The sequence below is a fragment of the Bradyrhizobium sp. LVM 105 genome (assembly GCF_003957705.1).
Lineage (GTDB): Bacteria > Pseudomonadota > Alphaproteobacteria > Rhizobiales > Xanthobacteraceae > Bradyrhizobium > Bradyrhizobium frederickii.
This window is the reverse complement of record NZ_QZMV01000002.1, coordinates 227,983-284,835: the sequence shown is the minus strand read 5'-3', so window position 1 is coordinate 284,835 and position 56,853 is coordinate 227,983. Positions and strand designations below refer to the sequence as shown.

Annotated in this window: 51 protein-coding genes and 1 pseudogene (1 of these 52 only partly in view); 31 read left to right on the top strand and 21 right to left on the bottom strand. The window is 63.5% G+C overall.

Annotated elements, in window-relative coordinates:
- A protein-coding gene (locus D6B98_RS39735) for a hypothetical protein (RefSeq protein WP_164718443.1) crosses the window boundary here: on the top strand, positions 1–516 show its 3' portion. Its footprint begins 186 nt before the window's first position; 516 of the gene's 702 nt are visible here — the last part of the coding sequence; its start codon lies beyond the left edge, outside the window; its stop codon occupies positions 514–516.
- On the opposite strand, the gene D6B98_RS06655 is transcribed toward D6B98_RS39735, so the two are convergent.
- Entirely contained in the window at positions 463–1,761 is a 1,299-nt protein-coding gene (locus D6B98_RS06655; protein ID WP_245481274.1) for a tetratricopeptide repeat protein, read from the bottom strand. The genes D6B98_RS39735 and D6B98_RS06655 overlap by 54 nt on opposite strands.
- Positions 1,762–2,001: 240 nt before the next feature.
- Between D6B98_RS06655 and D6B98_RS06650 the strand changes: the two genes are divergently transcribed.
- Both D6B98_RS06650 and D6B98_RS06645 read left to right on the top strand, forming a co-directional pair.
- A complete protein-coding gene (locus D6B98_RS06650) occupies positions 2,002–2,283 on the top strand; it encodes a hypothetical protein (protein ID WP_126256138.1) in 282 nt (93 codons plus the stop codon).
- A gap of 113 nt (positions 2,284–2,396) precedes the next feature.
- The gene (locus D6B98_RS06645) at positions 2,397–5,249 is read left to right on the top strand and encodes an ATP-binding protein (protein ID WP_245481272.1); all 2,853 of its coding nucleotides are present in this window, start codon (positions 2,397–2,399) and stop codon (positions 5,247–5,249) included.
- A 211-nt stretch (positions 5,250–5,460) separates the two neighbouring features.
- Here D6B98_RS06645 and D6B98_RS06640 read toward each other — a convergent pair whose 3' ends face one another.
- Positions 5,461–8,358 (bottom strand): ATP-binding protein, encoded by a 2,898-nt coding sequence (locus tag D6B98_RS06640; protein ID WP_126256136.1) that lies wholly within the window; start codon positions 8,356–8,358, stop codon positions 5,461–5,463.
- Between the two features lie 166 nt (positions 8,359–8,524).
- A complete protein-coding gene (locus D6B98_RS06635; RefSeq protein WP_126256135.1) occupies positions 8,525–9,418 on the bottom strand; it encodes an SDR family NAD(P)-dependent oxidoreductase in 894 nt (297 codons plus the stop codon).
- A 360-nt stretch (positions 9,419–9,778) separates the two neighbouring features.
- Here D6B98_RS06635 and D6B98_RS06630 point away from each other — a divergent pair, with 360 nt between their 5' ends.
- The 6 genes from D6B98_RS06630 (at position 9,779) to D6B98_RS06605 (ending at position 14,335) form a co-directional block, all read left to right on the top strand.
- Positions 9,779–10,834, top strand: coding sequence for a catalase family peroxidase (locus tag D6B98_RS06630; RefSeq protein WP_126256742.1), 1,056 nt, complete (start codon positions 9,779–9,781; stop codon positions 10,832–10,834).
- On the top strand, positions 10,831–11,394 hold the full coding sequence (locus D6B98_RS06625; protein ID WP_126256134.1) for a cytochrome b: 564 nt from the start codon (positions 10,831–10,833) through the stop codon (positions 11,392–11,394). The genes D6B98_RS06630 and D6B98_RS06625 overlap by 4 nt, the downstream gene beginning before the upstream one ends.
- 61 nt (positions 11,395–11,455) lie before the next feature.
- Positions 11,456–11,956 (top strand): Dps family protein, encoded by a 501-nt coding sequence (locus D6B98_RS06620; RefSeq protein ID WP_164718442.1) that lies wholly within the window; start codon positions 11,456–11,458, stop codon positions 11,954–11,956.
- Between the two features lie 252 nt (positions 11,957–12,208).
- Entirely contained in the window at positions 12,209–12,808 is a 600-nt protein-coding gene (locus D6B98_RS06615) for an HdeD family acid-resistance protein (RefSeq protein ID WP_126256132.1), read from the top strand.
- 3 nt (positions 12,809–12,811) lie between these two features.
- A complete protein-coding gene (fdhD, locus tag D6B98_RS06610; RefSeq protein ID WP_126256131.1) occupies positions 12,812–13,648 on the top strand; it encodes a formate dehydrogenase accessory sulfurtransferase FdhD in 837 nt (278 codons plus the stop codon).
- A gap of 18 nt (positions 13,649–13,666) precedes the next feature.
- Positions 13,667–14,335, top strand: coding sequence for a YoaK family protein (locus D6B98_RS06605; RefSeq protein WP_126256130.1), 669 nt, complete (start codon positions 13,667–13,669; stop codon positions 14,333–14,335).
- A gap of 143 nt (positions 14,336–14,478) precedes the next feature.
- Here D6B98_RS06605 and D6B98_RS06600 read toward each other — a convergent pair whose 3' ends face one another.
- Positions 14,479–15,726 (bottom strand): oxalate decarboxylase family bicupin, encoded by a 1,248-nt coding sequence (locus tag D6B98_RS06600; protein ID WP_126256129.1) that lies wholly within the window; start codon positions 15,724–15,726, stop codon positions 14,479–14,481.
- A 248-nt stretch (positions 15,727–15,974) separates the two neighbouring features.
- Between D6B98_RS06600 and D6B98_RS06595 the strand changes: the two genes are divergently transcribed.
- Positions 15,975–18,266, top strand: coding sequence for an FdhF/YdeP family oxidoreductase (locus D6B98_RS06595; RefSeq protein WP_126256128.1), 2,292 nt, complete (start codon positions 15,975–15,977; stop codon positions 18,264–18,266).
- Positions 18,267–18,289: 23 nt separating this feature from the next.
- Here D6B98_RS06595 and D6B98_RS06590 read toward each other — a convergent pair whose 3' ends face one another.
- The 3 genes from D6B98_RS06590 to D6B98_RS06580 form a co-directional block, all read right to left on the bottom strand.
- Positions 18,290–19,774, bottom strand: coding sequence for a sensor histidine kinase (locus D6B98_RS06590; protein ID WP_126256127.1), 1,485 nt, complete (start codon positions 19,772–19,774; stop codon positions 18,290–18,292).
- 121 nt (positions 19,775–19,895) lie between these two features.
- Positions 19,896–23,033 carry an efflux RND transporter permease subunit gene (locus D6B98_RS06585; RefSeq protein ID WP_126256126.1) on the bottom strand — a complete coding sequence of 1,046 codons (3,138 nt, stop codon included), beginning with the start codon at positions 23,031–23,033 and terminating at the stop codon, positions 19,896–19,898.
- Positions 23,030–24,202 carry an efflux RND transporter periplasmic adaptor subunit gene (locus D6B98_RS06580; protein ID WP_126256125.1) on the bottom strand — a complete coding sequence of 391 codons (1,173 nt, stop codon included), beginning with the start codon at positions 24,200–24,202 and terminating at the stop codon, positions 23,030–23,032. The genes D6B98_RS06585 and D6B98_RS06580 overlap by 4 nt, the downstream gene beginning before the upstream one ends.
- A 27-nt stretch (positions 24,203–24,229) precedes the next feature.
- Between D6B98_RS06580 and D6B98_RS40775 the strand changes: the two genes are divergently transcribed.
- A complete protein-coding gene (locus tag D6B98_RS40775; RefSeq protein WP_245481271.1) occupies positions 24,230–24,877 on the top strand; it encodes a hypothetical protein in 648 nt (215 codons plus the stop codon).
- A 9-nt stretch (positions 24,878–24,886) separates the two neighbouring features.
- Here D6B98_RS40775 and D6B98_RS06570 read toward each other — a convergent pair whose 3' ends face one another.
- On the bottom strand, positions 24,887–25,228 hold the full coding sequence (locus D6B98_RS06570) for a hypothetical protein (RefSeq protein ID WP_126256124.1): 342 nt from the start codon (positions 25,226–25,228) through the stop codon (positions 24,887–24,889).
- A gap of 313 nt (positions 25,229–25,541) precedes the next feature.
- Between D6B98_RS06570 and D6B98_RS06560 the strand changes: the two genes are divergently transcribed.
- The 10 genes from D6B98_RS06560 (at position 25,542) to D6B98_RS06515 (ending at position 34,337) form a co-directional block, all read left to right on the top strand.
- Positions 25,542–26,327 carry an alpha/beta hydrolase gene (locus tag D6B98_RS06560; protein ID WP_126256123.1) on the top strand — a complete coding sequence of 262 codons (786 nt, stop codon included), beginning with the start codon at positions 25,542–25,544 and terminating at the stop codon, positions 26,325–26,327.
- A 98-nt stretch (positions 26,328–26,425) separates the two neighbouring features.
- On the top strand, positions 26,426–27,295 hold the full coding sequence (locus D6B98_RS06555; protein ID WP_126256122.1) for an MBL fold metallo-hydrolase: 870 nt from the start codon (positions 26,426–26,428) through the stop codon (positions 27,293–27,295).
- Positions 27,292–28,938, top strand: a complete 1,647-nt coding sequence (gene mdcA, locus D6B98_RS06550; protein WP_126256121.1) for a malonate decarboxylase subunit alpha — start codon at positions 27,292–27,294, stop codon at positions 28,936–28,938. The genes D6B98_RS06555 and mdcA overlap by 4 nt, the downstream gene beginning before the upstream one ends.
- 9 nt (positions 28,939–28,947) lie before the next feature.
- Positions 28,948–29,265, top strand: a complete 318-nt coding sequence (mdcC, locus tag D6B98_RS06545) for a malonate decarboxylase acyl carrier protein (RefSeq protein ID WP_126256120.1) — start codon at positions 28,948–28,950, stop codon at positions 29,263–29,265.
- Entirely contained in the window at positions 29,262–30,200 is a 939-nt protein-coding gene (locus D6B98_RS06540) for a biotin-independent malonate decarboxylase subunit beta (protein ID WP_126256119.1), read from the top strand. Before mdcC ends, D6B98_RS06540 begins: the two co-directional genes overlap by 4 nt.
- Positions 30,187–30,909, top strand: coding sequence for a biotin-independent malonate decarboxylase subunit gamma (gene mdcE, locus D6B98_RS06535; RefSeq protein WP_126256118.1), 723 nt, complete (start codon positions 30,187–30,189; stop codon positions 30,907–30,909). Before D6B98_RS06540 ends, mdcE begins: the two co-directional genes overlap by 14 nt.
- On the top strand, positions 30,884–31,564 hold the full coding sequence (mdcG, locus tag D6B98_RS06530) for a malonate decarboxylase holo-[acyl-carrier-protein] synthase (RefSeq protein ID WP_126256117.1): 681 nt from the start codon (positions 30,884–30,886) through the stop codon (positions 31,562–31,564). Before mdcE ends, mdcG begins: the two co-directional genes overlap by 26 nt.
- A complete protein-coding gene (mdcB, locus tag D6B98_RS06525; RefSeq protein WP_126256116.1) occupies positions 31,561–32,442 on the top strand; it encodes a triphosphoribosyl-dephospho-CoA synthase MdcB in 882 nt (293 codons plus the stop codon). Before mdcG ends, mdcB begins: the two co-directional genes overlap by 4 nt.
- Positions 32,439–33,389: an AEC family transporter gene (locus D6B98_RS06520; protein ID WP_126256115.1), complete on the top strand. Its 951-nt coding sequence runs from the start codon at positions 32,439–32,441 to the stop codon at positions 33,387–33,389. Before mdcB ends, D6B98_RS06520 begins: the two co-directional genes overlap by 4 nt.
- A gap of 9 nt (positions 33,390–33,398) precedes the next feature.
- A complete protein-coding gene (locus D6B98_RS06515) occupies positions 33,399–34,337 on the top strand; it encodes an acyltransferase domain-containing protein (RefSeq protein ID WP_126256114.1) in 939 nt (312 codons plus the stop codon).
- Between the two features lie 219 nt (positions 34,338–34,556).
- On the opposite strand, the gene D6B98_RS06510 is transcribed toward D6B98_RS06515, so the two are convergent.
- The 4 genes from D6B98_RS06510 to D6B98_RS06490 form a co-directional block, all read right to left on the bottom strand.
- Positions 34,557–35,438 (bottom strand): helix-turn-helix domain-containing protein, encoded by an 882-nt coding sequence (locus D6B98_RS06510; protein WP_245481269.1) that lies wholly within the window; start codon positions 35,436–35,438, stop codon positions 34,557–34,559.
- A 659-nt stretch (positions 35,439–36,097) separates the two neighbouring features.
- The gene (locus D6B98_RS06500) at positions 36,098–36,475 is read right to left on the bottom strand and encodes a response regulator transcription factor (RefSeq protein WP_126256112.1); all 378 of its coding nucleotides are present in this window, start codon (positions 36,473–36,475) and stop codon (positions 36,098–36,100) included.
- A 102-nt stretch (positions 36,476–36,577) separates the two neighbouring features.
- The gene (locus D6B98_RS06495; protein ID WP_126256111.1) at positions 36,578–37,249 is read right to left on the bottom strand and encodes a response regulator transcription factor; all 672 of its coding nucleotides are present in this window, start codon (positions 37,247–37,249) and stop codon (positions 36,578–36,580) included.
- Positions 37,246–39,156: a PAS domain-containing sensor histidine kinase gene (locus D6B98_RS06490; RefSeq protein WP_126256110.1), complete on the bottom strand. Its 1,911-nt coding sequence runs from the start codon at positions 39,154–39,156 to the stop codon at positions 37,246–37,248. Before D6B98_RS06490 ends, D6B98_RS06495 begins: the two co-directional genes overlap by 4 nt.
- Before the next feature lie 454 nt (positions 39,157–39,610).
- On the opposite strand from D6B98_RS06490, the gene D6B98_RS06485 reads away from it, so the two are divergent.
- The 3 genes from D6B98_RS06485 (at position 39,611) to D6B98_RS06475 (ending at position 42,462) form a co-directional block, all read left to right on the top strand.
- Positions 39,611–40,465, top strand: a complete 855-nt coding sequence (locus D6B98_RS06485; protein WP_126256109.1) for a helix-turn-helix domain-containing protein — start codon at positions 39,611–39,613, stop codon at positions 40,463–40,465.
- The gene (locus D6B98_RS06480; RefSeq protein ID WP_126256108.1) at positions 40,462–40,671 is read left to right on the top strand and encodes a hypothetical protein; all 210 of its coding nucleotides are present in this window, start codon (positions 40,462–40,464) and stop codon (positions 40,669–40,671) included. Before D6B98_RS06485 ends, D6B98_RS06480 begins: the two co-directional genes overlap by 4 nt.
- Positions 40,672–41,139: 468 nt before the next feature.
- The gene (locus tag D6B98_RS06475) at positions 41,140–42,462 is read left to right on the top strand and encodes an MFS transporter (RefSeq protein ID WP_126256107.1); all 1,323 of its coding nucleotides are present in this window, start codon (positions 41,140–41,142) and stop codon (positions 42,460–42,462) included.
- Positions 42,463–42,612: 150 nt separating this feature from the next.
- Here D6B98_RS06475 and D6B98_RS06470 read toward each other — a convergent pair whose 3' ends face one another.
- Positions 42,613–43,512 carry a LysR family transcriptional regulator gene (locus tag D6B98_RS06470; RefSeq protein WP_126256106.1) on the bottom strand — a complete coding sequence of 300 codons (900 nt, stop codon included), beginning with the start codon at positions 43,510–43,512 and terminating at the stop codon, positions 42,613–42,615.
- A gap of 165 nt (positions 43,513–43,677) precedes the next feature.
- Here D6B98_RS06470 and D6B98_RS06465 point away from each other — a divergent pair, with 165 nt between their 5' ends.
- From D6B98_RS06465 to D6B98_RS06455, 3 genes are all read left to right on the top strand, one after another.
- Positions 43,678–44,898 carry a pyridoxal phosphate-dependent aminotransferase gene (locus tag D6B98_RS06465; protein ID WP_126256105.1) on the top strand — a complete coding sequence of 407 codons (1,221 nt, stop codon included), beginning with the start codon at positions 43,678–43,680 and terminating at the stop codon, positions 44,896–44,898.
- Positions 44,899–44,920: 22 nt separating this feature from the next.
- Positions 44,921–45,553, top strand: a complete 633-nt coding sequence (locus D6B98_RS06460) for an RraA family protein (RefSeq protein ID WP_126256104.1) — start codon at positions 44,921–44,923, stop codon at positions 45,551–45,553.
- Between the two features lie 196 nt (positions 45,554–45,749).
- On the top strand, positions 45,750–46,724 hold the full coding sequence (locus D6B98_RS06455; RefSeq protein WP_126256103.1) for a Bug family tripartite tricarboxylate transporter substrate binding protein: 975 nt from the start codon (positions 45,750–45,752) through the stop codon (positions 46,722–46,724).
- Between the two features lie 333 nt (positions 46,725–47,057).
- On the opposite strand, the gene D6B98_RS06450 is transcribed toward D6B98_RS06455, so the two are convergent.
- From D6B98_RS06450 to D6B98_RS06425, 6 genes are all read right to left on the bottom strand, one after another.
- Positions 47,058–47,420: a RidA family protein gene (locus D6B98_RS06450; RefSeq protein WP_126256102.1), complete on the bottom strand. Its 363-nt coding sequence runs from the start codon at positions 47,418–47,420 to the stop codon at positions 47,058–47,060.
- Positions 47,421–47,494: 74 nt separating this feature from the next.
- Positions 47,495–48,226 (bottom strand): amino acid ABC transporter ATP-binding protein, encoded by a 732-nt coding sequence (locus D6B98_RS06445; RefSeq protein WP_126256101.1) that lies wholly within the window; start codon positions 48,224–48,226, stop codon positions 47,495–47,497.
- A gap of 76 nt (positions 48,227–48,302) precedes the next feature.
- Positions 48,303–48,995, bottom strand: a complete 693-nt coding sequence (locus D6B98_RS06440; protein WP_126256100.1) for an amino acid ABC transporter permease — start codon at positions 48,993–48,995, stop codon at positions 48,303–48,305.
- Positions 48,996–48,998: 3 nt separating this feature from the next.
- Positions 48,999–49,730, bottom strand: coding sequence for an amino acid ABC transporter permease (locus tag D6B98_RS06435; protein WP_126256099.1), 732 nt, complete (start codon positions 49,728–49,730; stop codon positions 48,999–49,001).
- A 43-nt stretch (positions 49,731–49,773) separates the two neighbouring features.
- A complete protein-coding gene (locus tag D6B98_RS06430) occupies positions 49,774–50,694 on the bottom strand; it encodes an amino acid ABC transporter substrate-binding protein (protein ID WP_126256741.1) in 921 nt (306 codons plus the stop codon).
- A 124-nt stretch (positions 50,695–50,818) separates the two neighbouring features.
- Positions 50,819–51,718 carry a LysR family transcriptional regulator gene (locus D6B98_RS06425; protein WP_126256098.1) on the bottom strand — a complete coding sequence of 300 codons (900 nt, stop codon included), beginning with the start codon at positions 51,716–51,718 and terminating at the stop codon, positions 50,819–50,821.
- A gap of 135 nt (positions 51,719–51,853) precedes the next feature.
- On the opposite strand from D6B98_RS06425, the gene D6B98_RS06420 reads away from it, so the two are divergent.
- The 3 genes from D6B98_RS06420 to D6B98_RS41890 all read left to right on the top strand — a co-directional run bounded on the left by D6B98_RS06420 (position 51,854) and on the right by D6B98_RS41890 (position 54,132).
- Complete coding sequence (locus D6B98_RS06420; protein WP_126256097.1) at positions 51,854–53,095, top strand: NAD(P)/FAD-dependent oxidoreductase; 1,242 nt, start codon at positions 51,854–51,856, stop codon at positions 53,093–53,095.
- On the top strand, positions 53,079–53,348 hold the full coding sequence (locus tag D6B98_RS40500; protein ID WP_205680460.1) for a hypothetical protein: 270 nt from the start codon (positions 53,079–53,081) through the stop codon (positions 53,346–53,348). The genes D6B98_RS06420 and D6B98_RS40500 overlap by 17 nt, the downstream gene beginning before the upstream one ends.
- Before the next feature lie 481 nt (positions 53,349–53,829).
- A complete protein-coding gene (locus D6B98_RS41890) occupies positions 53,830–54,132 on the top strand; it encodes a LuxR C-terminal-related transcriptional regulator (RefSeq protein ID WP_430644541.1) in 303 nt (100 codons plus the stop codon).
- Here the strand turns inward: D6B98_RS41890 and D6B98_RS06405 are convergent.
- The gene (locus tag D6B98_RS06405; RefSeq protein WP_126256096.1) at positions 54,084–56,345 is read right to left on the bottom strand and encodes a T6SS phospholipase effector Tle1-like catalytic domain-containing protein; all 2,262 of its coding nucleotides are present in this window, start codon (positions 56,343–56,345) and stop codon (positions 54,084–54,086) included. The genes D6B98_RS41890 and D6B98_RS06405 overlap by 49 nt on opposite strands.
- A gap of 118 nt (positions 56,346–56,463) precedes the next feature.
- Here D6B98_RS06405 and D6B98_RS06400 point away from each other — a divergent pair.
- Positions 56,464–56,655: pseudogene (locus D6B98_RS06400) on the top strand (non-homologous end joining protein Ku); the annotation flags it as partial.
- Here D6B98_RS06400 and D6B98_RS41885 read toward each other — a convergent pair.
- Complete coding sequence (locus D6B98_RS41885; RefSeq protein WP_502699880.1) at positions 56,598–56,810, bottom strand: hypothetical protein; 213 nt, start codon at positions 56,808–56,810, stop codon at positions 56,598–56,600. The pseudogene D6B98_RS06400 and the gene D6B98_RS41885 sit on opposite strands and share 58 nt — an antisense overlap.
- Positions 56,811–56,853: the final 43 nt, after the last annotated feature.

The following is a 56,853-nucleotide window of genomic DNA, read 5'->3' as shown; positions in this document are numbered from 1 at the left end:
ACGCTGGCGCCCGTTCCGCTCGCGTCGGATCCGACGACGCCGGGGACGGTGGTCGTCTGCGCCCCACCGTCGTCATCACTAACGCCGGTGCCGCCGACTCCGGTCGTATCGCCCACGGGCCTTCCAACCTCGGGCATCGCGGCTCCGATCCTGCCGGTCACGGGACAGAACAGCAGCTCCATCGGGACGATTTCCGCGGCTGCGCCGGCGGGAACAGGTGCGACGGCGGCATGCAGCTCGACGCCGGGAGGGCAGGTGACGAGCGCTGCGTCTCTGCCGCTATCGATTCCGCAAGTGGCTGCAAGCCCGGCACCCGGCACGATCCTGGCGGACACCGGCGGCGCCGGGGGCACAGGCATAGACCCGAGTGCCGCTGTCGTGCCGAGCCCGAACAGTTCGGCTTGCGCGGAAGGCGTCTCGATGAATCTGGCCTCGCCTGCGACGGTGTTGCCGGCCAACGCCTCAGGCGCAGCGCCAACGCCGGGCGTGTCGCCGATCCTGCCGCCGGGATGCTGAAGCACCGATGCCGCCCAGAACCTGTCGTCGAGAGATGCCTATCACGCAAAATCGAAAAGAATGAGGGATCGGTCGTCTCGGCAGTACGGGACGTGCTGCCCCGACCGAACGGCATCGCCACCTAGTGGCAGGTGCAGGACGCTGGCCGATCGCTGTCGCACGTCGAAGGCGAAATGCCCGGTATCTCAGCCAGAGCGCGGGCAAAGGCGAGCGCTGGAAGATCGATCTCCTGGTCGAACAGAGAGCGCTGACCGGACCGACGAGATCAAGGGCCGTCTGCTGACGGTTCGATTTCGCCATGATCCCTGCCCACGCAGCCGCAACCTTCAACTCGTAGAAGCGGCATTGCTGGCCTCTGGCGACGGACAGTCCCTCGGCGAACAGCACTTCGGCTCGCGAGAGATCGGACGGTCCGTCGGCCAGGAGAATCTCGGCCTTGATCCGCAATAGGTCCGCAAGGCACCACAATTGACCACCTTGCCGCGACATGGTCAGGGCCTCTTCCACCACGGCCAGCGCCTGCGCGGCCTCGCCGCTTGCGAGCAGGCCTTCGGCGAGCGATCCGAGAAACTCGGGGTTGCGCATAAGCCATCCGTTCTCAGTCCGCGCCTTCAGACCGCCGCGCAGCAGCGCTATCCCGTCGTCATGCTTGCCTTGCAGAACCAGCAATTGTCCCTTCAGGCAGGAGGTCCAGCTGGTCCAGAAAGCTATTCCCTCGCGTGTGACGAGCTCGAGAAGCGAGGATATCGCCTGATCGGCGGTGGCCAGATCATGCGTCATCAGCGCGATCGGGCAGACCGCGTTCCGAAGTGCGTAAGCGATCGCAAGCTTGTCTTTCTCGCGCTGGGCCTCCTGGAGGCACTCGGCGGCGAGGGACCTGCTCTGGCCGAACTTTCCCTGCAGCAGCAGCACGCGCGCCAGCATGGCCTTGGCAAGGACGCTCCGTTCAGCAGGAACCACATCTGGTTCGCGCCGCCGTCCAGTCCGTGAGCCGCGTGGTCCAGCGACAGAGTCAGTTCGCGCCGTGCATCCTCCTGCGCGCCGAAGAAATGGGGTGGCAGCGCCGATCAGGCGACGGCCTACCGTTTCGTTGGCGGGATTTCCGGTGCGCAGGGCGACATCGAGGTAGCGTTCGCCGACCTCTGATCGGCGAAGGACCAGGCTGCGGATGCGGATGATATCGTTGCTGTTGAGAGTAGCGCAGCGGCGATTAGAATTTTGAATACGCTCATAGCGATTCTCCATTGTTTGCTCTGTGCGGAGAGTCGCTTGGCGATGATCGCTGCTCGGCTGGTGGCGCTTCCGAAGATTGATTTTGATGAAGACTATGTAGGTCGTCGGAGCGGAAAGTCCCGATGGATCTGCATCACTCCTGCGGGAAGATTCTGTCACCGTTGTCAGGATTCTCGCGCGCTTGTGCGTGGTCAAACGCGTCCGGTGTTCGTTTCTGGGAGGCAGATAGTTTGAACATCTGGAGTGTGAGCAATGAGATCATTTGCTGTTGTTTGTATCCTCGCCAGCATTGCGCTCTCGGGCGCTGCGTCTGCCCGCGGTGGCATGGGATCGCATATGTCGATGGAGAGCGGCGGTACGCTCGGTACGAGCGCCGCCGCGCCGGGAACGAACTCGCTGGGCACCGCGCTTCCGTCGTCGGACGGTGGCGGCCACGCGATGAAGGGGCCGTTGCTCGGCACAGACCCGACCATCGCCAAGGACGACGCCCGGCTCGAGAAGATGCTTGAAGGATCGATCTGCCGCGGCTGCTGAACAGCGCGTATTGCAAGACGGGGCTGGACGGCGGCGCCGCCCGGCAACCTGTGTCTTTCGAAAGGTTGATGGTAAGCTGGACTGAAAATGATGAAACCGCTTGGGCTGTCCCGATGATGGCTGAGCCAGGCCAGCGTCCCGTCTACATTTGCGCGGAATGGGAGATCGATCTGGGCAGACGCGAATTGCGCTTGACCGGAGAGCTGGTTCCTTTGGGAGGACGTGCCTTTGAAATTCTTGCGGAATTGGTTCAGGCGCAGGGCCAGCTCGTCACCAAGAACGATCTGACGGAGCGAGTCTGGCGGGGCGTCTTTGTCGAGGAGAGTGCACTTCGCGTCCATATCGCGGCGATCCGAAAGGCGCTTGGTCCTGACCGCGATATGCTGTCAACCACCGTTGGCCGCGGTTATCGTTTGCTGGGTGCATGGCGGATCCAGCATATGGAGACCCCGCTACAATCTGTCGCAACCGGCTTGCCGCCGTCGATCAACATTCCCGCCGCATCATTCGATCTCATCGGCCGGACCGCTGCGATCGCACATTTGTGGCGGCTTCTGTCGACCTATCGCATCGTGAGCCTGGTTGGGCCTGGCGGCATCGGAAAGACGTCGCTGGCGCTGGAGGCCGCCAGAACGCCGCCGCCGGGTTTCGAGGCTGACCGACTGCTGGTCGAGCTGGCCTCGCTGTCCGATCCCAGGCTCGTCTGCTCGGTCATCGCCGGCGTGCTCGGCACCAAGCTCGAGGGCGAGGAGATTTCGCCTGATGCCATCGCGCGTGCGATCGGCGCTCGGCCATTGCTGCTCGTTCTCGACAATTGCGAGCATGTCATCGATGCCGTGGCCCGGGTGGCCGAGTTGATTGTCAGCCGTTGTTCAGGGACGACCATTGTTGCGACAAGCCGGGAGGCGCTACGCATCGAGGAGGAGTATGTCTACCGCGTGCCTCCTCTGGGCGTGCCGCCTGAAGCCTGCCTCGAACCCGCCGGCGCTTTTGCGTACAGCGCAGTGGAATTGTTCACGAGCAGAGCGAAGGCGCTGGGGTCAAGCTTTGTGCCCGACGAGGAGAACATTGGGGCTATCGCGTCCATCTGCCGGCGGCTCGACGGCATTCCGCTTGCGATCGAGTTTGCGGCGGCGCGCGCAGTCATGCTCAGCCCACCGAGGATCGCGGCACTCCTCGATGACAGGTTCAAATTTCTGACGACCGGCCGGCGCACGGCGTTGCCAAGGCAGCAAACGCTGCGTGCGACGCTTGACTGGAGCTATGATCTCTTGCCGGACGACGAGGCGTGGCTGCTCCGGCAACTCGGCATATTCGCCGGTGAATTCCAGCTCGATGCGGTGATCGCGGTCGCCGGCGAGGACATCGGCGACGTGACCGGCCAGCTTGCCAGGCTGGTGGAAAAGTCGCTGGTTCTCGCTGATATTCGCGGCGACAGCCCTCACTATCGCCTGCTGGATACCACGCGCGCCTATGCACTGGAGAAGCTGCGTGCCGGCGGAGAATATCCCGGCGCAGCCCGCCGCCAGGCGACGTACTATTCCGGATTCTTTGCCAGCGCCGAAGCCGACAGCGAAGTGAGGCCGCAGGCGGTGCGGCTCACCCTCTATGGCCGGCACATCGACAACGTGCGAGCGAGTCTTGATTGGGCCTTCTCCCCCGGCGGAGACTCGCAAGTCGGGGCGGCCCTGACGGCGGCCGCGGTTCCGCTCTGGGTGCAATTGTCGCTCCTCGCCGAATGCCGCGAGCGGACCGAACTCGCTTTGGCGCGCCTCGATCCAACGGCTGCGAACGCGCCGCGGCTTCGGATGCAGCTGTCGGCCGCGCGCGGCTGGTCGCTGATGTACGGTGTTGGACGGGCCCGGGAGGCCGGTCCCGCCTGGGCGGAGACCCTTCAGCTTGCCGAGCAGCTCGAGGACCGGGACTACCTGTTGCGTGCGCTGTGGGGACTTTGCATCGATCAGTTCAACAACGGCGAATTCCGCAGGGCGCTCGAATTTGCGCATCGCTTCGCCGAGGTCGTGGCCGATTCCGGCAATCCCGCCGACCGGATGATGGCCGACCGGCTTCTCGCAACCACGCTGCATTATCGCGGCGACCAGCGGCTGGCCTATCATCATATCGGGCGAGCCCTGTCTCGCCTCCCGGATCTGGCGGCAAAGCCGCAGGCAATCCATTTCCGGTTCGACCTGCGGGTCTCGGCGCGCTACTTCCAGGCGCGAATCCTGTGGCTGCTTGGCCTCGCGGATCAGGCCTTGAGCGTCGTCGACCATAACGTCGAGGAAGGCCGGACCAGTGGTCACGCCCTCACGTTTTGCAGTGTCCTCGGCCAGGGTGCCTGTCCGATTGCGTTCCTGGCCGGCGATCTCGACGCGGCCGAGCGCTATTGTACGATGCTGCTCGAGCACACCGAGCGACACCCGATCCGCTTGTGGAATCTGTGGGCGCGCGCCTTCAGGGGCCTCTTGATCTCGCGCCAGGGCGACCTCGCGACGGGATTGCCCCTGCTGCGCAAGACGCTCGAGCTCGCGGGCGAGGCGCGCCACCTGCCGCGCTTTCTTCTTCTCATCGGCGAACTTGCCGCATGTCTCGGAGAGGCCGGTGAAGTCTCGCACGGGCTGGCGATCGCCGACGAGGCGCTGGCGCGATGCGAGGCGAGGGACGAGGGGTGGTATGTCGCCGAGCTCTGGCGCATCAAGGGCGAATTGCTTCTGCTTCCCGGCACGCATCGCTCGACGACCGCAGCTGGGCAAGCCTTCGACAGGGCGTTCGAAGTGGCGCGGAACCAGGGTGCATTGTTCTGGGAGCTGAGGACGGCGCTCAGTGTTGCAAGATTGAGGATGAGCGAGGGACATCGGGGCGATGCGCGCGATGTTCTCGTATCCGTACACGGCAAGTTCAGCGAAGGTTTCGAGACTGCGGACCTTCGCGACGCGCGCGCAATGCTGGCGAAGCTGGGATCGTAGGCGATGCCCCGGGGAGCGACATCCGATTCAATCCATCGGACGCCGGTGCGGCCTCGGTGAGCGCCGCAATGCCCCGTGCTCTGGAACGTTCCGCAATTCGCATGTGACGCCGCCTGTGCCGCGCGCCGACGTCTCATCGCATGCCCAGCATGGACCTCCAGCCAGCACGGGTCGTTCGTGACTGCACGCCTCTATCGCGATTGCACGGCGGTCATTTGGCCGCAAACGAGCACGAGCGTGGCGGGCTCAGCTCGGCAAGCAGGCCCCTTGCCGTCACGAGGCTGCGTGTCTGGAATCCCTCGGTAAACCGCTGATAGACGGACGCAAGCATATCGTGCGCCTCCTGGCGGTGTCCGCCCCGCTGCCATAGTCTCGCAAGCCCGATCGCCGCGCGAAGCTCATAGCCCAGTGCTCCCTGATTGCGGGCGACGTCGAGCGCCTGCACGAGGCTCAGCTTCGCTTGCGCAAGATCCGGATTGCTCTTGTGCATCAGCGCTTCCGCCCTCGCCCGCAACATGTCGGGCATGTCCATCATGAAGTTGCATTGTCGGGCCTCGGCAATTGCCCGATCAATGGTGTCCAGGGCTTCGTCGCCGTGACCTGTCGCCGCCAGGGCTTCGGCGAGAGGCATGCGAAGCCCTGCCACCGCACCGAAACTCAGGCTCTGCAGCTTCTCGATCGAGCCCCTCAGCATGGCGAGACCGATGCCGGTCTCGCTTCGCGCCAGCAGCGTAATCCCCTTCATGGCCTCGCCGACCATCTGGAGGATGGCGAGGTTGTGCCTTCGAGCCTCCACGATGAATCTGTCGATATGGTCTTCGCAATCCTCCGTGTCGCCATTCCAGAAGAAGATGCCGAATGCCCATGGCAGCGCTCGGCAAAACATCACCGGATGGTTCGCTGCGATAACGTCCGAGATGGCCCGGCGCACCATTTGTGCCGCTTGATCGGGATAGCCCTGCACCCAGAGCACGCGGGCGAGGCTGATCTGGGCGCGCCTGGGATATTCGAGGGTGAGGCGGCCATGGGCCTCGACCTCCAGTCCCGGCTGCAGCAGCGCCGCTTCGATGTATGAGCGGGAGGCGGCAAACTTGCCGAGATACTGGCAGGAGATGCCGAGCAACAGGCGCATGCGTGCCACCGCAAGGGAATCGTTGCTGGCGAGGGCAACGGCTTCGCCGTGTTGGGCGGTGCTCAATGCAATATCGTACTTGCCGGCGAACAATTGCAGCAGATGCAACTGGTCGATCAGACGGATCTGCCCAGCTATGTCTCCGATCTTTTCCGTCAGTTCGAGCGCCCGGTTAAGATGATTTGACGCCAGCTCATCCAGCTGGCCCGTGAGCATGCGGGCGGCCCCCAGCGCAGTGTGAAGGACGATACCGTGCCTGATGCTTCCGGTCGTTTCATCGAATGCTTCGATGGCGCGGGTGACCCAGAGTTCGCACTCTGCCAGCAACGACAACTTGAAGAACAGCGGTATCGATGCTGCCGCCAGCGCCACGGCGACTTTGCGGTCGCCCTGATCCGAGAAGGACCACATGAGTGCGGCGCGTATATTGCCGAATTCCTCGGTCGCCGCCGAAAGGTCCCGGTCCGATTTGTCACTGACTTTCTCGAGGAGGCCGAGAAAGTAGCGAGCGTGACGTCGCGAGATCGCACCCGCGTCTCCGCTGGCGGCAAGTTTCTCTTGCGCGTATGCCCGGGTCGAGTCGGCAAGGCGGTAGCGGGTCGGTTGCGGACCGGTGTTCAGTGCAAGCATCGACTTGGCAACGAGGCCGTCGATGATCGTCAGGATCGTGTCGTCGTCCTCCATGGTCACGGCAATCGAGCGCGCGGCGTCCAGGGTCATGCTGCCGACGAACACCGACAGCCGCCCGAGGATCACGCGTTCCGGTTCTGATAGGAGATTATAGCTCCATTCGATGGTTGCGCGCAGCGTCCGGTGTCGGGGCAGTGCGGTGCGTCGTCCCTCCCATAGCAGATTGAGGTGCTGGTCGAGGAGTTGAACCATCGCTCTCGCGCCGTATACGCCCACATGGCCGGCGGTGAGCTCGATGGCAAGCGGGATGCCATCGAGCCGGCGGCAGAGATTGCCGACATCAGAGGCGTTCGCATCCGACAGCGCAAACTCGCCGCCTCCCGCAGCAGCACGCTCCACGAAGAGTTTCACGGAAGCGTAGGCGAGAGCGTTCTCGGCCGTCAGAACGGCCTTCTCCGGCGGGCTCGGCAGCGGGGGGAGGCGATATGTGAACTCGCCTTCGACGCGCAGCAACTCCCGGCTCGTGGCCAGGATGTGAAGCTCCGGCGCTGCCTGGTAGAGCCGTTCGGCCAGCGCCGCAGCCGCTTCGATGACATGCTCGCAGCAGTCCAGAATGAGCAGCATGCGCCTGTCGTGCAGCAATGTCGCGAGGCTGCTGGTGGGGTCATTCGATCGAACCGGCAGTCCGAGTGAAGATGCGACGATGGCCGGCACCGGAGCGGCGTTGCCCGTCTCGCCGAGACCCACGAAGTGAACATGCCCGCCGAATTCCGCGAGCAGCGCGTGACCCGTGGAAACGGCGACCGTGGTCTTGCCGATGCCACCCGGGCCGACGACCGTGACGAAGCGTTGGGTTCTCAGTCGCTCCGAGATGTCCTGGATGGCTTGCTCACGCCCCACCATCTGCCGGGGATGCGCCGGCAGGTTGTGGACGTAAGCCGGATTGGTTGGTGCAGGCTGCCTCTGGTCCGGGCGCGAGACCGCAGCGACGAAGCAGTAGCCCTGCCCGGAGACCGTGCTCAGATATCTGACGCCGTCGTTGCCGTCTCCGAGTGCCTTGCGGAGCGCGGCGATATGGACACGTAGGCTGTTCTCCTCGACAGCGGCGCCCGGCCATATCGTGGCCATCAGTTCTGCCTTGCTGACGACGTTGCCGGCCTGCCGGGCCAGCGCGAGCAGGATGTCGAATGCGCGACCCGACAGGTGCAGCGGGTTCCCGTCCCTTTCAATCCGCCGCTGCGAGGGGACGAGGCGAAACGGCCCGAAGACGAGGATCTCCTGGGCGGCTTCGTCTTGGGTGGGGCCAGCAGCAGCCGTCATGTTGTTGCTTTGCCAGCGTGGGGCCATTTTGGGAACATCAACCCGGCGCACGAATCGTCACGTTCTATGACTTGGAAGCACACCAAGACGTGCGAACGTAGTGGCCCGTTAAGGGTACCATCCGGCCGTAACAGGGTAAAGGATTGGGGCCTATCACTTTGGCTTGGGGCGCCGGGGCGGCTCCCGGCCTCCTCTATCTGATGATAGCGGGCTTGAGAATGTCTTCCAGTCCGATCCCGCGGAGCAGTTCCGCACGGACGCTGTCCGCGACGGCGTCGACGGCTGCGGCTCCGTCGTGGTCCGGACCGAAATGAACTCTTAACGGACGCTGTCCGAACGGCATGTCGACGACATCGGCGATGGCGTTTGCGACGTCTTGCGGAGTTCGATCCTTCGCCGGGAGCTGCGCAAGCGCCGATAACGCGACCTCGCTCAAATCGGCCGTCGGACCATCCGCGTATTCCTCGGCCCGAACGGTGTCCAACGGCCGGCCGGAGCGAACGTAGTGGCCGGGTCCGAGCGCGCTGGGGACGACGATGGTGGTCTCGACGCCCCAACGCGCGAGCTCGCCGGCATAACCGAGCGCCAGCGCGTCAAGGGCGGCCTTTGAGGAAGCATAAGCGCCCAGGAAAGGAACCGAGCCGCCACGCGCGCTGCTCGACGAAACCCATATCAGCAGGCCCTGGCCCTGCTTGCGCAACTGTGGCAATGCGGCCCGATTGAGCCGTTGCGCACTCAGCACGTTGGTGTCGTAGAGCTCGGCAAGCTGGTCCGGTGTAAAGGCTTCCGCCGGCCCGTAGAGGACCTGCCGGGCATTGTGCACGATCACGTCGAGGCGGTTGTTCTCGGCGACGATGGTATCGATGGCCGAGTTCACGGAGGCTTCCGAGGAGAGGTCGAACGCGATGGTTCGCAGCTCCGCGCCGAGCTTGCCGGGCTCGGCTCCGGCCTCCTCGACGCCGTGCTCATCGTAGGCCTCCATTTCCCGCATTGAAACGTAGACCGTGTGGCCGGCCCGCGCCAATTCCTTGCAGGTGCTTCGTCCGATGCTGTTTGCAGCTCCTGTGACGATGATCACTTTGCTCATTCGATTCCCAATCGCATTCCAGCTTCCGCAAAGACGCCAGCGCCGTCGCGACAACGTTCACCGATCGTCGATCGATCGCCGGCCCTGCCGCGAAGAGCCTCCGAAATACGGCGGGGCGCAAGACGGGTCTTTCAAGCCCGGCGGATGATTTTCAGAATGCACGAAATATTTCGAGAAAGCCCGAAGGCGGGCAGGACGAGCCGCCCGCTGGCCGGACAAGCCCGAACGTGCCTTCGCGAAATTGGCGTTGGGTTTCAGAAGATCGCGGCCGTGGCCGCCGGTTACAAGGAACTTGAGCCGCTCGCCAGAACGGACCGTGTGGGCGGTCTGCGAGCAGCTCACCCATTGCAAGGAGAAGCGATGAATCCGTCAGGCAACCTGTCGCGTTCGGGACTCGGATCGCTCGTGTTGATCGCGGCCGTCCTCGGGGGCGGCGCTGCCGCGTTCGCCTACACCGCAGGCTGGCTCTCGCCTGGGCGCCTGACGCCGGAGCGGATGATCGCGGCGCTGACGCCTCCGAGCGGCGCGCCGCTCGGGCACCGGCGAAATCATGCGAAGGGGATCTGCTTCACCGGCATCTTCGAGGCGAACGGAAACGGCGTCGAGCTCTCGCGGGCCAAGGTCTTTGAACGGGGCAGCTATCCGGCTCTGGGACGCTTCAATCTCGGCACCACCGATCCGAACGCCGTGGATGCAACTGTCCGTGTGCGCGGTTTGGGATTGCAGATCGCAGCGGCGGACGGCGAAGAGTGGCGGATGGCGATGATCAACCCGCCGTTCTTTGCAGTGTCCACGCCGCAGGCGTTTCACGATCTGCTGATTGCATCCGGCAAGAAGGATGCGGAGGCGATGAAGGCTTTCATCCAGGCAAATCCGGAATTTGCCGCCTTCGCGGCCTGGGCCAAGACGGCGCCCTGGACCGCCAGCTATGCGGAGGAGCCTTACCACGGGCTGAACAGCTTCATCTTCACGGACGCGAAGGGCGGCGAGCATGCAGTTCGATGGTCGCTGCTCCCGACGGCGCAGATGGTTCCGGTTTCGCAAGCCGAGCTGGAAAAGCGCGGTCCGGATTTTCTCGAACAGGAGTTAACGGAGCGGGTCCGGACCGCCGGCCCGCAACGCTGGACCATGGTTACGACGGTCGCCGATCCCGGCGATCCGACCGCGGACCCCAGCAAGGCGTGGCCGGAGGGCCGGCGCACGGTGCAGGTCGGAACGCTCATCGTGCAGCGGATCGAGCCGGAGCAGGATGGGCCTTGCCGCGACATCAACTTCGACCCGACCGTGCTGCCGCGGGGAATCCGGGTGTCTGACGATCCTTTCCCGGCCGCGCGCTCGTCGGTCTACCGCAAATCCTACGATTTGCGTGCGGCCGAAGCCAGCGACTACCCGCGAACCGGGACCACCAAGCCATGAGCAATGCTCCTCATCGTTTCGCCTTGATCCAGCGGCTCCTGCACTGGCTGATGGCAGCCTGTATCATTGCCATGTTCTTCATCGGCGTCGGCATGGTGTCCACCGTGGCACCGACATATCTGCCATTGATCCTGATTCACAAGACGCTCGGCTTCACGCTTCTGGTTCTCGTCGTGATCAGGCTGGCGCTGCGGCGCCATTACGGCGCGCCTCCGTTGCCGGCTGATCTTCCGCCGGCGATGAAGCTGGGAGCGCGATTGTCGCATCTGCTGCTCTATGGCGCCATGATCGTCATGCCGCTACTGGGTCTCGGCATGCTTTGGGCCGCGGCGTACCCGGTTGTCCTATATGGCGGGATTCAAATTCCGGCGTTGTTGCCGCAGAGCGACCGCGTGCACACGCTGCTGTGGAATGCCCATGTCTATCTGGGCTTCGCGTTCTTCGCCCTTGTGCTGCTGCATCTGGCGGCAGCGCTGTTCCACGCATTGATCCGCCGCGACGGCGTCTTCTGGACGATCGCACTCTTTCCACTACGGAACAGGACGACGCCGGCAGAATGAGCGCTTCGCGCGCCGGCGAAACGCGGCTGAAATTTCTTAACTTCGAACAAGGATGACGACAATGACCAAGGCTAACCTCCAAGGCCCGACGGATCTCGGGGCCAATGCGAACCGTGACGTTCCAGCCGCGCTGAGAGCGCTGCTGGCTGACGTCTTCGCGCTGTACCTGAAGACCAAGAATTTCCACTGGCACGTATCGGGCCGGCACTTCCGCGACTACCATCTCCTGCTCGATGAGCAGGCCGAGCAGATCTTTGCGATGACCGACGACATCGCCGAGCGGGCGCGCAAGATCGGCGGAACGACGCTGCGATCGATCGGCCAGATCGCGCGTGAGCAGCGCATTCTCGACAACGACGCCGACTATGTCGATCCGCAGGACATGCTCGCCGAGCTGCGCAGCGACAATCAGCAGCTGACGCGGGAAATGCGCCGCGTCCACGAACTCTGTGACGAATACGGCGACGTCGCGACTGCAAGCCTGCTGGAAAACTGGATCGACGAGACGGAGCGGCGGATCTGGTTCCTGTACGAGACCGGCCGAGGTGGGCCGAACTCGTAAGCATTTGGCATGGAATGCGGCCGGAAAGCGAAGCCGGCTGCTCGCCGCGAATATGCGGAAGCGAGGGAGACCTTCGCTTCCGCATACTGCTGGCTCATCGTCTTCGACTTGATCGACCAAGCTGCGCGTTGCGTCCACATCGTGCGGATCAAACAATATCGCGGCATCCTCGAAAGATGACTGGAAGCCGGTCTCTGTACGCTTGACCGCATCCATGACCGGCAGGCCGGTCATACGTACAAGGATCAAGCCATGACGGATATGTCGAACTCGAAGGCGTCGCTCGGAAGGGCCATTCACGCAATCTCCGGAAAATGGGGCTGGTTCGTTGCGCTGGGCGGCGGCGAACTGGTCCTTGGCGGCATTGCGTCGGCCAATCTGATGGCGGCGAGCCTTGCCTCGGTGGTCGTCATGGGCGCCACCATCGCAGTCGCCGGGATCTTCCAGATCGTGCATGCCTTTTCGGTGCACGGCCTGCGCGGCTTCCTGTTCTGGCTGCTCGCCGGGATCGTCTATGCCGGTGCCGGAGCGGTCATCCTCCACGATCCGCTGCTGGCTTCGTTCACGCTGTCACTCGCAATGTGCGCCTTCCTGGTCGCTGCCGGGGTGACGCGGATCTGGGCAGGCTTCCACATGCGGCCGGCCGCGGGGTGGCGCTGGATCGTGGCCGCCGGCGTCGTGACGTTCTGCGTCGGCGTGATGCTGGTTGCGGCGTGGCCTGCCATTGGCCTGTGGCTGCTCGGTGCGATGCTGGTCGTCGATCTGGTCTTCCAGGGTTGGGGGTTCATTGCATTCGGGCTCGCGCTCAGAAGCCGGGCCTCGCGGCATTCGGCCGAGCCGGCGACGGTGTGAGCCATGATGACAGGTTCGACATTCACGCGGCACTGCGAGATCGCCTGGCGCGGCGGCCGCACCAGGTCGACGTCGCGATTGGTTGCCGAGGAGAGCGCCATCGCGCTCACCTACAACGGATCGACCCATGCGGTCATGATGGGGACGCCGGCCGATCTGGAGGATTTCGGTGTGGGCTTCAGCCTCACCGAAGGAATCATCGGCCGCGCAAGCGAGATCAGGAGCATCGAGCTGATCTCGAACGAGCTCGGCATGGAAGTGCGGATGTGGCTCGATGGCGACCGGGCGGCGACCCTGGCTGCGCGCCGCCGCGCCATCAGCGGTCCGGTCGGGTGCGGGTTATGCGGCATTGAAAGCCTCGAACAGGCACGTCGCGCGCCGTCGCGGGTCGAAGGGCGTGGCATTGCCTTTCACGCACGGGACCTGCTGCACGCCATGCAGGCGCTGTCACCTCTCCAGACATTGAACCAACAGACAAGGTCCGTTCACGCGGCGGCCTTCTGGCATCCCCGCACCGGCATTGCCCTGGTCAGGGAGGACGTCGGCCGGCACAATGCGCTCGACAAGCTCGCCGGCGCAATGGTTCGCGACGGCAACTCGGCCCGCGACGGCGCCGTGCTGCTGACGAGCCGCGTTTCGGTGGAGATGGTGCAGAAGGCCGCGATCATCGGCGCGCCGGTCGTCGTCGCCGTTTCTGCGCCGACCGCGCTCGCCATCCAGACGGCGAATGAGGCGGGAATCACGCTTCTCGCCGTCGCCCGCGACGACGGATACGGCGTATTCACGCATCCGCGTCGCGTTCTGCTGCCTGACGAGGCTGCGTCGCGTGCCGGCTGCTGACCCCGCGGACTGGCGAACATGGCGATCCAAGCCTCGTCAACGGAGCCCTTGGCCGAGGCACGTATCGAGGTCTACGCTCCGGAACGATCGCTGCTGGTTGCTTCTCTCCTCAGCATGTCGGGAGGTTTCCTCGACGCCTTTACGTGGTTGTCGCTCGGCGTCTTCGCGAGTTCGCAGACCGGCAATGTCGTCTTCCTCGGACTCTATGCCCTGTCGGGAGAATGGCAGCGGGCGCTTCACCATCTGCTTCCGCTCGCGGCCTTCGTCCTGGGGGCGGCGGTGGCGATCCGCACCCGGGCGGCGCTGCGGTGTCTTGTCGGAGAGATCGTCTGCCTGACAGCGGCGATGCTGCTGCTTCATCGTGTTCCCGATCAGATCGTGATCCTCGGAATCTCCTTCGGCATCGCGTTGCAGTCGGCGAGCTTCAGGCAGGTCGGACGCTGGAAGTATCTCTCGGTCACCGTCACCGGAAACATGCTCCGCGCCATCGATCAGTTTGTTGCGACGTCCGATCGCGATGCGGCGTGCGGCGCCGGAGCCATGCTTACGCTCTGTCTGATGTTCCTGTTGGGGGCCGCCGCAGGTGGCTGCGTGACCAGGTGGCTCGGAACTTGGAGCCTCGCTCTGCCGATCGCATCGTCGGCATGCGTTCTCTGGATCTGCCGCAGGCGAAGCCATTCGCACTGACATCACGCTCGCCCATTGCAGGCCGAGGCGCCCGCATGCCACCCTCCTGAAGGCTGCACAGCGCGAAGTTGACGTGAGCTGCGACAATAAGAAAGGCGCCGGTTTCGGCGCCTTTCTCGTTCGGGCCCCTATAGGGCCTTGCGTCAGGACTTGGGCATGACGCCCGGGCCGTTCTCCGGCCATTGCGCGATCAGCTTCTCGTCAATGTTGAAATGCTGGGCCACCAGCTTGGGCGGTGTGTGCGTCAGCCAGTTGGAGAGCGACACTTCCTCGTAGCGCGGCGCACGGAACACGCCGACGAACTGCAATTCGGTGTCGCCGACATTCTCGACATAGTGGCCGAGATTGCGCCGGACATAGCCGATGTCGCCGGCCGAGAAGTCCGTCGTCAGCGCGTTGGGGCCGGTGTCGAACACCGTCATCCGCGCCTTACCCTTGATGTAGTACTGCCACTCGTCGGCGTTCGGATGCCAATGCATCTCCCGGACCGCTCCCGGCGGAATCGTCACCAGCGCCGCGGCGACCGTGGTTGCGACCTTGAAATTGGTGCTGTCGGCGACGCGGATGCTGCCGGCGGAGCTCTCCTTGACAGGAGGCGAACTGCCGAGCGAATGGATGAACGGATAGGGCGGTGCTTCCGCATGCTTGGCGATCGCGGCGCGATCGGCGGCGAGATCGCCGGGCACCGTGCCCTGGAAGATCCAGAGATTGTGCAGCGGAATCTTGGCGAAGGCATCGGCGGGCACGCCAAAGTTCTTCGCCAGCACCTCGGGCGGCGTATGGGCGAGCCAGTCCGTCACCAGCAGCGTGTTGAACTCATTGGCGTGACCGTCGTCGAAGCAGATCACGAATTCGCAACCGTCGGGGCCCAATCCTTGCAATGAATGCGGCGCGCCCGGCGGGAAATACCAGAGATCGCCGGCGTTGAGGTCGCCGACATAGGGGCGCCCTTGCGTGTCGAGCACGGTGATGCGGCAGGAGCCGTAGGTCATGATCGCCCATTCGGCGGCCTGGTGCCAATGCAGCTCGCGGATGCCGCCGGCGGACAGACGCATGTTGACGCCGGAGATTTCCTTCGAGATGGCGAAGTCCTCGACGGTGACCTGACGCGCCCAGCCGCCATTCTGGATGCGTCGCGGCGCATTGTTGAACGAGGCCCAATCCATCGGCAGCCCGCCGACGTCGGTCGCCGGCGGCGTTTGTGCGGAAGGGAATTGCTTGGCGAGCGCGGCATTTTGCGGGCCGGGATCGGTCAGGCTTCCGGGACTCTTGGCGTTGACGGCGCCTTGCGGCGGCTCGTCCGGGTTGCCGAAGGTTGCGGCCTGCGCACCGGAGCCGACCATGGCGGCGCCTGCCGCGGACATGGCCAGCAAATCACGTCTTGAAAACATCTTGGGTCGCTCCTGAAAAATATCGAAAGCCTTCCGTAGCGACGGGGCTCCAGCCGACAAACCTAGTTTCCGGTTGTCATTTCGGCTTCCGCGGACGGCGTTCCTTTTGCCGGAATGCATGGCTGCTGCGGCCGGCCGGCCCGGTCCGTACGTGTGCAATTGCGAAATTCGGCTTCGTTTTGAAAAGACGGCGCGGCCCGCGCGCTCCTTAACTGGCCCGGGGAATTGCCATACCGAGAGATATCGAGATGATCACGAAATCGGTTCGTCCCTATCGTGAACCCGCCGGCGGCTGGGGCGCGCTCAAGGCGCTCAGCGAGGCGCTCCTGGTGCAGCGGGCGCCGCTGAAGGGCGCGGCGACGCTGAGCCGGATGAATCAGCCGGAGGGGTTTGATTGCCCCGGCTGTGCCTGGCCCGATCCGAAGCACACTTCGTCATTCGAATTTTGCGAGAACGGCGGCAAGGCGATCGCCTGGGAGACGACATCGAAGCGCTGCACGCCCGAATTCCTTGCCGAGCATACCGTCACGGAGCTCGCGAGCTGGAACGATTACGATCTCGAAATGGTCGGGCGTCTCACCCATCCGGTGGCTTACGACGCCGCATCCGACCGCTATCTCCCGATAGAGTGGAGCGATGCGTTCGACATGATCGGACGCGAGCTCAAGGCCTTGCCGGATCCGAACATGGCGGAGTTCTACACGTCCGGGCGGACCTCGAACGAGGCCGCCTTTCTCTATCAGCTCTTCGTGCGGGAGTACGGCACCAACAATTTCCCTGACTGCTCGAACATGTGCCACGAGGCGACCAGCGTTGGCCTGCCGTACTCGCTCGGCGTCGGCAAGGGCACCGTGTTGCTGGAGGATTTCGACAAGGCCGATTGCATCTTCATCTTCGGCCAGAATCCCGGCACCAACAGCCCGCGGATGATGACCAGCCTGCGCAATGCGGCCCGCCGCGGCGCCTCCATCATCTCGTTCAACCCGTTCCGTGAGCGGGCGCTGGAGCGTTTCCAGGCGCCGCAGAGCCCGGTCGAGATGATCACGCTGTCGTCGACGACGATCAGCTCGAAGCTGTTCCAGGTGCGGGTCGGCGGCGACGTCGCCGTCCTCAAGGGGATCATGAAGATCCTGGTGGAGGCCGACGAGGCCGCCCGTGCCGCCGAGCAGCCGGAGATTCTGGACTGGGATTTCATTCGCGGTCATACCGTCGGCGTCGAGGCGCTGATCGACGATCTCGAGCGCACGCAATGGCCTGATATCGAACGTCAGTCCGGCCTGACGCGCGAGGACATGGAGTATGCGGCCGGTGCCTACATGAAGGCCGAGCGCGCCATTCTCGTCTACGGCATGGGCATCACCCAGCACTGGCGCGGCGCGAACAACGTGCAGCAGATCGCCAATCTCGCGCTGCTGCGCGGCAATGTCGGGCGAGAAGGCGCCGGCGTCTGCCCGGTTCGCGGTCATTCCAACGTGCAGGGCGATCGGACCGTGGGGATCACGGAGGTTCCCAAGGCGGACTTCCTCGAGCGCCTGGAGCAACGCTTCGGCTTCAAGCCTCCGGCCGCGCCGGGACACAACGTGGTGACCGCCCTGGAGGCCATGATCCGCGGCGAGGTGAAGGCCTTCTTCGCGATGGGCGGCAATTTTGCTGCGGCCATTCCGGACTGGCAGGCGACCCAGGCCGCGCTTGGCAAGCTCGATCTGACCGTCCACGTCTCGACCAAGCTCAACCGCAGCCACCTGATCCACGGCCGCGCCGCCCTGATCCTGCCGTGCCTCGGACGCACCGAGATCGATGTGCAGGCATCGGGGCCGCAGTCGATCACGGTGGAGGATTCGATGTCGATGGTGCATGCGTCCGGCGGCCGCAACAAGCCGGCATCCGAGCACCTGCTCAGCGAGGTCGCGATCGTCGCCGGCGTCGCCAAGGCGACGTTGGGCGAGCGCACGGTGGTCGACTGGGACGGCTTTGTCGCCGATTACGACCGGATCCGCGATGCGATCGAGGCTGTGTTCCCGATCTTCCAGGGCTACAATGCCCGCGTCCGCGTGCCCGGCGGTTTCCATCTTACCTCGACCGCGCGCGAACGCATCTGGGCGACGCCGTCGGGCAAGGCGAACTTCCTGGTCTATCCGGGTTGCGGCGAAGATCCGCCGCAGAGCGATCCCGATTTCCTCTGGCTCACCACCATACGCAGCCACGACCAGTACAACACCACGCTCTACTCGATGTCCGATCGCTATCGCGGCGTGTTCGGCCAACGCGACGTGATCTTTCTCAACGAATACGAACTGAGGAAGCGCGGGCTTGCCGACGGCGATCGCGTCGACCTGATAACCGCCTCGACCGATGGCGCCGAGCGGATCGTGCGCAACTTCCGCGTCGTGGCCTATTCCTTTCCGGCTGGCTGTTGTGCGGCATACTATCCGGAGACCAATCCGCTGGTCCCGCTCTATGCCCGCGACCCCCTCAGCTTCACGCCGTCATACAAGGGCGTCCCGATCCGCCTGGTGCGCTCGGCCGCTGCCGTGGAATAGCGGCAGCGCTGGAAAGGTCGCGGTCACGTATCGGCGTGGAGGTCGCAGCGCGGCAAATCCGCCGGGGCGGCGATCGGCAGCGTGAACCAGAAGCGAGCGCCGCCATTCGCCCCATGGCCTTCGGCGCCGATCCGGCCGCCATGCGCTTCGACGATCGACCGGCAGATCGGCAGTCCCATGCCCATTCCGCTGTCCTTGGTCGTGAAGAAGCTTTCAAACAGTCGGTCGACATGTTCGGTGGCGATGCCGGGACCGTTGTCCTCCACGGAGCAGCATAATGTGGTCGCGTCCTGCGTGACCGTGCTGATGACGATCCTGCGATCATCATATCCTGCTTGCGTCATCGCCTGCACCGCGTTGATGGCCAGATTGACGATCACCTGCTGGAGCTGGGTGCGGTCACCGAGCACCTGCGGCGCGCTCGGATCGGGCCGGTGCAGGATCGTCACCGCGCGGGATTCGAGTTCATGGCGGAGGAAGACAAGCGCTTCGCGAATGATTTCGTCGAATGACAGGGATGCCTGCTCCGGAGGTCTCCGGGAAGCCATCCCGCGAATGCGCGCCACGATGTTCGCCGCCCGCTGCGCGTCTACGACGATGTTCTCGATGGTCTTGCGGATCTCGACGATATCGGGAGTGGGCCTATTCAGCCATCGCAGCCCGGCGGCGCCATTGGTGGCGATGGCTGCGAGGGGCTGATTGACTTCGTGGGCGATCGATGCGGTGAGCTCGCCGAGCATCGAGACCCGCGCGGCATGCGCGAACTCGGCCTGTACCTGCTGGAGCTTCTGCTGGGCGCGAAGACGCTGTGAGATGTCGATCGTGCCGACCAGGCTTATTTCGAGATCATTGATAGGGCCGACGCGCGCGGTCGTGAAGAGAACGTCGACGATTCGACCGTCCCACGTGACCATCTTGGTCTCTTCCTCGAAGTTCGTCTCGCCGCGATAGCGGGACTCCATCGCGCGGCGGAACGTATCGGGCCGTTCCCTCCAGGTATCCGCCATGGAACGTCCGACGAAGCCGTCGACGCCTCCCCCGAACATCTGGACGGCCCGCTCGTTGGCCTCCTGAAACGTGAGCGCATCCATGCAGGTGCGGAGGAATTCGGGATGGTTGTCGAAATAGGCGCCGAGGTCCTTCACGCCTTCGGCGCGCAATTTGCGGAACAGCACGACCAGCCCGCTGGCGTCGAGCTGCCGGAGTGCGATCGGCATGCGGCTGAACAGCTGGCGGTAGCGCTGCTCGCTCCGCTCCAGCTCGGCATTGGTCTTCCTCTGCGCGGCGATGGTCAGGCTGATCACCACGAGCGAAGCGGCAATGGAGTCGGCGAATGCGATCGCGGTGCAACCGTAGCCGAGCAGGGAAGAAGCAAACGAGAACAAGCTGAGCGCAACACTGCCCCAGGCCCACAGCGGAGCGCCGTCCCGAACGGGCCGACCGGCGAGCACACGGCGCCACCACCGCTGGGGCTTTATGGGAGTGGAGCCATCCAGGCGTTCGAGCATGCGAGAGGTCTAGCTCGCCGACGAGGAGTCGTCTTCTGTGTTTGGGCCGGTCCTTTGTCAAAACGCACGAAACCGCGATCGGGTTATGCCCGGCATCACATGGCCGACGGTCGTCACTTTCTCAAGCGGATTCATGGCTCAATTCCGTCTCGGTCGTGGATGGGGTGGATGTCTTGGCGGCCTGCGGCTTGCGTCCGGTGAACCAGTTGCCGAGCCGGTCGAGATAGAGATAGACGACGGGCGTGGTGTAGAGCGTCAGGATCTGCGACAGCATCAGCCCGCCGACGATCGTGTAGCCGAGCGGCTGGCGCAGCTCCGCGCCGGTGCCCGTGCCGATCATCAGCGGCACACCGCCAAGCAGTGCGGCCATGGTCGTCATCAGTATCGGACGGAAGCGCAGCGTGCAGGCCTGGTAGATCGCCTCTTCCGGGCTGAGCCCCTGCTGGCGCTCCACCTCGAGGGCGAAATCGACCAGCATGATGCCGTTCTTCTTGACGATGCCGATCAGCAGGATGATGCCGATGATGGCGATGACGCTGAGATCCATGTGGACAGCCAGCAGCAGCAGCAGTGCGCCAATGCCGGCCGACGGCAGCGTCGACAGGATCGTGATCGGGTGGATCAGGCTCTCATAGAGCACGCCGAGGATGATGTAGATCACGATCAGCGCCGCGCCGATCAATAGCGGCGTGCCCGACAGGGAGGACTGGAACGCCTGCGCATTGCCCTGGAAAGAGGTCGACAGCGAGGCGGGCTTGCCGGTGCTCTTCTCAATGTTCTGGATCGCCGTCACCGCATCGCCCAATGCGACGCCGGGCTTCAGGTTGAACGAGATCGTCACCGAGGGAAACAGGCTCTGGTGGTTGATCAGGATGGGCGCAGGCTTGATGACGGCATGGACCAGCGTGCTGAGGGGGACCTGCTGGCCGCTGGCCGAGTTCAGGTAGATGTCCTTGAGCGCTTCGGGCCCGTACTGGAAGCGTGGATCGACTTCCATCACGACGTGGTACTGGTTCAGCGAGGTGAACATCGTGGAGACGATGCGCTGGCCGAACGCGTCGTCGAGGGCATTGTCGATCGTCGTGGGCAGGATGCCGAAGCTCGATGCGACCTCGCGATTGACGGTGACCTCCAGCCTCGGGCCGGCATTGGCCTGGTCGCTCGCGACGTCGGTGATGAGGTCGAGCGCGCGGAGTTTTGCCAGGAAGGTCGCCGACCAGTTGGTGAGCTCGTTGGAATCGGCATCCGTCAGCGTGTACTGATACTGCGTCTTCGACAGCCGTGCGCCGATGGTGATGTCCTGCGCGGCCTGCATGTAGAGCCTGATGCCCTGGATGTGGGCGAGCCGGGGCCCCAGCCGCTCGATCACCTGATCGGCGCTGGCCTTGCGCTCGGGCTTCGGCTTCAGGACGATGAAGATGCGTCCCTGGTTGAGCGTCGCGGTCGGGCCGCCCGGGCCGATATAACTCGCCACCGACTGCACCGCCGGATCCTTCGAGAGGATGTCGACGATCGCCTGCTGGCGCTCGGACATCGCGGGGAAGGAGATGTCCTGCGCGGCTTCGGTGATGCCGACGATCTGGCCGGTGTCCTGCTGCGGGAAGAAACCTTTCGGAATGATCACGTACAGATAGCCGGTCAGCGCGATGGTCGAGAGCATGACGAGCAACGTCGCGAAGCGATGCCGCAGCACCACGCGCAAGCCCCGCGCGTAGAGCGCAAGCAGGGCATCGAAGCCGCGTTCGAACAGGAGATAGATCCGGCCGTGCTTCCTGCGCGAATCGTCCTTCAGGAGGCGCGCGCACATCATGGGCGTCAGGGTGAGCGAGATGACCAGCGACAGCAGCAGCGCGGCGGTGATGGTGACGGCGAATTCCTGGAACAGCTTGCCGACGTAGCCGCCCATCAGGAACAGCGGGATGAACACCGCGATCAGCGACAGGGTGATGGAGACGATCGTGAAGCCGATCTCGGCGGAGCCCTTGAGCGCGGCCTCCATCGGCGTCATGCCCTGTTCGAGATGGCGCACGATATTCTCGATGACCACGACCGCATCGTCGACCACGAAGCCGACGGCGATCGACAGAGCCATCAGCGAGAGGTTGTCGAGGCTGTAGCCGAGCACATAGAGCACCGCGAACGTCCCGACCAGCGCCAGGGGAACAGTGATGGCCGGAATGACCGTGGCCCAGAAATTCCGCAGGAACAGGAATATGACCATCACCACCAATGCGACCGTCAGCATCAGCGTGAATTGGACGTCGGAGACCGCGGCGCGGATGGTGGCGGTCCGGTCGGCGGCGATCGTCACCTTGATCGCCGGTGGAACGGAGGCTTGCAGCTGCGGCAGCAGCTTCTTGATGCGGTCGACGGTCTCGATCACGTTGGCGCCGGGAACGCGCTGCACTGCAAGGATGATGGCGGGATCCTTGCCGTACCAGCCGGCCAGGAGGTCGTTCTCGGGCCCCTCGATCGCCGCGCCGATGTCGCGTATCCGCACCGGCGAGCCATTGCGATACGCGATGATGAGGTCTTCGTAAGCAGAGGGTTTCAGCAGCTGGTCATTGGTGTTCAGCGTGTAGGTAACGCGCGGGCTGTTGAGCGTGCCCTTGGGCAGGTCGACATTGGCGCCGGCGATGACGTTGCGGACGTCTTCGAGGCCGATGCCGCGGGCGGCAAGCGCCTGCGGATTGACGCGAACACGGATCGCGGGTTTCTGCTGGCCGCCGATGCCGACGAGGCCCACGCCCGGCACCTGCGAGATCTTCGGCAGCAGGATGTTTTCCGCATAGGCGTCGACCGTGGTCAGCGGCAGCGAGTCCGACGTCAGCGCGATCAGCATGATCGGCGTCTCCGCCGGATTCACCTTCCGGATCGTCGGCGGGTAGGGGATGTTCGGCGGCAGGAAGGGGCTCGCGGCGTTGATCGCGGCCAGCACGTCCACCGCGGCGCTGTCCACCGTGCGCGACAGCTCGAATTGCACCGTGAGCTGGGCCACGCCGAGTGCACTGGACGAGGTGAGCTGGGTGATGCCGGGGATCTGGCTGAGCTGCTGTTCGAGCGGCGTGGCGAGCGACGAGGCGATCGTTCCCGGGTCCGCGCCGGGCAGTTGCGCGGAGATCTGGATGGTCGGGTAGTTGACGTTCGGCAGCGCGCCGACCGGCAGCAGCGGATAGGCCGCAAGGCCGCACAGCAATAAGCCCGCCATCAGCAGAGCGGTTGCGATCGGCCGCAGGATGAAGGGCGCGGAAATGTTCATGGGATTGCGTCCTGCACGGCGCTCTGCAGGTCGGCTTCCTGCGCAGCTTTGCCATGCAGTTCCCGGACGCGACTGCCTTCCGTCAGCCGATACTGGCCGTCGACCACGACCACGTCACCTGATTTCAGCCCCTGGTCGATCAGGGCCTGACCATTACTGATCTGTGCAACGTGAACAGGGCGCAAGGTCGCTGTCTGGTCATCGGTCACGACATAGACATAGCTGCCGTTCGGTCCCTGCTGCACGGCCGAGCCCGCGACGGTGAGCGCGTCTTTCCGAATTTCGAGCAGCAGGCGCGCGTTCACAAGCTGGCCCGGCCACAGCCGGTGCTCACGATTCGGGAACACCGCCTTGAGCTGGACGGTGCCGGTCGTCCCTGCGATCTCGTTGTTGACCAGCAGCAGCGTGCCTTCGTCGAGCTTCGTCTTGTTGTCCTGGCTGTAGGCGATGACCTTCAGCTCGCCCTTTGCGGCATGCTGCTGGATCACGGGCAGATCCGTCTGCGGCAGGGTGAACAGCATCGAGATCGGCTCGATCTGGGTGACGACGACGAGACCGTTCGGGTCGGTCGGATGGATCACGTTGCCGACATCGATCTGGCGAACGCCCGTGATGCCGGGAATGGCCGAGGTCAGGCGCGTGTAGCTGAGCTGGACATTGGCCTGATCGATCAGCGCCTGGTCGGCCTTCACGGCGGCTTTGAGCTGCGCCACCTGCGCCGTCTGCGTCTCGATCAGTTGCGGGGTCGCGTAGCCCTTGTCGCCAAGCTGATTGTAGCGGGAGAGATTGGCCTCGGCATTGACGAGCTGTGCCTGGTCCCTGTCGCGGTTGGCCGTCAGCTGCTCGATCTGCGCCTCGTAGGGACGCGGATCGATCTGGGCGAGCAGGTCGCCGGCCTTGACGGTCTGTCCCTCGGTGAAGGCGATCTTGACGATCTGCCCCTGGATCTGGCTGCGCACGACGTCGGTGTTGAAGGCAATCACCGTGCCGATGCCGCGCAGATAGATAGGAACGTCCTTGCCGGTGACGCTGGCGGCGACCACCGGCACGGCGGCGGGCACGGGCGCGGCCGCCACTGCCGGCTTCCGGTCGGTGCCGAAGAACCAGAGGCCTGCGCCAGCCAGGATCGCGGCAAGAGTAACAAGCGCAATGGTGATGTTCCGTTTCACGGCGATGTTCCTTCTTGATCTCAGGGATTGCCGGAGCCGTCGATCGAAGTCGTGCCGCCCATGGACGTGGGGCCGGGTACCGGCACGGACGGACTGATTCCGGCGCCGCCGATCTCGGTGGAGCCCAGCGGAATTCCGACCCGGCCGACTGTCGATGTCGAGGGCAGGGACGAGACCGCTGAAGTGCTGCCGGCGCAATTGGTCGATGAGGTGCCGGACAGCCCGCCGCCGTCGAACAATGCTCCGGAGGATGAGGCATTGCCGGACCCGGCGCAGGCGGTCGTGCTTTGCGCGGGATTAAGCGGAGAGATGCCCGGCGTTGCGATTTCGGTCGATCCCAACGGAATGCCGACAGGCCGCGTGGATTGCGGGTTGAGGGGAGACGTCGTGAGCATGCCGGCAGGCGGCTGCATTCCTGGCATCGTTGTTTGCGCGATGGACGCAGTCGAGACCAGCCAAAGGAGGCCGCTCGCAAGCAAGGTACCGGAATGCATCGAGGAGAATCGGCGCGATCGGGATTTCCGTCCGCCGGCGTCGTTTGATGGATGCTGTTTTCGCATGGAACAAAACTCCCCTGACGGCGATCGAACAATAGAAAGGTGTGTGAGCGCGGGTATTTCCAGAACGCACGTCCTGCTGCCCGGCCGCACGGCGACGCCTCGCCATCGGCCTTGAAGTCCTTCGCTACCTCAGGATGGCCCGCGCGTGTGCGACCTCCCGGCTGCACGCGGCGATGTCGCCGGTGCGATCGGCGGTGCGCGCGCGATCGAGCGAATCGAGCGCGTCGGTGAAGTCGATGCCGTTGCCGCCTTCGGTTTCGGCGAGCGAGCGCGGCGTCGGTTGATGGCTGCGCAACGCGCCGAGGCTCTCCGGCTGCCAGCCGTGAGAGCCCGCATTCTTTTCTATGGCCAGATCGAGTTGTGCCTGGGTTTGCGCGATGTCATCCGCGCAGGCTCCTGCATGAGCCGGCATGGTTGCGCATAGCAGGGCGAACAGAGCGGCGCTGCACTTTGCGATGGATGTCATTGTTCGATCCTATGCTTGGAGTTCGAGAGACGTCATGAACGTTGTCGTGAATGACAGAGCGCGTATCGATCGTCTTTCGCCTACGAACGTCGGCCGTTCACGCTCGCGCGAGATTCCTGTCACGAATGTCAGTGGGCATGACGTGGGCCTTCTGCTTGAATGCATCTCTCAACCCGGCCGTGTCCGGAGGGCGCGCGAACAACGATCGTCGCGCGTCCCGGCGTGCGAAGTGGCAAGGACAGTTGTTTGCCGAAATACGTAAGCCAGTTATCGAAACTAGTGTCTCGTCATCCCAACCTGGAGTGATCCTGACATGAAACACCTCAACGCAGGCCTCGCCTTCGTCGCCGCTCTCTCTCTATTCTCGACCGTCGCACCGGCGCGCGCCGAGCCCCTGAAGAACATCGTCCTGGTGCACGGCGCCTGGGTGGATGGGTCCGGCTGGAAGCCGGTCTACGAGATCCTGACCAAGGAAGGCTTCCGCGTCACCATGGTGCAGGAGCCCGAGACCTCGTTCGCCGACGACGTCACGGCGACGAAGCGCATCCTCGATCTCCAGGATGGCCCGACGCTTCTCGTCGGTCACAGCTACGGTGGCTCGATCATCACCGAGGCCGGCGTTCACCCCAACGTCGTCGGCCTGGTCTACGTCGCCGCGCACGCGCCCGACGTCGGCGAGGACGAATCTGCGCTCGGCAAGAAGACGCCGAGCGTGCTTGGAAAGACCGAAGGCGTCATCAAGGTCACGCCCGACAAGTTCACCTATCTCGATCCCGAGCAATTCCCGAAACTGTTTGCGCCGGATCTGCCGCGCGAGCGGGCAGAGTTCGTCGCGCGCTCGCAGGTCCCGGCCGCGACCCAGGTGTTCAGCACGCCGCTGACGGCGGCGGCGTGGAAGACCAAGCCGAGCTGGGGCATCGTCGCCGGCAACGACCAGATCATCAATCCGGATCTGGAGCGCTGGTACTACGAGCGCGCCAAGAGCAAGACCACCGTGATCCCGGGCGCCAGCCACTCGGTCTACGAGTCGCGTCCGAAGGAAGTGGCGGCGGTCATCACCCGCGCCGCGCGCAGCATCCAGCAGCCGGTCACACGTTGACAACGCTTCTGCCGGTCCTGACGCACGATCGGCGGAAGGTAGGCCGGCGGGAGTGACAATACTCCCGCCGGTCCGACTGTCCAATCAGGAGAATTCCGATGAACGCGATCGAGACGACCGGCACTGCCCTGAACTGGAAGGCGACGACAGTGAAGCGGGCCGGACTGAGCCGCGACTTGCCGTCCGGCAATCCGGAGCTGATGTGGGTCGCGAATTCGTCGACGCTGATCTACGGGGAGCGGGATGCAGTCCTCGTCGACACGTTCCTTACCGCCGGGCAGTCGAAAACGTTACTGGACTGGGTCGCGTCGTGTGGTCGAGATCTGACCACGATCTATGTCACGCACGGCCACGGGGATCATTTCTTCGGTCTGGCACCGCTGCTTGACCGCTTTCCGCAGGCAAAAGCCGTTGCCGTTCCCGAGGTCGTCAACGAGATGAAGGCGCAGCTCGCGCCGGAGTCGCTCGACGGTTTCTGGCGCAAGCGCTTTCCAGGGGAGATAGCCGACGAACTGGTCGCGGCGGAGCCGCTGGCGGGCGGCGCATTCACGCTCGAGGGACACGAGCTCGTCGTCATCGACATGGGACGAACCGATACGGCGCGCTCCACCGCCCTTCATGTCCCGTCGCTCGACCTGATCGTCGCCGGCGACACCGTCTACAATGGCATTCATCCCTATCTCGCCGAAACCGATACGCAGAGCCGGCTGGAATGGATTGCCGCGCTCGACCGGCTCGAGGCGTTGAAACCGCGCTTCGTGGTGGCCGGGCACAAGAAGCCGGATAATGACGACGACCCGCGCAACATCGCGGAAACCCGCCGATACCTGTTCGATTTCAACCGCCTCGATAAGGCGACGACATCACCGCGCGAGCTCTACGAGGCGATGCTCGCGCTCCATCCCGATCGTGCGAATCCGGGATCGCTCTGGAGCGGGGCCAACGCCGCAAAGGGGCAGAGGTCATGACGAGCTGGCAGAACAACCGCACCGCGCGCGACGCCCGCATTGCGGCCGGGGCCGGACTTGCCCGCGGCAAAGTCGTTGAGGCGCAGGATGCGACGCGCCTGCTGGAGGCCGTGATCCGGCCGGGCGACCGGGTTTGCCTGGAGGGCGACAACCAGAAGCAGGCGGATCTCTTGAGCCGCGCGCTGCTGGCGGTTGATCTGTCCAAGGTCAACGATCTGCACATGGTGCAGTCGGGTGTCGTTCTTCCCGAACATCTGGACCTGTTCGACCGCGGGCTCGCGAAGCGGCTCGACTATGCCTATTCCGGACCGCAAGCGGCGCGCATCGCGCGCATGCTGTTCGGCAGCAAGATCGAGCTGGGCGCGGTCCATACCTATCTCGAACTGTTCGCCCGCTACTTCATCGACCTTACGCCGCACGTCGCGCTGATCGCCGCCGTCAGCGCCGACCGGGAGGGAAATCTCTATACCGGCCCAAACACCGAGGACACCCCGACCGTGGTCGAGGCAACGGCGTTCAAGGACGGTATCGTGATCGCCCAGGTCAACGAGATCGTCGAGCAGGTTCCGCGGGTCGACATCCCGGCGGACCGTGTCCACTTCATCGTCAAGGCCGACAAGCCGTTCTTCGTCGAGCCGTTGTTCACGCGCGATCCGGCCGCGATCACGGAAGGCCAGATCCTGACCGCGATGCTCGCCATCAAGGGCATCTATGCGCCCTATGGCGTGCAACGGCTCAATCACGGCATCGGCTTCAGCACGGCCGCGATCGAGCTCCTGCTGCCGACATTCGGCGAGAGGCTGGGGCTGAAGGGCAAGATCGCGACCCACTTCGCGCTAAATCCCCATCCCGCTCTCATTCCCGCGATCGAATCCGGCTGGGTGCGGCAGATCCACTCGTTCGGGTCGGAGGTCGGCATGGATGACTATATCCGCGCCAGATCCGACGTGTACTTCACCGGTCCCGACGGCTCATTGCGCTCCAACCGCGCCTTCTGTCAGACCGCCGGGCTCTATGCCTGCGACATGTTCATCGGCTCCACGTTGCAGATTGATCTGCAAGGGAATTCGTCGACCGTCACCGCCTCGCGCATTGCAGGCTTCGGCGGCGCCCCGAACATGGGAGCGGATGCCCGTGGACGGCGTCATCCGAGCGAGCCCTGGCTGAGGGCTGGAGCGGAGGCCGATCCGGACGGCCCGGCACTGATGCGCCGCGGTCGCAAGCTGGTCGTGCAGATTGGCGAGACGTTCGGCGACAAGAATGTGCCGCTGTTCGTCGAGAAGCTCGATGCGATCGAGCTCGCCGAGAAGCTGAAGCTCGATCTCGCGCCGGTCATGATCTATGGCGACGACGTCACGCACATCGTCACCGAAGAGGGCGTCGCAAACCTGTTGCTGTGCCGCACCGCGCAAGAGCGCGAGCAGGCCATCCGCGGCGTTTCCGGCTACACCGACGTCGGCCGTCGGCGGGACCACGGCATGGTCTCGCGCCTGCGCGAGCGGGGCGTGATCCGGCGGCCGGAAGATCTCGGCATCAATCCGCTCGATGCCGATCGCAGCCTGCTGGCGGCGCGCTCGATCAAGGATCTCGTGCGCTGGTCGGGCGGCCTGTACGCACCCCCGTCGAAATTCAGGAACTGGTGAGGACGCGCCATGGAAGATCTCAGCTTTCGACATCCGGTCCGCGCCCGCGCGAGTGGCGCCAGGCGAAGTGCGATTGTCGGCGTCGTCGCCTCGGGCAATCTGGAGGTGCTGGTGGAGCGTGTGCTGCCGGACGCGGAATGTGCCATCGAGATCAAGACCGCGGCGGTCGGCTTCGGTGAGGTCTGGAGTGCCGTGATCGGCGATTTCGTCGAGCGCTATTCACCTGGCGGGCTGAAGTTCTCGATCAATGACGGCGGCGCGCGTCCTGATACGGTCTCGCTTCGGCTGGCGCAGGCGGTGCGATTGATCGCGGAGAACGGCCAATGACCGCGCCGCTCAAGGATCTCACCCCGGCCGAACGGGCCCGCAGCACCAGCTTCTACGAGGCGTCGGCCCGCACGCGGCTGGAGTTGCTGCTCGACGCCGGCAGCTTCGTCGAGTTCATCGGGCCGGAACAGCGCGAGGTCAGCCCGCATCTGAAGATCTTCGATCTTCCCGAGCAGTTCGACGACGGCATCGTCGTCGGTCACGGCCGCCTCGACGGCTCGCCCGTGTTCGTCGCCGCGCAGGAGGGGCGCTTCATGGGTGGCGCCTTCGGCGAGGTGCACGGCGCCAAGCTGACGGGGCTGCTCCGCGCCGCGCGCCAGATCGGCTCGATCCCCGTCCTGATCCTGTTCGATACCGGCGGAGTCAGGTTGCAGGAAGCCAATGCCGGCGAGCTTGCCATCGCCGAGATCATGCGCGCCGTGATGGAAGCGCGCAGCGCCGGTGTGAAGGTCATCGGTCTGATCGGTGGCAGGTCCGGATGCTATGGCGGCGGCGGCTTGATCGCGGGCTGTTGCTCCGCGCTCGCCGTCTCGGAGCCGGGGCGCATCGCGGTGTCGGGTCCCGAAGTCATCGAGACCAACCGCGGCGTCGAGGAGTTCGACTCGCGCGATCGTGCCCTGGTCTGGCGGACGATGGGCGGCAAGCACCGCCGCCTGCTCGGCGCCGCCGATGTCTTCGCTGACGACAATGTGCAGGATTTTCGCGAGGCCGCGCTGAAGCTGATCGGCTTGGTCGGACCTTTCGGTTTCGACAGGCTGAAGGCCGAACAGGAGCGGCTTGCCGGCCGGCTGCGCAGCTTCGGCGCTTGTGGAGATGCCGTCGAGATCTGGACGGCGGAAGGCATAGCGGACGCTCAAGCCGTTCCGGAGCTTCCGGCCGATGAGTTCATTACCCTTGCCAACCGGATCGGGAGGACCAGTCGTGACGCTCGATGATATCATCGCCTCGCTCTTTCCCGACGGTCATGACGTGAGGAACGACAAGGGCGTTATTCACGGCTCGGCGACGCTGCGATCCGGCAGCCGGATGCTCGTCCTTGGTGTTGCAGACCGGACTGCGCTGGGCGTCGACGAGGCGATCAAATTGTCCGGCCATGTTCTGGAGTCGATCGGCCGGGGCTCCGGGCCGATCCTGGTGCTCGTCGACAGCGACAGCCAGCGCATGAGCAAGCGTGACGAATTGCTCGGGCTGAATGAATTCCTCGCGCATCTGGCGAAGGTGCTGATCCACGCGGACATGAACGGCCGCCCGACCATCGGTCTTCTCTACGGTCACTCGGCTGCGGGCGCGCTGCTTGCGACTGGCCTTGCAACGCGCGTGCTGGTCGGACTGCCCGGCGCCGATCCCGCGGTGATGGACCTGCCGTCGATGGCGAAGGTCACCAAGCTGTCGATGGACGCGCTTGAGGAGAAGGCGAAGTCGACGCCGGTGTTCGCGCCGGGCCTGTCCAATCTCGCACAAATGGGTGCCGTCCACATGACATGGAGCAATGCCACCTCGCTCGCCGACCAGTTGGAGGCGTTGCTGGCCGGCATGCCGGCCGCGCAGGATCGGCGGGATGCGCTCGGCAAGGAACGTGGTGGCCGGCTGAAGGCCGCCGAGATAGCGGAGCGTGTTCGTGACCTGGCCCTGCAAGCACGGTGAACGTCCACCCGGTCGTCACGACCTCGTCTTCGTCAGCCCTGAAGGATGGCGCGCGACGCTGGATGCACGCGACGATCTTGCGACGAATTCCCTTCTCACGCACTGGCCCAAAATGAGATGGCCGACGATCAGGCGGCGCGCGTTGCCATCCGAGACAACCGGCCTCGCATTAGGGCTGCCATTGCCGCCCTCGGCCGGCAAGACGCGGCTCTCTCTTCTAATTGACATCGACCACGTCGCCTCCGTCGCGAGGCCGCCGTTGCTGCGCCAGACGCGTCCCTACGCGCCGCGGAGCTGGTGGCCCACGCTCGACCGGCTCGACGAACTGGCGCTTCGCCATTCGGTGGACGCTCGCGTGTTCGGCAGCCTCGCCTGGCAGTCGTTGACCGGGCTCGACTACGTGACCGCCAGTTCCGATCTCGATGTCCTGCTCGAGTTTCGCCGCGAGACCGATCTTGATCGTCTCGCCGCCGACGTGGCCGCGATCGAGGCCGGCGCACCGATGCGGATTGACGGCGAGTTGATGGGCGCTGATGGCACTGCGATCAACTGGCGCGAACTCCATGGCGGCGCGAGCGAACTGCTGGTTAAGAGCATCGAGCGCGTGGTCTTGCTCGGCAGGCATCAATTCATTTCGGGAGCGATGGCATCATGATCACGACGGCCGCAAGAGGCGTGGAACGGCCGGTGCTGCGCCAGGCGCAGATCGCGCCCAATGTCTCTGCCATCGGCGCCGTCGCCGCCGACTGCCTCATCAAGGAGCTCGAAACCTGGCCGAAGCCGGGGCTCGTCAGTCATGTCGACAATGGCAGTCACGACGACATGGACGCGGGCACGTTTCGTCGCAGCGCTGCGGCCATCAGGCCCTATCTGCAACGCCTGGCCGATGCGGGCGCGCTTGGCTGCGGTATGGGGCGGCTGCGGATCATCGGCCTGGAGGCGGAACGCGCCATGCTCGCGGCGACGTCGGGGGTCAACACCCATCGTGGCGCGATCTTCGGGCTCGGCCTGCTGTGCGCGGCGGCCGGCGCCAAAGCCGGCGGGTTGGTTGATTCCGGGCTTCCGCTTGGCGATGTCGTGGCGCGCCTCTGGGGCGACAGCATCCTCGATGGTCCGGTGCTGCTGCACAGCCATGGCAGCTTGGCTCGCCGCCGCTTTGGCGCGGGCGGTGCGCGTATCGAGGCTGCGAGCGGATTTCCCAGCGTCTACGGGATCGGCTTGCCGGCCTTGCGGAGAGCGACGCCTGTCGTGCCGGAGGATGCGGAAGCCGCCCGGGTCGAGGCGTGCTTTGCCCTGATCGCATCCGTCGAAGACACCAATCTCCTGCATCGTGGCGGGCCCGTCGGCCTCCGCTTTGCGCATGATGCGGCGCGGAGCTTCATCGCATCAGGCGGCGTCGACGCGCCCGGCTGGCGTGCGCGGGCGCAGTCGATCCACGACAGCTTCGTCGCCCGCCGTCTCAGCCCGGGTGGATCGGCCGACCTGCTTGCAATGACGCTCTTCGTCGACGCCCACGAAAGGCCGATTCCATGATGTCCAACGCGATCCTGATGGCGCTGGGGCCGGTCTTCTTCGTTCTATTGCTGGGATATGCCGCCGGAAAATTTCATATCGTCGACAATCTTCACGTCGACGCCCTCAACGCACTTGTGATGGATTTTGCGTTGCCGGCCTCGCTGTTCGCCGCGACCGCCTCGGCGTCGCGCCGCGAGATGATTGAGCAGATCCCGCTCTTCCTGGTGCTCGGCGTGACGATGCTGCTGCTCTATCTCGCCTGGTATTTTGCCGCACGTGGGTTCTCCAAGGTCTCCCGGTCGGAGGCGTCGTTACAGGCGTTGACCATCGGCTTTCCGAATCTCGCCGGCGTGGGCCTTCCGATCATGACGTCAGTCGTGGGGCCGGCCGGCACTGTCCCGGTTGCCGTTGCATTGGCGGCGGGCTCGATCCTCATCAGCCCGCTGACGCTGATCATGGCGGAAATGGGCGCCGCCAAGGCTCGCGGCGAACAAATGACGGCGCGGCAGGTCCTGACGGCAATCCGGCGCGCGATCACCAAGCCGGTGGTGCTCGCGCCCGCGCTTGGCATTCTGTTCTCGTTGTCGGATGTGAGCCTCGACGCGCTCGCGCATGCGAGCCTCGCGCTGATCGGAAGTTCGGCCGCGGGCGTCGCCCTGTTCCTCACTGGAGCCATTCTGTCGGCGCAGTCGTTTCGGCTGGATTGGAAAATCACAGCTGCAACGGTGGCCTCGGACATCGTCCGGCCGCTGCTGGCTGTTGCGGTCATTCGCGTCATTCCGGTCGCGCAGGATGCCGCGAAGACGGCCATTCTGCTTGCCGCCGTACCCTCCGGCTTTTTCGGAATCCTGTTCGCGGTCAACTACCGGCTGGATTCCGCAAGGGCAGGGTCCATGGTTATTGCGAGCACGGCATTTAGCGTCGTGACCCTGGCGATTGCCATCGCAGTGCTCTTTCCCCGCTAGGCTGCGCCCATGACACTCGCCATCCTTTGCTCGGGGCAAGGCAGGCAGCATCGGAACATGTTCGCTCTCACGGGCGATGCGCCGGAAGCCGCGCAGCTGTTTGCGCACGCGGCGGCCTTGCTCGGCGGCAGGGATCCGCGCGATTTCGTGCGCGGCGAAGCCGATGAGGCCCTGCATCGCAACCGTGCCGGCCAGATTCTCTGCACCTTGCAGCCGCTCGCCGCGGCGAGCGCGCTCGCAGATGTCGTCCCACATGGCGTCATCATTGCCGGCTATAGCGTCGGCGAGGTCGCGGCCTGGGGTGTCGGCGGTTTGTTCGATGCGACCGCCACGCTCGATCTCGTGGCGCGCCGCGCGGAGGTCATGGATGCGGCCACGCGCGCCGGCGACGGGCTGATCTTTGTTCGCGGTCTTTCGCGAGAGGAGATCGGTCACCTTTGCGAGCGTCACGGCGCAGCGATCGCCATCGTCAATCCCGGCGATGCCTTTGTCATAGGCGGCGGCCGTGAGGCGCTGAGCAGGATTGCCGAAGACGCGCGGACGATGCACGCCGCAAGGATCGTCGCGTTGCCGGTTGAAGTCGCCTCCCACACCAAACGGCTCGCCGTTGCGTCTGCCGTCTTTCGTAAGACCTTGCGCCAGGCATCGGTGATGTTCCCGCCGAGGAGCGGAGCGCGCATTCTGAGCGGAATCGATGCCGCTCCGGTCGTCTCGCTCGAAACCGGCTTCGACAAACTTGCCGCGCAGATTTCGCAAACCGTGCAATGGGCAGATTGCCTGCAAGCCTGTGTCGAAGCGGGCGCGACGGGGTTTCTCGAGCTCGGGCCGGGACATGCGCTCAGCGGCATGGCCGCGGAAATCGGGAGCGGACTGTCGGCTCGCTCGCTGGATGATTTCAGGAGTCTTCAGGGCGTCCGCGCCTGGGCTGCGCGTCACCTGAGCGGCTAGCGCCGCCAGGTTCTGAAGAGACGGTGCCGCCGATCGTGCCGCGCTGTCAAAAAAGCGGGCCGTCCTTTGGGGGAGGACGGCCCCTAGATGCTCGAATGCCCAGGGAGGAGGGAGGCTCGAGCGGTGACTTGGGGGTCTCAGTCACCTAACACGCACAGCATCGCCGATCCCGCAACCAATGTATTTCACGAACCCCGGCTGTTTTTCATTTTGCATGATTCACGAGAAGCCTGCGGGCAGCACGCAGGACATGACCTTGCATGTCGAAGCTGGATCGCCGCCTGAGAGCCTGGACGCAGCCGATGCGTTCCGACTGGCGCAGCGCCAGCGCGCGGGCGTGTCACCTGTGATCCGCTTGAAGACGGTCGAGAAATGCGCCTGGGTGCAGAAGCCGACGGTCAGCGCCACCTCGGCGAGGGCCGTCTCGGAATTCAACAGCAGCGATTTCGCGCGCTCGATGCGCTGATGCAGCAGATACTCGCGCGGCCGATATCCCGTCGCGGCGCGAAACTGGGCCGCGAAGTGCATCCGGGACAGTCCCGCGATCTTGGCAAGCTCCGACAGGCTGATGCAGTGATCGAAGTGCGTCCCGACATATTCCTGGACGCGCCGCAGCCGCCATTTCGGCAAGGCATTGACCTTCGCTTGAGGAAGCGCGCGTCGGGCAAGGTGCATTGCCAGCGCCTGGCCGATGCAGCGCGCGAATTCCCGGTCGGCCGAATGGCTGCGTTCGGTCAGTGCCTTCGCAAGCTGCTCGGCGAAGGGGTCTCGGAGCAGGACGAGGTCGTTGAGGCCTTCGGCCGAAGCACGTCCTGTTCCAGGCCGTAAAGGCGGAAAATAGCGGCTGGCGGAGACGTGGAAGTGCAGGAAGTCGCACGGCGCGTGGAACTGCGCACTGAGCTGCTGCGACGGTGCGCCGATATACAGCGTGCCTGCCGGCATGACGCCGTCGAAAATGGTGTGACGGCCTCTGGTCAGTTTGGCGCGGGTCGTCTTCAAGGCGATGGCGAAGAAGTATCGGTCGGGAGGCGTGGTCGCTTCTTCGTGCCTTATGCCTGTTTGCGTGCAGGACCAGCGCGAGATCGTGACGTCCTCGGGCAAGGTGCCCGCACGTTGGTCGGGTTGGCGCCACTTTCGTTCGAGGGGAAATGCGCGGGTCTCCCGCGGGGAATCTGGGTCGCGCCGGCCGGGTTGATACGTCAACCGGGCGCCGGCCGCTTGCATATCGGTGAGCATTGTTCGTCCCGTCTCTTGGATTCTGCTGCCGTCGTGACGGCGGCCGAATGCAAATGGTCCATGCTCGAACGATAGGTGCGATCTCGTCGCTGGGCTCGTTAAGGATGCTTAAGCGGTATTAGATTTTGCAAATGCGGGAGGTGCGACCGCATGTCGCAAAAAGTGCAATTGAACCAAAGGGATCAAACACATGTGCAGTGGGGTGTGACGTTAGGGCGCGGCACACCGGACGAGAGGTGCATGCGACACCTTCTCATCCGGTCGGGGCTGCCTCGTCCAACTCAGGGCAGGGGTGGCGAGGCGTCGATGCCGGGTGTCAGTCCGGGTGCGATCTTGTCTGCCGGCGGAACCGCGCGTTCGCGCCAATACGCGGCGGACGTCCTGCGCCGAACAGATCGGCGACGGGCGGCCGATCTCGCGAAATCGGCGTCGAATATGAAGTTTGCCGGGCCTGCCGGTATTTCCGGTCCACTAACCTGCTTGCCGGAATGCACGTCCGGTTGGGACGAGGGCCGTCTTGCGCACTACGGCGCGTGGCCTGCCAGCGCCTCTTCAAGGCGGCGGATGATCTCGTCGCCGCTGGAGGGCTTGCCGAGATAGCAATGCGCGCCTGCGGCCATTACGCGCTGGCGCACATTTTCACTCGGAAACGCCGTCATGAAGATGATCGGGAAATGGCGGCCCGCGGCAATCAGCCGGGCCTGCAACTCATCGCCGGTGATGACAGGCATCTGGACGTCGGCGATCATGCACGCCGGATCGTCCCCCGGCGCCTGCAGCAGGAAGTCCATGCCGGATTCGTAGGCACGGGCCTCGTAGCCGATCGAGCGCACGAGGCTCGCAAGCGACGCGCGAACGCCTTCGTCATCATCCACGATCGCAATCACCGGGGTTTTGGCCATTAGCGCACAATCCTGACCGCGGTGTTCCGCAAGGAGGGTATCTCCCTTTGCGCGGCCGATGAAGCCGTATATGCACCCGGGGCAGCCCGGCCGGAATTATACTCAGGTGTGGTCCGTCGTCCTGCGGGTCTGGGAAACCCCGAGCGCCTCGGCCTTGCGGACGAGATCGGCCAGCGACCGGACCTCCATCTTGCGCATGACGTTCCCGCGGTGGATCTTGACCGTGATCTCGCTGAGACCGATCAGGGCGGCGACCTGCTTGTTCATCAGGCCGGCAGTGACATGGCCCATCACCTCGCGCTCGCGCGCCGTCAGGGTCTCGTATTGGGCGCGGATATCCTCCTTGGTGGCGGCTTCGGCACGGTGCTGCGCATCGCGCTCGAGCGCCGCGGTCACCGCATCGAGCATGTCCTGGTCGCGAAACGGCTTGGCGAGGAAATCGACCGCGCCGGCCTTCATGGCACGCACCGACATCGGGATGTCGCCGTGGCCGGTCATGAAGATGATCGGATATCTGATACCCTGCCGGACGAGCTGGCTTTGCAGGTCGAGCCCGCTCACACCGGGAAGACGGACGTCCAGCACGATGCAGCCGGGGCCGTCCGGCAGCGCGCCGCCGAGCAGTTCGGCGGGCGATGCAAACAGGCGCGTCTCGAGGCCGACGGATCGGAACAGGCTGTCGAGCGAGGCGCGGATCCCCGCATCGTCATCGACGATGATGACGACTGAGTTGAAGGGTTGGGCCGGCGGTCGCGCTTGATCTGGTCGTGTCATGGTCGGATGTGTTCTTGGCTGTATGGCAGTGTCAGACGGAAGGTCGCGCCCGCGCCGGGCGTACTCTCGACCGACAACAGGCCGCCGTGAGCTTCCACCGTCGTTCGGCAGATCGCAAGTCCCATGCCCATTCCCCCTGGTTTCGTCGTGAAGAACGGATTGAACAGCCGCGGCATGTCTTCAGGCCTGATGCCGGGGCCGCTGTCCCGCACGGTGATGGCGAGATGCTCCCCGTCGACTGCATTGGCGCGCAGCTTGACGGTGCGGGAACCCGGCTGGCCCGACATGGCCTGGCCGGCATTGACCAGCAGATTGACGAGCACCTGCTGAAGCTGGATCCGGTCGCCGCAGATGGGCTTCAGGCCATGCTCGACCTCGAAGGTGAGGACGACGTCGTCATTGGCGAGCTCCCGCGCGACCAGAAGGGCCGCTTCCTCGATGATCTCGGCGATATCGAGACTGTCCTGCTCGGCAGGGGCCTTCTTCAGGAAGGTCCGGATGCGCGCCACGATCTCGCTGGCACGGCGGCCTTCCGCGACGATTTGGACGATCGTGGCCCCTACCTCGTGAAGATCAGGCACCTCGCGCCGCAGCCAGCGCAGGCCGGCCTCGCCACTGGTGACGATCGCCGCCAGCGGCTGATTAACCTCGTGGGCAATGGAGGCGGTGAGCTCGCCGAGGGTAGCGACGCGCGCGGCATGGGCGAGCTCCGCTTGCGCCGCGAGCAAGGCATCCTGCGCCTGCTTGCGCTCGGTGATGTCGACGACGAAGGCGAGCACGTTGCGATCGCCGTCGGGCCCGGACGGAAAAGTGATCGTGAACAGCACGGGAACCTTGCCTCCGTCAAGCCTGACAAGCTCGGTCTCGCCTTCGTAGAACGGCTCCGCTTCCGCGAACGCGACCAAGGCTCCGAGGAAACTGCGGTCGTCCTCGCCGAGAAGCCGGTCCACATTCTCGATGAAGGCGGAGGCGCCGTTTGATCCTGCCATCTTTTGCAGGGCCGGATTGACGTCGGTGATTCTGGCGAGCCGCCGGGCCTCCCGGACGAAATCGGGATGTTGTGCCAGATAGTCGCGCAAGCCGGCTCCTGCGGTGTCCAGCGATTGCAGCGCGGCCCGGAGATCGCTCCAGTCTTCTTGGACCACGCCGATCCGGCTGGCGTCGAACATCCGGCGGTATCGCTGCTCGCTCTGGACCAGCGCGCTGTGTGCGGCGACACGATCGGTGACGTCGGTATGCGTTTCGAGAACCCCGACGGGCTTGCCGAGACGGTCGTGCTGCAAGGCCCATCGGGCATCGACGGTGAGCACCGCACCGTCTTTCGTTCGCTGCTGCACGCGGCCTTCCCACCGGCCGGTGTCGAGCAGGCCCGCTTCGATGATTTCGCGCCGGTCGGGATAGGTAGTTCGCAGAAGCTTGTCGGCGAGCTGACCGAGCGCCTCGTCCGACGACCAGCCATAGGCCTGCTCGGCGGTCTTGTTCCAGAAGGTGACCACGCCGCCGCGATCCCTGACGAAGATCATGTCATGCGAAAGGTTGAGCAGGCGTGCCTGCGCCCCGAGGCGCTTCGTTGCCGCGTGATTCTGTAGCGCCAGCAAGGTTGTGATCCCGATCGCCGCAAGGCTCACCAGTGCGCGAACGGCGGGCGAGGCGATGCTCTCCAGATCGTGGGACAGCAGATAGGCGACAATCGTCAGGACCACACAGCCGGCCGCGGCAACGATCGTATCGTCGCGCCGGTTGGTCTTGGCCGCGAGCAGGATGGCGACGACATAGAGAACCGCGACCGCGCCTTCGAGCGGCGTCAGCACGTCAACCAGGAAAACCGCGACGGCGAGGACGGCGGACCAGAACCGCAAGCCGGCGTGGCTCATGGATGAACCCGTGGTCCGATCATGAGTCGTCATCGTCGCTGGCTGTCGTTCTTCTCATACCAGCGGCGTTGATGCCGCGATTTGACCGCGTCCACAACATCCCGCCGCGTGATTTTCGTGCTCTCGTGGAAGACCTGCGCGCCACGCAACCCGGCGAAGTTGCCGGCAGGCGGCATTCCCCGGAAAAACCAGCCCGCTCGCGTGATTCCCCCGGCGAATGCCGCCCAAAAAGCGCGTCAACTTACCGCAGGCGCATCACGCCGGGGTCCTGTGCGCATCCGCGATGCCAGCAAGGTGCCGCGCCGGTGCGCTCACCGGACGAACATGCTGCGATCATACCTAGGTATGACGCGGTCAACCCGAGAACTTAACGACGCACCCGCGCGTAGAATGGATCGCGCGGATCGCCGAATTACTCTGCCCCCATGACATTCGGACAAGCCAGTCAGGCCTGGCCGGATCGAAAACGGGACAAGGAGATTCGACGATGTCGCTGCAGATGTCACGCTCACAGCCGATCAAGGATCATGACGTTCGCGCGATCGATATCTCGGCGATCGATCGCGATCGGCTCGGGCTGTCGAAACTTCCTGACCGCTTCGGCGAGGACGGAACGATGTTGTCCTTCGTCCATCTGGACGTCGCCCTGGCGGTCGAGACGCCTGCGGCAAACGTCGAGCGATCTGCCGCTCGTGGACCGGGATTCAGGGTCTCCGCAAAACTCCTTGCGGGATCGCCTGCCGAGAGCGAGCGGGCGTTTACAGCAGGAGAATTCACCGACCCGGTCATGCGGCGCCTGTCGGATGCGCTCGCGGCGACCGAAGCCACGCACGATGCCCATTCCGCCATCATGGCCGATGCGCTGCGGCTCGCGATCCTCACCCGGACGTTCAGCCGGCAGACGCTTCGCGCAGCGGCCGAACTTGACGCCGCTGACGGCGTTCGCGAGGAGGATGCGGGTCGGGCCGTGCGGTCGCTGCAGAATTGGCGTCTCAAGCGCGTTCTGCAGTTCGTCGACAAGAATCTGAGTGCCAAAATAACGCTGCAGGAGATGGCCGCCGTCGCCGGGCTGAGCAGGATGCATTTCGCTGCGCAGTTCCGCGCGGCCACTGGCGTTCGGCCCCACGAATATCTGCTGAGGCGTCGCATCGAGCGCGCCCAGGAGCTGCTCAAGCAGGCCGAGATCGCCCTGGTCGATATCGCCTTGACCGTAGGCTTCCAGACCCAGGCGCATTTCACCACGGTGTTCAAGCGCTTTGTCGGCGACACGCCGTATCAATGGCGGAGCGCCTATCTCGCGCAATTCATGCCGCTGCCGCGCGCAGGAGTGGGGGCGTCATGAGCGATGTTGGCATTCAGGCCCTGCTGCTCCCGCTCGCGAGCGTTCATTTGACGCTGACGCATCATGAACTCATGGAGGCGATCGAGCTTGTTCGCGCTCTCGGCAACTCCTATCGTCTTGCTGCTTCGGAACCGGATTCAAGCGTCTTCTACGGTCGTTTCAGCCTGGATTTCTTTAGGGCCACCGTCGCATGCCTCGCGCGCTAGGCGCGCATCAACGAATCGGTCGATCGGACATATCTCCGCAACTGCAAGGCTGCTGCTTACGCAGCCAGAGCGGCGCTGCCTGGCGCGCGCTGTACTCACCTCTGGTGCTGGGAAAAACCGCGGAGGGTTTGCAGACAAGAGATCGTCTTGTGCAGCTCTTATCTGCTGCTGGCTGAAAATCCGGTGGCAACTGAGGTCGCGCGGTTGCGCCAGCCTTCGATACCTTCCTTCCTTTCATCACTAAAAGTGATCTAACTGCATGATCATTTATCGCTCATCGCACGGCAGTCCATGAGCTAATTTGCGGAGAATTCGCAAGATACCATGGCGCTTGTGCGCTACCTGGCATCTGTGGGCAACAAAAAGGGAGGGCGTCATGGTGGGCACGAACACCCCAGAATGTGCATTGCAGATCTATGTCAATGTCATCGCGTCATCCTCGCGCGGGTCTGCAGAGGACTTCCATCCATGACGACCGCAGTCATTGCTACGAGCCGTAGCCACAAGTCAAACTTTCGTTGGGTCGTTCTCGCGTTGATCTTCTTGATCTACATGATCGCTGCGGCTGACCGCGCCAATATCGGTTTTGCGTTGCCCTTTATCCGCAAGGAGTTCGCTATGTCGAACACCGAGGCGGGAGCGATTCTAAGCCTTTTCCTTTGGGGCTACGCGATCGTGCAGATCCCATCGGGATTTGCTGTGAGCAGACTTGGTGTGCGGCGCCTCTTTTCCTGGGCAATGATTTTTACTTCGCTCTTGACCGGATTGATGGGGACCGTCTCAACCGTTTTCGTACTCAAGATATACCGTTTTGCTTTAGGTATTGCCGAGGGGCCTCTGCCAGTTGGAATTACCACGACAATCAACAACTGGTTTCCCGGCAAAGAGAAGGGTATGGCCAGCGGTGTATTTCTGTCCTCGGTCAAATTCGGCCCTGTGATCGTTCCGCCGGTCTGCGCGCTGATCGTCAGCTATTGGGGTTGGCGTGAGATATTCTACTTCTGCGCCCTTCCTGGGTTCGTCCTGGCCGCGGTTTGGTATTATCTGGTGCCAAATAATCCAGCCGAAAGCCGCTTTTGCTCGGAACGCGAGATCGATTTCATAGCGGACAAGACGGTACAGGGTGATGCTGCAAAGACCGAGCACACCCAACAATTCAGATTTCTAGACAGGCTGATATTCGGACGGGCTGTGGAGCCGTTGGCCACGTCGGGGAGCGTCTTCAGGTCGTGGGACGTGCTGGGTTGCGCTTTCGGCTACAGCTTCCAGCTTGGTATTTCGAATGTGCTCTTGGCCTGGATTCCGACTTATCTGCTAACCGTCAAGAAATTCTCGATCATGGGCTCGGGTTTTGTCGCGGCGGCTCCTTGGGTCGGTGCTGTGGTCGGCAATCTCGTCGGCGGCTACCTCTCGGATCGCTGGCTCGGCAAGCGCCGCAAGCCCGGAATGCTGTTTTCGGCGTTGGCGACGGCGGGCATGATGTATGCGCTGATCAATTCACCGGCGGATCCTCTGGAATACGGTCTGTTGCTGTTCGCAACGGGGGTGCTGCTCAGCCTCGGCTTTTCCGCCTACATGGCCTATCCGATGGGGCTGACGACCAAGCAGACTTTCCCGATTGCAAGCGCGCTGGTCAACACCGGCGGACAGTTAGGCGGCGCCGCGGCGCCTCTCGCGGTCGGCTTTCTGCTGGACGGCTACGGCTGGGACTATGTCTTCCTGTTCATGGCTGCCGGATCGCTGATGAGCTTCCTATTGGTGTCGACCATTCGGGAGCCGTTGCCTGAGTGAGTTTCAGGGAACGCCAGGTAGGCGAACAACTCGTCGCGGCCCACAGCGACACGCCGGGCGCCGTTGCGATGGCGCGGGAAGGTTCGTTCAGCTATCGCTTCCGCGAACGCCAGGGTAGCACCTCTTTCGGCGATCCTCCGCTGACGCCGTCTATTCCTGAAGCTGGCGTCCAAAATCGCAGACGCTTCCCGCAAGCGCGGCAATTGTGGCGGTGAATGCCGACGGCCGGTCGTTTCGATACATGGCGGCATAGGGAACCGCGGGCAAGGCGGGCTTTACCGGAACGATCGCCAGTTTCTTCTGCTCGAAGAGTGGACGAAAGCACTGGCGGGGCAGATAACTGACTCCAAGTCCGGCGACCGCCAAACCGACCAGGGCCGTCAGGCTGTCGCACGAAATGACGCGCTGGAACGCGACGCCGTTGGCCCGCAGCCATTTGTTGAAGTAGAGCCCGGACCCGGAACGGCCGCCTTGCGTCAGGATGGTGTATTCGGCCAGCTCGTCGAAGCTGATCGAGCGTCGAGACTTCACCATCCCGGGACGCGCTGTCCAGACGTTTACGACTTCAGCAATCCGAACCGAAGCGATCTCGGGATCCGAGAATGCCTCCGGAATGACGATCAGATCGATTGTGTCCTCGAGCAGCCGGTCGTAAAGATTACGGCTCATGTCGACCTCAGGTTCGATCGTCACCGCCGGATAGTGGTCACGGATCGCCGAAACCAGTCGAGGCAGCCACGTGAGCGCGCACATCTCGGTGACGCCCAGGCGCAGGCGGCGGGTCGGAGCCGATTTGCCGTCCTTGAGTGCCAGGATCTGATCCTGAATGGCGAGCATGCTCTGGCCGAGTGCCAGAAGCTGCTCGCCCTGCTCAGTAAGCCGCGCACCGCGTTGATTACGGTCAAAGAGTGGAAGGCCCGTTGATGCCTCCAGTTCCTGGACTCGCTTTGAAATCGCCGATTGGGTGGTGTTGAGCTTGGCTGCCGCGCGCTCGAACGTGCCAAGTTGCGCGATCCAGTTCAGCGCCTCGAGTTGCTTCAACGTGATCATGTCGTGTTTGCCCTAAGACTCTGGACGCCGATCTGTCTGATTTTTCATTCCGATAAGTGATGTTTCGCAATCACATTTTATCTGTTTTTCGCATTCTGATCCAGCCGTACTCTTGCTGCCGGTCCAGCAATCTTATGCCGGTTCGTGCACTCAGGAGCTGATCGAATGTCGTTGAAGCTGGCAGAACGCGTCGCCAGGCTGAAGCCCTCTGCGAGCATCGCCGCAAAGAAGAAAGTGACGGAGCTTCTCGCTTCAGGCCGAAGTGTCGTCGACTTTACCATCGGCGAACCCGATCTCGATACGCCGCCACACATCATCGATGCAGCTATCGCCGCCATGCGCAAGGGTGATACGCATTATACGGCAACGGCCGGCACGCCGGAGCTTCGAGAAGCCATCTGCGCAAAGCTCGAGCGCGAAAACGGCGTGCGCTATAGACCGGACGATATTGTGGTCGGGTGCGGTGCCAAGCAGCTCATTTTCGAAGCTTTCGCGGCAACCCTGAGCCAAGGCGACGAGGTTATCGTCCCGGCACCCCACTGGGTGTCCTATCCCGACATTGTGGGCGTGAACGAAGGTGTGCCCATCGTCGTAGCGTGCGGCGAAAACGTCGGATTCAAGCTCACTCCAGCAGCCCTCGAAAAAGCGATTACGCCGAGAACACGTTGGCTGATTCTGAATTCGCCGAATAATCCCAGCGGTGCCGTCTACTCACGGGAAGAGATGCGCGAACTGACTGACGTCCTGAAGCGTCATCCGAATGTCTGGCTCATGACGGATGAAATCTACGAACATCTCGTCTATGGCGGAAGAGCTTCCGCAAGTCCGGTTCAGATCGCTCCCGAGCTTGCGGCGCGAACCATGATCGTCAATGGCGTCTCGAAAGCCTATGCCATGACCGGGTGGCGGGTCGGATACGCAGCTGGCCCCAAAGACCTCGTCGATGCCGTGACGAAGCTGCTTGGCCAGAGCACGACTTGCGCGAGCTCCGTCAGCCAGGCTGCTGCTCTGGCCGCCCTCACGGGCGACCAGTCCCATATCGAGCAGACAAGGCGTCTCTACGCGACGCGCCGCGTGCGCATGATCGAATTGCTCGAGGGAACTCCGGGCTTGCGGCTGTCGAAGCCTGATGGAGCCTTCTACCTGTATCCGTCGGTCGCAGGTCTGATCGGAAGGAAAACGACCTCCGGGTACGTCCTCAAAGATGATCTCGATGTCGCTCTCTATTTGCTCGACGTTGCCAACGTGGCTGTCATGGACGGGACGTCTTACGGTTTGTCGCCCTACCTGCGGCTTTCATTTGCCACCTCGATGTCGGCGATTGAGCTTGGCTGCGCAAACATTCGCAAAGCTTGTGAGGCCCTCTTTGACGACAGAACCCGATAGCGAGAGCACGATAGGCTAGGATATGGTCGGAAACAGAGAGAACCAAAGCGCATCGTCGGCGGATCCCGCGCTGCTCGAAGCCTTCAAGAGCGCCGCAACGTCAATCATCAGCGACAATCTGCAGCGACTGCCGGGAGCCAATTTGCGCCCGTTCCACCGCGGGGGCTCGATGGCGGGAACGGCGGTGACAGTCCGCACCGCGCCCGGCGACAACCTGTTCATCCACAAGTCATTGGAGCTCGTCCGCCCCGGCGACGTCATCGTGGTGGATGGCGGAGGCGATCTATCGCGAGCCCTTGTTGGTGAAATCATGTCCTTGATCGCGTCGACGCGCGGCGCCGCCGGTCTGGTGATCGACGGCGCGATCCGGGATGCAGGAGAAATTGCGCGGTCGGATTTTCCGGTCTTCGCGCGTGGTGCCAATCACCGCGGGCCATACAAGAACGGCCCCGGCGAAATCAATGTGCCTGTATCCATCGGCGGCCTCATCGTTTCGCCGGGCGATATCGTCGTGGGGGACGAGGACGGCGTCGTCGCGTTTCCCCAGGCGATAGCATCCGACTTGCTTATCAAGGTTCGCGCTCAGGAAGAACGAGAAGCTGAAATGCTGCTGAGCATTCGGGAGGGGCGATACAGGGGCGCCTACGGCCATTGACGGCTCCTCCTCCTAAAATCGGGCTCTAGAGCTCGAGGGATGTCAAGGCATCGTTCGCACGCGGATCTGCTCGCGCCGATCAAGCCCTGAACCTATCCAAGCTGAAGGGTTCGATCGAAACGTACTGAGTTGAAAATGGAAGGTCCAGTTCTGGTCTGATCGTAAAACATTTCAAAACACCACGGGGAGAAACAACATGCAGATCGTTAGACGCGTCCTTTTGGCTTGGCTTGTCGCCCTCGCCGCTGGGAGCCCGTTAGCTCGTGCCCAGTCCTATCCCACGAAGCCGATCAGGATGATCGTAGCTTTCGCCGCGGGTGGATCGGCTGATATCAATGCTCGGATCATCGCGCAGCAGCTCGCCGCCGAACTCGGAGGCAGCGTCGTGATCGAGAACAGGGGGGGAGCGGGGGGCAATCTCGGCGCGGTCGAGGTCGCGCGCGCCCAACCTGATGGCTACACTGTCTTCTATGCGACTTCCGCGGTGGCACTTGCGCCGGCCGTCTATGTCAAACCGGGCTTTCGGCCGGACGCCGATTTCGCTCCGGTCTCCCTCACCGCCACGATTCCGCTGGTCCTCGTTGTCAACTCGGCTGTTCCAGCCAAGACCGCGAGCGAGTTCGTCGACTGGGTGAAAGCTCAAGGTGGCAAGGTCAACTACGGCTCATCGGGCCGCGGCGCGCTGCTTCATCTTGCTGGCGAGCTGTTTCTGAAGGAGACGGGCCTGAGCGCAACGCACGTGCCTTATCGCGGTAGTGCTCCGGCGATCACCGACCTGCTTTCCGGCTCCACGCAGTTCATGTTCTTGCCGATCAACGAGGCGCGCACTCACGTCGAGGGCGGAGGCATGCGCGCGCTTGCTGTTACGCACGAGCAGCGCCTGCCGCAGCTACCTCATGTTCCCACGATGAAGGAGGCATTCGGCCTGACCACGATGAACATGGGGGCCTGGCAGGGCCTTCTCGTGCCGGCCGGCACGCCTGCGGCGATTACAACGATCCTTGGGGGCGCGCTCGAGAAAACGTTGAGGAACGAAGCTCTACGGGCACGTCTCACCGAGGGTGGATCAATCGTGCTCGGCGGCACCGCCAAGGAATACGCCGACTACATGCGCTCGGAAGGTGAGCGCTGGGCAAAGATCGTCCAAGCGGCCGGAATTGCCGCTGAATAGGGTGAGCCCGCGGGATAGCGTGATGGCAGATGCGAACGGCGTCGTCTTGGTGCCGCGCGGGAGGTCGCGGAAACAGCGAGGATGATCGAGGCGGTCGAAAGCCGCATTCGCGGAGCGATCGCAGGCGGCGAGAGCCTGCGAGAGGCGCGCGAGGAGCTCGGCTACCATAAGCTTCAGAGCAGGGCGGGGCACTCCCACGCTGAGATGACGTGCCGGTCGGGACGATCAAAGCTCCGACCGGCAGAGATGAGATGTCGATCAGATGCCTGTGTCTAGATTCGCCCCGATGATCTCAAAGGCGAGGAGCCCGCCGCCACGATCTTGCCTGGGACTTCACGCTGAGCGGACCGCCGCGATGACTGCCACTTCGACCTTGGCGCCGACTTGCAGGGCAGCCTGAACTGCCGCGCGGGCAGGCTGCCGGCCGGGCACGACCCAGGCGTTCCAGACTTCGTTGAAGCCCGCCACGTCCCCGTTGACGTCGGTTAGCCAGATCGTCGCCGACAGCAGCTCGCTCTTGTCGGTCCCTGCTGCTGCGAGGCGCCTGTCCAGCTCGGCGAGCACCTGGGCCGTCTGCCCCTTGATGTCGAGCGAGGTGTCCGATGGCACGGCGCCCGAGACATAGGCGACGCCGTTATGGATCACCGCGTCCGAACGGTGTTTGAAGTTGCCGGGGTTCAAATATGTCGATGCCATCGTCTGCCTTTGCTGTGCGTATGGATACGTGTTCTAGAGGGCGGCGGTGTTTGGCCGACGCGGTGCTCAATGGTTCAGTGCGACAGGACTTTCGAGAGGAAAGAACGTGCCCGTTCGCTCTGTGCGCCGCTGAAGAAGGCCTCCTTGTCCGCATCCTCGATAATCTCGCCCCGGTCCATGAAGACCACACGGTCGGCCACCTTGCGGGCGAAGCCCATCTCATGAGTGACGACCATCATCGTCATGCCCTCCTGGGCGAGATCCACCATCACGTCGAGGACCTCGCCGACCATCTCAGGATCGAGCGCCGATGTCGGCTCGTCGAAAAGCATCACAGTCGGGTTCATGGCGAGTGAACGGGCGATCGCGACGCGCTGCTGCTGACCGCCGGACAACTGCGCCGAAAATTTATCGGCATGATCGGCAAGGCCCACGCGCTGCAACAGGGCGAGCGCGCGGCTCTCGGCTTCCTTGCGGTCGCGTCCGAGCACTTTCTGCTGAGCTAGGCAGAGATTGTCGACGACCTTCAGGTGTGGGAACAGCTCGAAATGCTGGAAGACCATTCCGACGTGCGAGCGCAGTTTCGGCAGATTGGTGTCCCTGGCCTCGACTTTCGTCCCGTCGACGCTGATCGATCCCTGCTCGAAGGGCTCCAATGCGTTCACACATTTGACGAGGGTCGACTTGCCGGAGCCAGACGGCCCGCAAACGACCACGACCTGGCCTCTATCGATGCGGGTGCTGCAGCTCTTCAGGACCTGAAACGAGGGCCCGTACCATTTGCTGACGTCGTTGATCTCGATCATGACAGGGTGCTTTCCAGCGGCGCGGCTGCGAGGGCATGAAGGGAAGGAGAGGCGGAGGGCGTCGATCGCATCGGCGTCAGCGGCTGATCGCGATGCGCGCCTGGAGACGTCGCACCAGCATCGAGAAGCTGAAGCAGATCACGAAATAGACCAGCGCCACGAACAGGTACATTTCGACGATGGTTCCATCCCGCTGGGCGATCTTGGAGGCGGCGCCGAGAAAATCGGTGACGGAAACCACGTAGACGAGCGAAGTGTCCTGAAACAGGATCACCGTTTGCGTCAGCAGGACAGGGATCATGTTGCGGAAGGCCTGCGGCAGGACGATATACATCATCACCTGCCGATAAGTGAGGCCGAGCGCATATCCGGCGCCGACCTGTCCTTGCGAGACCGATTGGATGCCGGCGCGCATGATCTCCGAAAAATAGGCGGCCTCGAACAGCGTGAAGGTGATCAACGCCGAGGCGAACCCGCCGACCGGCACGGGCCGGCTGGCGTTCAATACCCACGCGGCGATGTAAGGCATCAGGAAGAAGAACCAGAAGATCACCAGCACCAGCGGCAACGACCGCATCAGATTGACATAGCCGGCCGCGATCTTCGGCAGCACCGGGAGGGAGGACAGGCGCATCAGCGCAATCAGCGTGCCGAGCACGACGCCGCCCACCGCCGCCAGGACGGTCAGGGTGAGGGTCGTGCTCATGCCTTGCACGAAGAGATAGCTCAGCGATTGCGTGATCGCCCCGATGTTCAAGCCCGACAGCATCGCCTATTTCCCGGAGATGTAGCCGGGGATCGCGATCTTCTTTTCGAGAAGGCGCATGCCCAGGGTGACGCAGAGATTCACGATGAGGTAGATCACGGTCGCGGCCGCGAACGCCTCGAAGAACTGGAAGGACTGCTCCTGGATTGCGTAGGCACGGGCCGTGAGTTCGACGAGACCGATCGTAAGCGCGACCGAGGTGTTCTTGATCGTGTTCAGGAATTCCGAGGTCAACGGCGGCAGGATGATGCGGAAAGCGACCGGCAGCACCACATGACGATAGGTTTGGGCGGTGGTGAGCCCTAGAGCCAGTCCAGCGTTCTTCTGGCCTCGCGGCAGGGCGTTGATGCCGGAGCGCAATTGCTCGGCGACGCGCACTGACATGTAGATGCCGATCGCCACGACGGCGGTAAAGAAGGAGGCATTCGGCAGTTGCTTCAGCCAGGTTCCAGCCGCCTTAGGCAGCATTTCCGGAAGCACGAAGTACCAGCAGAAGAGCTGAACCAAAAGTGGGATGTTGCGAAACAGTTCGACATAGGCGGTGCCGATCGCCTGCAGCGGCCGTGAAGGCAGGGTGCGCAGGATGCCTACGACGATGCCGAGCGAGAGCGCCAGCACCCAAGCGCTGAGTGCCGTCGCCAGTGTCCAGCGTAGACCCAGTAGCAGCGTGTCGAGATAGGTGCCCCAGCCGTCCGGCGACGGTTCGAGGAAAATGCCCCAGTTCCAGTTATAGTTCATGGTTCATCTCCCCGAACCGCCGCGTGCGACACGCTGGCTCGGCTCAGTTCTTCAGTGCGTAATGGTCGGGGTCGGCGCTGTCGCTGGGGCTCTTGAACGCCGCTGCCAGCGCCGGGTCGAGTGGGTAGTTGAAGTTGATGTTGTTCGGCGGCACCGGAGACTGGAACCACTGCTTGTAGATCGTCTCGATCTCCGGGCTCTGATAGAGCGCAGCGGTCGCCTTGTCGGCCAGATCCTTGAACGGCTTGTCGTTCTTGCGGATGATGATCCCGTAAGGTTCGGGCTTGCCGAAGGCCTCCTTGCTGATGACGTAGGCAGCCGGGTCCTTCGAGCGCGCGGCTTGAACGGCGAGCTGCACGTCGTCCATCACGTAAGCCTGGGCGCGATCGGTTTCGAGCATGAGAAAGGCCTCCAGCTGGTCCTTTGCGGAGGCGACTGTCATGCCGAAACTGCGCTCGTTGTTGATGCGGTTGATCTGATTGAGATTGACCGAACCCGCCACGGACACGACCGTCTTGCCTTTCAGGTCTTCAATACTATGGAGGTTGTTTGATTTTTTGCTGACGAAGCGGTTCGCGGTTAAGAAGTGCGTGTTGACGAAGTCGACCTGCTTCTGGCGCTCGAGGTTGTTGGTGGCAGAAGCACAGTTCATATCGATCGTGCCGTTGAGGAGCAGCGGGATGCGGTTGGCTGACGTCACAGGCGTGTACTCGATCTGCAAACCCGGCTCTCCGATCTCTTTACGGATCGCGTCGACGATCTTCGAGCAGATGTCGAGCGTGTAGCCAACCGGCTTCTGGTTGCCGTCGAGATAGCTGAAAGGCACCGAAGCTTCTTGGAAGCCGATGACGATCTTCTTGGTGTCCTTGGCCTTCTGCAGGGTACCGGTCAGGGCCTGAGCCGAGGCCGGGCCGGCGATCAGTGCTGTCGTCGCAATAGCGACGAGACTTGCAATCAAACGCATGTTCTTTCTCCTCTGAGTGTATGTTCTTGAGTTAAATTTCACGTGCCACGCTCGTTCTGTGGCATTGCGCGGTGTCGATTTTCGTTAGGGGATACGATGTCTCTCTGACTGCTGGACGCTCCCCCTACTGCCACAACATCATTTCCGGCCGCGCCGTCAGACGTTCCCAAAGGCGGCGCAGTGCGGGATTTGCGGCTTCCCGGTCGCGGAAGGCCGCAACCTGGATATCCAGCGACCACGATCCGTCATCCACCGGCGTCAGAGCCTCGTGCATAATTGGGTCGATCGTGCAACTCGGTAACCAGGCGACGCCGAGCCCGGCCAGCGCCAGGTCGCGCAGCACGTCGGACATCTCGCATTCCACGATGCGTTCAGCGCGCAACGGTGCCGGGGCGCGCTCGACGATCGTCTCGACGAGTCGGCCGAAATAGGCGGTCGGTGGATAGGTGAGCAGCGGACATGGGCGCTTGGCCGTGCCCGGAAAAAACTCCGCCGCTTTGAAGTCGCGTCGCGCGTAGGGTCTCACCTTGTCGAGCCCAACCGTCAGCCGCTCGTAGCGCTGCTCGTCGATCTGAATGGGATGAGAGGGGCTGTAAAAGGTGATCAGCAGATCGGAACGGCCGGAGACGAGTGCCGTGAACATGTCGTGCATGCTGCCGGGAAGCAGCATGTAGCGCAGCTTTTCCGGGGCCCAGCCGCCCAGCCAACGTCCCGCGAAGGCCGTGGCAAGAGCATAGGGCAATGCGATGCGTAGCGCCCCACCAGAAGCGCCTGTCGAAATGTCCTGAATGGTTTCGCGCAACTGTCCGAGCAGCTCGGCCGCCCTTGCGCGAAACGCATCACCCGCGGGAGTCAGGCGCGTCGGGTACGTGCTGCGATCGACGAGTGTCGCGTTGACGGCCATCTCAAGCGCCCGGATACGACGGCTGAAGGCAGCCTGCGATGCGTTGCGCAGCATGGCCGCGCGCGTGAAATTCCCCGTATCGGCCAATGCGATGAAGTCGTCGAGCCACTTCGTATCCAACCTAGATTTCCCCTTATCGTAAGAATTTTAGGGAGCAGTCGCGCTGCGGGTCCAATGCAAATTTCGCATTGGACCCGCAAATGTGGACGTGCCTTAAGACGATCCCGAGCGGACGAGCAGAGGTACCCATCGGTCATGGCCAAGAACGTTCTGGTGTTGGGGGCGGGCATCGTCGGGATGTCGACGGCCATCCATCTCCGGCGGCGCGGCATCGAGGCCACCGTCGTGGATAGGGTCGGACCTGCGGCAGGAGCGTCTTTTGGAAACGGAGGGCTGATTCAGCGGGAGGCGGTGTTTCCCTATCGCTTTCCGCGCGAGCTCGGCACTCTGCTGCGGGTCGCACGCAACCGCTCCGTCGACGTCTCCTATGCTTCGCTTGCGCTCGCGCGGATGGCACCCGCGCTGCTGCGTTACTTCATGGCCTCGGCGCCCGGACCTTATGCGCAGACGGTGAGGAAGGAGGCCGCGCTGATCTCTACCTGCCTCGACGAACATCTCGATCTCGCACGCGAGGCTGGCGCTCTCGATCTGTTGCGGCCGGTCGGATGGTTGCGCGCCTATAGTACGCAACGGGATCTCGACGAAGCAGTCACTGCTGCCGAAACGGCCCGCCGTGCTTTCGGCGTCAACTTCTCTACTCTCGATGGCGCTGGCTTGGCCAAGGCCGAGCCCGATTTCCAACCACGCCGCGTCGGCGCGCTGCATTGGACGCAATCGCTGTCGCTGAGTGACCCGGGCGGACTGATCGCGGCCTATGCGCAATTGTTCGAGCGCCTCGGTGGCCGCATTCTCAGAGGCGATGGGACCAAGCTGGAGCGGCGTGGCGCGGCGTGGCGCCTCGCCACGGAGGATGGATTCGTCGAGGCCTCCGACGTCGTGGTCGCGATGGGGGCCTGGTCCGTCGATCTGACAGCCCGCTTCGGCTATGCGCCGCCTCTGTTCGGAAAGCGCGGCTACCACATGCATTACCTCTTGAGTGAGGGAGCTAAGCTCAACCGCCCGATCCTCGACAGCGAGAGCCAATTCCTGTTGGCGCCGATGAAGCACGGCGTCCGGCTGACGACCGGTGTCGAGTTCGCCGATCGTGACGGAGCTCCCACACCGGTTCAGCTCGCGCGCGCCGAGCCGATTGCGCGCCGCTTGCTGCCGCTCGGCGAGCGGGTCGATGCGGCGCCGTGGATGGGCGTCAGGCCCTGCATGCCGGACATGATCCCCGTGATCGGCCAAGCGCCGGGGATCGCCGGTCTGTGGTGCGGGTTTGGCCACGGCCACCAGGGCATGACGCTGGGGCCGACGACTGGACGCATGCTGGCGGAGATGGTCGTGGGCGAGAGGCCCTTGCTCGACCCGGAGCCTTACCGTGCCGATCGCTTCTGACGCAGCCGCGCCGAACGCCGAGCAACCGGGCGGCATGCTGCCTGGCGGCCGGTCGCCGACGATGCAGGCGGCGTTCAAATGCTCAACCTGCCTGGGCCGGCTTGGCGTAGGCGCCGGCATAGCGGCCTTCTCGGATACTGAGCATGATCTCGGCTTCCTTTTTCTCCTGGGCGCGGAGCTTTCAACAGCGCCGCCGCCCGATCGGTCGGCCGCCCTGCAGCTCGCGAACGTCCCGTCTCTTGACGCAATTTAGACGTACTGCGATCAGCGCCAAAAGCGATAAAAAGTTCTAACCAAGCATCGAATTTAAGAATGTATCCCTCTTCGTTTCGACGTATCCCGAGGTTCTCGCCCGATCCGGAAGGCGTCCCCGGCGTGCGGCAAGCCGGCGGGGGCCATGCGGGACGATGTCAGCGATGGAGTTGCGTCAACGGTGTCCGTGAGCTGGACAACCCGGGTGCCCTCAAGGTCGCGTTGCCACGAGAAAATGGCTCGTATCGCCGGCTGGCCTACGTTTGAGGCATTCTACCCAGATACTCGAAACTGTTTATCCGACAGCAGCGCCTGAGAATCGTCACTTGGAAGTTGAGATCTGTATCAACTCGGATTCTTGTCATAGCGGCGCGTGGGTCCGGACTCGAAATGATGCGTTCGCAGGAGTACGGCTTCAACGTCGCGGCTGAGCGCCTGTCTCTGGCAGTAACTTTATCTTCACGACAGCAGGAAGTCCTGCTTTGGACGCGCAGGGCAAGACAACGTGGGAAACGGCTGTCATCATGAAATGCGCAGAAGCGACCGTGGACTATCATCTCAAACAGGTGTTCAGGCCCTATTCCACGGCGATGACCTACGGAGCGAGGCAAGGATGCGCTGGCATTCTGCTTGGATCACCCTTGAGTGCTGCTTTGGTCGGACAAGCTTGCCTTTTGTTCCAAGACGATTTGCGCGGCGGCCGGACGGGTGGGCCCTTCGATGGGGCTGAATTGCCTCACAACAATTTCACGGTCACCTTAGCTTTGCCTCCGTTGTTCGGGTAAAAAGTGTCGCCGAGCCATGGCAGACCGATCACTGCGTCGTTGACGTAGAGAAATAGCTCACCGCTGCGCGCAGCCTTGAACGTTGCTTTGTACGTTTGCGGCGTCGTGTTCGGAAGCGGGATAGGATCAAGGAAATACTCGTCCACGCCGGTCTCACCAACCCGCGCGATGATGCGGTGCCAGGGTCTGAACAGGATGCGACGGAGGAATATCGCACCGCGAAACTTCCACCGGTCAGCGAGCTCTACGGTAGAGGTCCGGAAGCCAACAGGTGTGGTCGGCCGCTCGGCGTCAGTCCAGGGCTCGGTGACCGCGATCCTGATCTCATACGAGCGACCGGAAAAGACCTTCAGGCCTGTTGGCGCGCAGATCGCCGACGTCGCGAAGTCTGCGCCATTCTGGTCAATGCCCTTGTTGACCGGGACAAGCTCGGCCTCCGCCGTGCCTTCGCAGAATGCTCCCATGGAATCCGCGACGTTGAACAGGAAATGGCTCGTGACTGTCGCACCGACCCAGACCATCGCCACCACCAGAAGCAGGGGCAGGACGTGCCGCTTCCCGGCGCGTATGACGAACTGATAGAGCGCATGGGTCCTGAACGCGTAAATGGCGTCGTGCATCAGACCGGAGAGCGGCACTGGCGCCGCCCGGTCTCGCCAGAGCAGGCGCATCCGGTCCTTGATTTTTGCGCTGAGGCTGCCGCCAAGAACCATCAGCATGATCACGGCGACGATGCCGCCGGCGAACCATTCAGGATTCGCGGCGTACCAGTCCGTCCACCAGTGAAATGATTTCGGCAGGAAGGACTCGATGAACCGCACGAATTCCGAGACCATCCGGATCGGTGACTCGAACTCATGCTCCTTGATGCGGTCGTGGAAGAGCCAGAACGCCGCAAGATGCAGCGTGGCAGCCAGGGTGGCGAAATACGCCAGCCGACGCATCCAGACGAAATTCCAGAGCCTTTCCTGTGCCGCAAAACGGGCGGTCGCACCCCCTGGCGTCTCGAATGTCGTCGGCGCGAGCGGCGTGAGCTTACCGTTGCGGGAAACCACGAGGTATTCCGGCGGCAAGCCGATCGGAGCATAGGCATTGCAGCCGCTGTCGATACGGTCGAACACACTTTCGTGGATCTTCGGCAACTTGACGCTGACGCCGACATACGGGTCATTGCACAGGTCAGAGACCTTCCGCGGGCCATAGCGATAGTAGGACCCGAGGCCGGAACGCGAGTCGTAGAGGCGGCCGTCCTTATCCTGCGCTGAATTGATCAGTTTGATGGAGTCGGGGTCTGCGAACGGTGCCTCCTTGAAAACGAGACCATGCTTGATGGATTCGTCGACAAGCCAGGACAGCGGTACGAACGATACGGCATCGTCGGGATAACCTCCGCCCACGTTGGCGTGCATGCCGACGAACCAGACCTGGACCAGGCGCTCGTCGTCGATGGTGGTGGGAACCGCGGGCTTGGATTCGCCTTCCTCGGTCCAGAGCACGGGATGGAAGGTCGTCCGCTCATCGTCGAGCGCAAGCGCGTGCCTTGCGCATTTGACGCGTTGGCTCAAGATCCGGTTCGGAAGCTCAAGGGGCCAGATCCAGTTGCTGATGCCGCGTGTCATTTCATCCATGGGCAGGCCGTAGGCAGCGACCGTGTCCCACACGCCGATGAACTCTATGGATGGGACGTCCTTGCGGACGATTTCGGCGTAGGACTTGTTGCTCTGCAGGAGGTCCAGCACCGGCGCCAGAAGGTAGTCGCGCAAGGCGCGGAAGAGCACCTCGATCCGCAAGATCGAGTGGTAGCCCTTTGCCCGGTAGGCCCTGTAAGCCTTGACCGCGCCGTTGTGCAGCTCTGCTTCGGTATCCGCCACAACCAGGCCCTGCTGAAGAATGATCGCGCCGAGGACACGCACGGTGAACGCGCCACGGCTGAAGCCGAAGAGATAGATCTTTGAGTGGTTCTGGTGATCGTAGTTGCGGCAGATGAACTTGTAGGCGTCGAGGATGTTGCGCTTGAGGCCGTATCCGAATGCGCCGCCCAACACAGCGAGCGGCACAAAGGACGAGGTACCCACGCCATCGTCGTATCTCGCGGCCTGGCTGTTGCCTTGCAGGTCGAGCGCCTGGAACATCCGCCAGACGTTCGTGCGCCAGACGCTCGAGGCGGCATTACCGGTGCCGTCAGACAGGATAATGATCTTGGGGCTGGCCATGCGAGGCGTCCTCCCTGAAAAGATATAATGAAGGCAGTAAGCGTAACAGGTGCCGGGATGATTTCAACCTGTGATAGTCATTCCACCAATTCTGAACGGTGGGCAAAGGTGGGGGCTGCCGCGCCGGAAGGGGCTCGTCGGCAAGCTGCTCCGCTATCCCTACGAGGTGCGGAGCGAGCAGGAATATTTCGGCGAGATCCAGGACTTGAAGGTCACGAAAGATATGCTGGATCTTGCAAAGCACATCGTGAATCAAAAGGCGGGGCGGTTCGAGCCTGAGAAGTTCGAAGACCACGAGACCGCGCTGATGCCCTCGCGCTTCAATGCAACCTTGTATTCGCGTGCCTTCTCGCGCGCGCTGCTTAGGGTCAGAACGTCACCCCCTGCGCTGTCGCGGTCGCCAGCCCTGGCGAACTCCATCTGCGCCCGTTGGCCCTCGGGGCCGGTGAAACGGAAGGCCCACACCCGATCACCGTTCCTGCGCACGACCAGATAGAGTCCCCAGTGT

Bases quoted from the DNA above. Each gene is read 5' to 3' on its own strand.
- D6B98_RS06655 (WP_245481274.1), bottom strand. From the start codon at position 1,761: ATGGAGAATCGCTATGAGCGTATTCAAAATTCTAATCGCCGCTGCGCT.
- D6B98_RS06650 (WP_126256138.1), top strand. From the start codon at position 2,002: ATGAGATCATTTGCTGTTGTTTGTATCCTCGCCAGCATTGCGCTCTCG.
- D6B98_RS06645 (WP_245481272.1), top strand. From the start codon at position 2,397: ATGATGGCTGAGCCAGGCCAGCGTCCCGTCTACATTTGCGCGGAATGG.
- D6B98_RS06640 (WP_126256136.1), bottom strand. From the start codon at position 8,358: ATGGCCCCACGCTGGCAAAGCAACAACATGACGGCTGCTGCTGGCCCC.
- D6B98_RS06635 (WP_126256135.1), bottom strand. From the start codon at position 9,418: ATGAGCAAAGTGATCATCGTCACAGGAGCTGCAAACAGCATCGGACGA.
- D6B98_RS06630 (WP_126256742.1), top strand. From the start codon at position 9,779: ATGAATCCGTCAGGCAACCTGTCGCGTTCGGGACTCGGATCGCTCGTG.
- D6B98_RS06625 (WP_126256134.1), top strand. From the start codon at position 10,831: ATGAGCAATGCTCCTCATCGTTTCGCCTTGATCCAGCGGCTCCTGCAC.
- D6B98_RS06620 (WP_164718442.1), top strand. From the start codon at position 11,456: ATGACCAAGGCTAACCTCCAAGGCCCGACGGATCTCGGGGCCAATGCG.
- D6B98_RS06615 (WP_126256132.1), top strand. From the start codon at position 12,209: ATGACGGATATGTCGAACTCGAAGGCGTCGCTCGGAAGGGCCATTCAC.
- fdhD (WP_126256131.1), top strand. From the start codon at position 12,812: ATGATGACAGGTTCGACATTCACGCGGCACTGCGAGATCGCCTGGCGC.
- D6B98_RS06605 (WP_126256130.1), top strand. From the start codon at position 13,667: ATGGCGATCCAAGCCTCGTCAACGGAGCCCTTGGCCGAGGCACGTATC.
- D6B98_RS06600 (WP_126256129.1), bottom strand. From the start codon at position 15,726: ATGTTTTCAAGACGTGATTTGCTGGCCATGTCCGCGGCAGGCGCCGCC.
- D6B98_RS06595 (WP_126256128.1), top strand. From the start codon at position 15,975: ATGATCACGAAATCGGTTCGTCCCTATCGTGAACCCGCCGGCGGCTGG.
- D6B98_RS06590 (WP_126256127.1), bottom strand. From the start codon at position 19,774: ATGCTCGAACGCCTGGATGGCTCCACTCCCATAAAGCCCCAGCGGTGG.
- D6B98_RS06585 (WP_126256126.1), bottom strand. From the start codon at position 23,033: ATGAACATTTCCGCGCCCTTCATCCTGCGGCCGATCGCAACCGCTCTG.
- D6B98_RS06570 (WP_126256124.1), bottom strand. From the start codon at position 25,228: ATGACATCCATCGCAAAGTGCAGCGCCGCTCTGTTCGCCCTGCTATGC.
- D6B98_RS06560 (WP_126256123.1), top strand. From the start codon at position 25,542: ATGAAACACCTCAACGCAGGCCTCGCCTTCGTCGCCGCTCTCTCTCTA.
- D6B98_RS06555 (WP_126256122.1), top strand. From the start codon at position 26,426: ATGAACGCGATCGAGACGACCGGCACTGCCCTGAACTGGAAGGCGACG.
- mdcA (WP_126256121.1), top strand. From the start codon at position 27,292: ATGACGAGCTGGCAGAACAACCGCACCGCGCGCGACGCCCGCATTGCG.
- mdcC (WP_126256120.1), top strand. From the start codon at position 28,948: ATGGAAGATCTCAGCTTTCGACATCCGGTCCGCGCCCGCGCGAGTGGC.
- D6B98_RS06540 (WP_126256119.1), top strand. From the start codon at position 29,262: ATGACCGCGCCGCTCAAGGATCTCACCCCGGCCGAACGGGCCCGCAGC.
- mdcB (WP_126256116.1), top strand. From the start codon at position 31,561: ATGATCACGACGGCCGCAAGAGGCGTGGAACGGCCGGTGCTGCGCCAG.
- D6B98_RS06520 (WP_126256115.1), top strand. From the start codon at position 32,439: ATGATGTCCAACGCGATCCTGATGGCGCTGGGGCCGGTCTTCTTCGTT.
- D6B98_RS06515 (WP_126256114.1), top strand. From the start codon at position 33,399: ATGACACTCGCCATCCTTTGCTCGGGGCAAGGCAGGCAGCATCGGAAC.
- D6B98_RS06500 (WP_126256112.1), bottom strand. From the start codon at position 36,475: ATGGCCAAAACCCCGGTGATTGCGATCGTGGATGATGACGAAGGCGTT.
- D6B98_RS06495 (WP_126256111.1), bottom strand. From the start codon at position 37,249: ATGACACGACCAGATCAAGCGCGACCGCCGGCCCAACCCTTCAACTCA.
- D6B98_RS06490 (WP_126256110.1), bottom strand. From the start codon at position 39,156: ATGACGACTCATGATCGGACCACGGGTTCATCCATGAGCCACGCCGGC.
- D6B98_RS06485 (WP_126256109.1), top strand. From the start codon at position 39,611: ATGTCGCTGCAGATGTCACGCTCACAGCCGATCAAGGATCATGACGTT.
- D6B98_RS06480 (WP_126256108.1), top strand. From the start codon at position 40,462: ATGAGCGATGTTGGCATTCAGGCCCTGCTGCTCCCGCTCGCGAGCGTT.
- D6B98_RS06475 (WP_126256107.1), top strand. From the start codon at position 41,140: ATGACGACCGCAGTCATTGCTACGAGCCGTAGCCACAAGTCAAACTTT.
- D6B98_RS06470 (WP_126256106.1), bottom strand. From the start codon at position 43,512: ATGATCACGTTGAAGCAACTCGAGGCGCTGAACTGGATCGCGCAACTT.
- D6B98_RS06465 (WP_126256105.1), top strand. From the start codon at position 43,678: ATGTCGTTGAAGCTGGCAGAACGCGTCGCCAGGCTGAAGCCCTCTGCG.
- D6B98_RS06460 (WP_126256104.1), top strand. From the start codon at position 44,921: ATGGTCGGAAACAGAGAGAACCAAAGCGCATCGTCGGCGGATCCCGCG.
- D6B98_RS06455 (WP_126256103.1), top strand. From the start codon at position 45,750: ATGCAGATCGTTAGACGCGTCCTTTTGGCTTGGCTTGTCGCCCTCGCC.
- D6B98_RS06450 (WP_126256102.1), bottom strand. From the start codon at position 47,420: ATGGCATCGACATATTTGAACCCCGGCAACTTCAAACACCGTTCGGAC.
- D6B98_RS06445 (WP_126256101.1), bottom strand. From the start codon at position 48,226: ATGATCGAGATCAACGACGTCAGCAAATGGTACGGGCCCTCGTTTCAG.
- D6B98_RS06440 (WP_126256100.1), bottom strand. From the start codon at position 48,995: ATGCTGTCGGGCTTGAACATCGGGGCGATCACGCAATCGCTGAGCTAT.
- D6B98_RS06435 (WP_126256099.1), bottom strand. From the start codon at position 49,730: ATGAACTATAACTGGAACTGGGGCATTTTCCTCGAACCGTCGCCGGAC.
- D6B98_RS06430 (WP_126256741.1), bottom strand. From the start codon at position 50,694: ATGCGTTTGATTGCAAGTCTCGTCGCTATTGCGACGACAGCACTGATC.
- D6B98_RS06420 (WP_126256097.1), top strand. From the start codon at position 51,854: ATGGCCAAGAACGTTCTGGTGTTGGGGGCGGGCATCGTCGGGATGTCG.
- D6B98_RS06405 (WP_126256096.1), bottom strand. From the start codon at position 56,345: ATGGCCAGCCCCAAGATCATTATCCTGTCTGACGGCACCGGTAATGCC.